Annotated in this window: 56 protein-coding genes and 1 pseudogene (2 of these 57 cut by a window edge); 44 read left to right on the forward strand and 13 right to left on the reverse strand. The window is 74.7% G+C overall.

Annotated elements, in window-relative coordinates; all coding sequences use genetic code 11:
- The 14 genes from ftsZ to ACIBTV_RS08485 all read left to right on the forward strand — a co-directional run.
- Nucleotides 1–232, forward strand: partial view of a cell division protein FtsZ gene (gene ftsZ / locus ACIBTV_RS08420; protein WP_396703352.1) — the final stretch only. The gene continues 884 nt to the left of window position 1, outside the view; only the last 232 of its 1,116 coding nucleotides appear in the window; its start codon lies beyond the left edge, outside the window; it ends in the stop codon at nt 230–232.
- Between the two features lie 9 nt (nt 233–241).
- Nucleotides 242–985: a YggS family pyridoxal phosphate-dependent enzyme gene (locus ACIBTV_RS08425; protein ID WP_396703353.1), complete on the forward strand. Its 744-nt coding sequence runs from the start codon at nt 242–244 to the stop codon at nt 983–985.
- Between the two features lie 189 nt (nt 986–1,174).
- Complete coding sequence (locus ACIBTV_RS08430) at nt 1,175–1,861, forward strand: cell division protein SepF (RefSeq protein WP_396703354.1); 687 nt, start codon at nt 1,175–1,177, stop codon at nt 1,859–1,861.
- A gap of 31 nt (nt 1,862–1,892) precedes the next feature.
- The gene (locus tag ACIBTV_RS08435) at nt 1,893–2,198 is read left to right on the forward strand and encodes a YggT family protein (RefSeq protein WP_091596729.1); all 306 of its coding nucleotides are present in this window, start codon (nt 1,893–1,895) and stop codon (nt 2,196–2,198) included.
- 44 nt (nt 2,199–2,242) lie between these two features.
- Nucleotides 2,243–3,046, forward strand: coding sequence for a DivIVA domain-containing protein (locus ACIBTV_RS08440; protein WP_396703355.1), 804 nt, complete (start codon nt 2,243–2,245; stop codon nt 3,044–3,046).
- Between the two features lie 73 nt (nt 3,047–3,119).
- A complete protein-coding gene (locus ACIBTV_RS08445; protein ID WP_396703356.1) occupies nt 3,120–3,752 on the forward strand; it encodes a hypothetical protein in 633 nt (210 codons plus the stop codon).
- A gap of 11 nt (nt 3,753–3,763) precedes the next feature.
- Nucleotides 3,764–4,069 (forward strand): DUF167 domain-containing protein, encoded by a 306-nt coding sequence (locus ACIBTV_RS08450; protein WP_396703357.1) that lies wholly within the window; start codon nt 3,764–3,766, stop codon nt 4,067–4,069.
- Between the two features lie 22 nt (nt 4,070–4,091).
- Nucleotides 4,092–5,591 (forward strand): potassium/proton antiporter, encoded by a 1,500-nt coding sequence (locus ACIBTV_RS08455; RefSeq protein WP_396703358.1) that lies wholly within the window; start codon nt 4,092–4,094, stop codon nt 5,589–5,591.
- Nucleotides 5,592–5,812: 221 nt separating this feature from the next.
- Nucleotides 5,813–6,232 (forward strand): TraR/DksA C4-type zinc finger protein, encoded by a 420-nt coding sequence (locus ACIBTV_RS08460; RefSeq protein ID WP_088992775.1) that lies wholly within the window; start codon nt 5,813–5,815, stop codon nt 6,230–6,232.
- A gap of 61 nt (nt 6,233–6,293) precedes the next feature.
- Nucleotides 6,294–6,911 (forward strand): signal peptidase II, encoded by a 618-nt coding sequence (gene lspA, locus ACIBTV_RS08465; RefSeq protein WP_396703359.1) that lies wholly within the window; start codon nt 6,294–6,296, stop codon nt 6,909–6,911.
- Entirely contained in the window at nt 6,908–7,852 is a 945-nt protein-coding gene (locus ACIBTV_RS08470; protein WP_396703360.1) for an RluA family pseudouridine synthase, read from the forward strand. The genes lspA and ACIBTV_RS08470 overlap by 4 nt, the downstream gene beginning before the upstream one ends.
- A gap of 40 nt (nt 7,853–7,892) precedes the next feature.
- The gene (locus ACIBTV_RS08475) at nt 7,893–8,918 is read left to right on the forward strand and encodes a hypothetical protein (RefSeq protein WP_396703361.1); all 1,026 of its coding nucleotides are present in this window, start codon (nt 7,893–7,895) and stop codon (nt 8,916–8,918) included.
- Nucleotides 8,919–9,009: 91 nt separating this feature from the next.
- Nucleotides 9,010–10,476 (forward strand): AAA family ATPase, encoded by a 1,467-nt coding sequence (locus ACIBTV_RS08480; protein WP_396703362.1) that lies wholly within the window; start codon nt 9,010–9,012, stop codon nt 10,474–10,476.
- A gap of 56 nt (nt 10,477–10,532) precedes the next feature.
- A complete protein-coding gene (locus ACIBTV_RS08485) occupies nt 10,533–11,294 on the forward strand; it encodes a DUF2567 domain-containing protein (protein WP_396703363.1) in 762 nt (253 codons plus the stop codon).
- Here ACIBTV_RS08485 and ACIBTV_RS08490 read toward each other — a convergent pair.
- Nucleotides 11,209–11,913 carry an LON peptidase substrate-binding domain-containing protein gene (locus ACIBTV_RS08490; protein WP_396703364.1) on the reverse strand — a complete coding sequence of 235 codons (705 nt, stop codon included), beginning with the start codon at nt 11,911–11,913 and terminating at the stop codon, nt 11,209–11,211. The genes ACIBTV_RS08485 and ACIBTV_RS08490 overlap by 86 nt on opposite strands.
- 202 nt (nt 11,914–12,115) lie before the next feature.
- On the opposite strand from ACIBTV_RS08490, the gene hisD reads away from it, so the two are divergent.
- The 13 genes from hisD (at nt 12,116) to hisF (ending at nt 23,073) form a co-directional block, all read left to right on the forward strand.
- Nucleotides 12,116–13,438: a histidinol dehydrogenase gene (gene hisD, locus ACIBTV_RS08495; RefSeq protein WP_396703365.1), complete on the forward strand. Its 1,323-nt coding sequence runs from the start codon at nt 12,116–12,118 to the stop codon at nt 13,436–13,438.
- Nucleotides 13,435–14,508, forward strand: a complete 1,074-nt coding sequence (locus tag ACIBTV_RS08500) for a histidinol-phosphate transaminase (protein WP_396703366.1) — start codon at nt 13,435–13,437, stop codon at nt 14,506–14,508. The genes hisD and ACIBTV_RS08500 overlap by 4 nt, the downstream gene beginning before the upstream one ends.
- Before the next feature lie 55 nt (nt 14,509–14,563).
- Nucleotides 14,564–15,175, forward strand: a complete 612-nt coding sequence (gene hisB / locus ACIBTV_RS08505; RefSeq protein WP_396703367.1) for an imidazoleglycerol-phosphate dehydratase HisB — start codon at nt 14,564–14,566, stop codon at nt 15,173–15,175.
- Between the two features lie 52 nt (nt 15,176–15,227).
- The gene (locus tag ACIBTV_RS08510; RefSeq protein WP_396703368.1) at nt 15,228–15,401 is read left to right on the forward strand and encodes a hypothetical protein; all 174 of its coding nucleotides are present in this window, start codon (nt 15,228–15,230) and stop codon (nt 15,399–15,401) included.
- Entirely contained in the window at nt 15,398–16,018 is a 621-nt protein-coding gene (hisH, locus tag ACIBTV_RS08515) for an imidazole glycerol phosphate synthase subunit HisH (protein ID WP_396703369.1), read from the forward strand. Before ACIBTV_RS08510 ends, hisH begins: the two co-directional genes overlap by 4 nt.
- A gap of 64 nt (nt 16,019–16,082) precedes the next feature.
- Nucleotides 16,083–16,406 carry a hypothetical protein gene (locus ACIBTV_RS08520; RefSeq protein ID WP_396703370.1) on the forward strand — a complete coding sequence of 108 codons (324 nt, stop codon included), beginning with the start codon at nt 16,083–16,085 and terminating at the stop codon, nt 16,404–16,406.
- 14 nt (nt 16,407–16,420) lie between these two features.
- Nucleotides 16,421–17,146: a bifunctional 1-(5-phosphoribosyl)-5-((5-phosphoribosylamino)methylideneamino)imidazole-4-carboxamide isomerase/phosphoribosylanthranilate isomerase PriA gene (gene priA / locus ACIBTV_RS08525; RefSeq protein WP_396703371.1), complete on the forward strand. Its 726-nt coding sequence runs from the start codon at nt 16,421–16,423 to the stop codon at nt 17,144–17,146.
- Complete coding sequence (locus tag ACIBTV_RS08530) at nt 17,143–17,532, forward strand: RidA family protein (RefSeq protein ID WP_396703372.1); 390 nt, start codon at nt 17,143–17,145, stop codon at nt 17,530–17,532. Before priA ends, ACIBTV_RS08530 begins: the two co-directional genes overlap by 4 nt.
- A 78-nt stretch (nt 17,533–17,610) precedes the next feature.
- Nucleotides 17,611–20,367 (forward strand): AAA family ATPase, encoded by a 2,757-nt coding sequence (locus tag ACIBTV_RS08535; RefSeq protein ID WP_396703373.1) that lies wholly within the window; start codon nt 17,611–17,613, stop codon nt 20,365–20,367.
- Between the two features lie 36 nt (nt 20,368–20,403).
- Nucleotides 20,404–20,850 carry a MarR family winged helix-turn-helix transcriptional regulator gene (locus tag ACIBTV_RS08540; protein WP_396703374.1) on the forward strand — a complete coding sequence of 149 codons (447 nt, stop codon included), beginning with the start codon at nt 20,404–20,406 and terminating at the stop codon, nt 20,848–20,850.
- Between the two features lie 5 nt (nt 20,851–20,855).
- On the forward strand, nt 20,856–21,281 hold the full coding sequence (locus ACIBTV_RS08545) for an organic hydroperoxide resistance protein (protein ID WP_396703506.1): 426 nt from the start codon (nt 20,856–20,858) through the stop codon (nt 21,279–21,281).
- Nucleotides 21,278–22,279, forward strand: a complete 1,002-nt coding sequence (locus tag ACIBTV_RS08550) for an NADP-dependent oxidoreductase (protein ID WP_396703375.1) — start codon at nt 21,278–21,280, stop codon at nt 22,277–22,279. The genes ACIBTV_RS08545 and ACIBTV_RS08550 overlap by 4 nt, the downstream gene beginning before the upstream one ends.
- Nucleotides 22,280–22,305: 26 nt before the next feature.
- A complete protein-coding gene (hisF, locus tag ACIBTV_RS08555; protein WP_396703376.1) occupies nt 22,306–23,073 on the forward strand; it encodes an imidazole glycerol phosphate synthase subunit HisF in 768 nt (255 codons plus the stop codon).
- A 41-nt stretch (nt 23,074–23,114) separates the two neighbouring features.
- Here the strand turns inward: hisF and ACIBTV_RS08560 are convergent, their stop codons facing one another.
- On the reverse strand, nt 23,115–23,576 hold the full coding sequence (locus ACIBTV_RS08560; protein WP_396703377.1) for a hypothetical protein: 462 nt from the start codon (nt 23,574–23,576) through the stop codon (nt 23,115–23,117).
- 99 nt (nt 23,577–23,675) lie between these two features.
- Nucleotides 23,676–24,329 (reverse strand): YitT family protein, encoded by a 654-nt coding sequence (locus ACIBTV_RS08565; RefSeq protein ID WP_396703378.1) that lies wholly within the window; start codon nt 24,327–24,329, stop codon nt 23,676–23,678.
- Nucleotides 24,330–24,387: 58 nt separating this feature from the next.
- Here ACIBTV_RS08565 and ACIBTV_RS08570 point away from each other — a divergent pair, with 58 nt between their 5' ends.
- Nucleotides 24,388–25,845: a PLP-dependent aminotransferase family protein gene (locus ACIBTV_RS08570; protein WP_396703379.1), complete on the forward strand. Its 1,458-nt coding sequence runs from the start codon at nt 24,388–24,390 to the stop codon at nt 25,843–25,845.
- A 51-nt stretch (nt 25,846–25,896) separates the two neighbouring features.
- On the opposite strand, the gene ACIBTV_RS08575 is transcribed toward ACIBTV_RS08570, so the two are convergent.
- From ACIBTV_RS08575 to ACIBTV_RS08585, 3 genes are all read right to left on the reverse strand, one after another.
- Entirely contained in the window at nt 25,897–27,723 is a 1,827-nt protein-coding gene (locus ACIBTV_RS08575; RefSeq protein WP_396703380.1) for an AMP-dependent synthetase/ligase, read from the reverse strand.
- 138 nt (nt 27,724–27,861) lie between these two features.
- Nucleotides 27,862–28,806, reverse strand: a complete 945-nt coding sequence (locus tag ACIBTV_RS08580) for a terpene synthase (RefSeq protein WP_396703381.1) — start codon at nt 28,804–28,806, stop codon at nt 27,862–27,864.
- Nucleotides 28,807–28,930: 124 nt separating this feature from the next.
- On the reverse strand, nt 28,931–29,560 hold the full coding sequence (locus ACIBTV_RS08585) for a TIGR03085 family metal-binding protein (RefSeq protein WP_396703382.1): 630 nt from the start codon (nt 29,558–29,560) through the stop codon (nt 28,931–28,933).
- A gap of 173 nt (nt 29,561–29,733) precedes the next feature.
- Between ACIBTV_RS08585 and ACIBTV_RS08590 the strand changes: the two genes are divergently transcribed.
- Together ACIBTV_RS08590 and ACIBTV_RS08595 are read left to right on the forward strand one after the other, a co-directional pair.
- Nucleotides 29,734–31,617, forward strand: coding sequence for an ABC transporter ATP-binding protein (locus ACIBTV_RS08590; RefSeq protein WP_396703383.1), 1,884 nt, complete (start codon nt 29,734–29,736; stop codon nt 31,615–31,617).
- Between the two features lie 129 nt (nt 31,618–31,746).
- The gene (locus tag ACIBTV_RS08595; RefSeq protein ID WP_396703507.1) at nt 31,747–33,525 is read left to right on the forward strand and encodes an ABC transporter ATP-binding protein; all 1,779 of its coding nucleotides are present in this window, start codon (nt 31,747–31,749) and stop codon (nt 33,523–33,525) included.
- A 26-nt stretch (nt 33,526–33,551) separates the two neighbouring features.
- On the opposite strand, the gene rpsD is transcribed toward ACIBTV_RS08595, so the two are convergent.
- Complete coding sequence (gene rpsD / locus ACIBTV_RS08600; protein WP_396703384.1) at nt 33,552–34,163, reverse strand: 30S ribosomal protein S4; 612 nt, start codon at nt 34,161–34,163, stop codon at nt 33,552–33,554.
- Nucleotides 34,164–34,234: 71 nt separating this feature from the next.
- Between rpsD and ACIBTV_RS08605 the strand changes: the two genes are divergently transcribed.
- Entirely contained in the window at nt 34,235–34,972 is a 738-nt protein-coding gene (locus ACIBTV_RS08605) for a DUF2470 domain-containing protein (protein WP_396703385.1), read from the forward strand.
- Nucleotides 34,973–34,988: 16 nt separating this feature from the next.
- Here ACIBTV_RS08605 and ACIBTV_RS08610 read toward each other — a convergent pair whose 3' ends face one another.
- The 3 genes from ACIBTV_RS08610 to ACIBTV_RS08620 are packed head-to-tail and all read right to left on the reverse strand — an operon-like array spanning nt 34,989 to nt 37,149.
- Nucleotides 34,989–35,585 carry a TetR family transcriptional regulator gene (locus ACIBTV_RS08610; protein WP_396703386.1) on the reverse strand — a complete coding sequence of 199 codons (597 nt, stop codon included), beginning with the start codon at nt 35,583–35,585 and terminating at the stop codon, nt 34,989–34,991.
- A gap of 35 nt (nt 35,586–35,620) precedes the next feature.
- Nucleotides 35,621–36,376: an ABC transporter permease gene (locus tag ACIBTV_RS08615; RefSeq protein WP_396703387.1), complete on the reverse strand. Its 756-nt coding sequence runs from the start codon at nt 36,374–36,376 to the stop codon at nt 35,621–35,623.
- Complete coding sequence (locus tag ACIBTV_RS08620; protein ID WP_396703388.1) at nt 36,373–37,149, reverse strand: ABC transporter ATP-binding protein; 777 nt, start codon at nt 37,147–37,149, stop codon at nt 36,373–36,375. The genes ACIBTV_RS08615 and ACIBTV_RS08620 overlap by 4 nt, the downstream gene beginning before the upstream one ends.
- A 107-nt stretch (nt 37,150–37,256) precedes the next feature.
- Between ACIBTV_RS08620 and ACIBTV_RS08625 the strand changes: the two genes are divergently transcribed.
- The 5 genes and pseudogenes from ACIBTV_RS08625 (at nt 37,257) to ACIBTV_RS08645 (ending at nt 41,313) form a co-directional block, all read left to right on the forward strand.
- Entirely contained in the window at nt 37,257–37,646 is a 390-nt protein-coding gene (locus ACIBTV_RS08625; RefSeq protein ID WP_396703389.1) for a MerR family transcriptional regulator, read from the forward strand.
- Between the two features lie 197 nt (nt 37,647–37,843).
- Nucleotides 37,844–38,440, forward strand: a pseudogene (locus ACIBTV_RS08630) (phosphoribosyl-AMP cyclohydrolase); the annotation flags it as partial.
- 168 nt (nt 38,441–38,608) lie between these two features.
- Nucleotides 38,609–39,040 carry a phosphoribosyl-AMP cyclohydrolase gene (gene hisI, locus ACIBTV_RS08635; protein ID WP_396703508.1) on the forward strand — a complete coding sequence of 144 codons (432 nt, stop codon included), beginning with the start codon at nt 38,609–38,611 and terminating at the stop codon, nt 39,038–39,040.
- A 43-nt stretch (nt 39,041–39,083) separates the two neighbouring features.
- Nucleotides 39,084–40,637: an anthranilate synthase component I gene (locus tag ACIBTV_RS08640; RefSeq protein ID WP_396703390.1), complete on the forward strand. Its 1,554-nt coding sequence runs from the start codon at nt 39,084–39,086 to the stop codon at nt 40,635–40,637.
- A 55-nt stretch (nt 40,638–40,692) separates the two neighbouring features.
- On the forward strand, nt 40,693–41,313 hold the full coding sequence (locus ACIBTV_RS08645; RefSeq protein WP_396703391.1) for a Trp biosynthesis-associated membrane protein: 621 nt from the start codon (nt 40,693–40,695) through the stop codon (nt 41,311–41,313).
- On the opposite strand, the gene ACIBTV_RS08650 is transcribed toward ACIBTV_RS08645, so the two are convergent.
- Nucleotides 41,306–41,608: a hypothetical protein gene (locus tag ACIBTV_RS08650; protein ID WP_396703509.1), complete on the reverse strand. Its 303-nt coding sequence runs from the start codon at nt 41,606–41,608 to the stop codon at nt 41,306–41,308. The two genes, ACIBTV_RS08645 and ACIBTV_RS08650, sit on opposite strands and share 8 nt — an antisense overlap.
- 481 nt (nt 41,609–42,089) lie before the next feature.
- Here ACIBTV_RS08650 and trpC point away from each other — a divergent pair, with 481 nt between their 5' ends.
- Genes trpC through trpA form a run of 3 tightly spaced genes read left to right on the forward strand, consistent with a single transcriptional unit; the run spans nt 42,090 to nt 45,016 of the window.
- Entirely contained in the window at nt 42,090–42,893 is an 804-nt protein-coding gene (gene trpC, locus ACIBTV_RS08655) for an indole-3-glycerol phosphate synthase TrpC (RefSeq protein WP_172836639.1), read from the forward strand.
- Nucleotides 42,894–42,930: 37 nt separating this feature from the next.
- The gene (gene trpB, locus ACIBTV_RS08660) at nt 42,931–44,166 is read left to right on the forward strand and encodes a tryptophan synthase subunit beta (RefSeq protein ID WP_396703392.1); all 1,236 of its coding nucleotides are present in this window, start codon (nt 42,931–42,933) and stop codon (nt 44,164–44,166) included.
- A gap of 46 nt (nt 44,167–44,212) precedes the next feature.
- Nucleotides 44,213–45,016 carry a tryptophan synthase subunit alpha gene (gene trpA / locus ACIBTV_RS08665; protein WP_396703393.1) on the forward strand — a complete coding sequence of 268 codons (804 nt, stop codon included), beginning with the start codon at nt 44,213–44,215 and terminating at the stop codon, nt 45,014–45,016.
- 140 nt (nt 45,017–45,156) lie between these two features.
- Here trpA and ACIBTV_RS08670 read toward each other — a convergent pair whose 3' ends face one another.
- Nucleotides 45,157–45,672, reverse strand: coding sequence for an NUDIX hydrolase (locus tag ACIBTV_RS08670; protein ID WP_396703394.1), 516 nt, complete (start codon nt 45,670–45,672; stop codon nt 45,157–45,159).
- A 102-nt stretch (nt 45,673–45,774) separates the two neighbouring features.
- Between ACIBTV_RS08670 and lgt the strand changes: the two genes are divergently transcribed.
- Both lgt and ACIBTV_RS08680 read left to right on the forward strand, forming a co-directional pair.
- Nucleotides 45,775–46,995 (forward strand): prolipoprotein diacylglyceryl transferase, encoded by a 1,221-nt coding sequence (gene lgt / locus ACIBTV_RS08675; protein ID WP_396703395.1) that lies wholly within the window; start codon nt 45,775–45,777, stop codon nt 46,993–46,995.
- A gap of 15 nt (nt 46,996–47,010) precedes the next feature.
- Nucleotides 47,011–48,198, forward strand: coding sequence for an FAD-dependent oxidoreductase (locus ACIBTV_RS08680; protein WP_396703396.1), 1,188 nt, complete (start codon nt 47,011–47,013; stop codon nt 48,196–48,198).
- Between the two features lie 80 nt (nt 48,199–48,278).
- Here the strand turns inward: ACIBTV_RS08680 and ACIBTV_RS08685 are convergent, their stop codons facing one another.
- The gene (locus ACIBTV_RS08685) at nt 48,279–49,124 is read right to left on the reverse strand and encodes a GNAT family N-acetyltransferase (RefSeq protein ID WP_396703397.1); all 846 of its coding nucleotides are present in this window, start codon (nt 49,122–49,124) and stop codon (nt 48,279–48,281) included.
- A 144-nt stretch (nt 49,125–49,268) separates the two neighbouring features.
- Here ACIBTV_RS08685 and gltB point away from each other — a divergent pair, with 144 nt between their 5' ends.
- From gltB to ACIBTV_RS08700, 3 genes are all read left to right on the forward strand, one after another.
- Complete coding sequence (gene gltB / locus ACIBTV_RS08690) at nt 49,269–53,981, forward strand: glutamate synthase large subunit (RefSeq protein WP_396703398.1); 4,713 nt, start codon at nt 49,269–49,271, stop codon at nt 53,979–53,981.
- Complete coding sequence (locus tag ACIBTV_RS08695; protein WP_396703399.1) at nt 53,974–55,482, forward strand: glutamate synthase subunit beta; 1,509 nt, start codon at nt 53,974–53,976, stop codon at nt 55,480–55,482. Before gltB ends, ACIBTV_RS08695 begins: the two co-directional genes overlap by 8 nt.
- A 161-nt stretch (nt 55,483–55,643) precedes the next feature.
- Nucleotides 55,644–56,551, forward strand: the 5' portion of a protein-coding gene (locus ACIBTV_RS08700) for an MFS transporter (protein WP_396703400.1). The gene runs 625 nt beyond the window's last position; the window shows 908 of its 1,533 coding nt (coding positions 1–908); the start codon lies at nt 55,644–55,646; its stop codon lies beyond the right edge, outside the window.

Genomic DNA, 56,551 nt, shown 5'->3' on the forward strand with positions numbered 1-56,551 from the left:
CGACGACGCGCTCGGCGACGAGGTGCGGGTCACGGTGATCGCGGCGGGCTTCGACGGCGGCGCGCCGGCCTACAAGGCGGCGGAGCCTGCGCGGAAGACCAACCAGAACCAGCCCGCGCCGCAGACGCCGCCGGTCACGCCGCCGGCCACCCTGCCGGCGCCGCAGCAGTCGCCCCGACGGGTGCTCTTCGACGACGTCGACGTCCCCGACTTCCTCAAGAACGGGTCCTGAACACCGCCCATGACGGACAGCTCGACGACGGTACGGCCGGACCGCCGCGCCGAGATCGCGGCCGGCCTGGCCCGCGTCCGTGCCCGGATCGCGGACGCGTGTGCCGCCGCCGGGCGCGACCGCGCCGAGGTCACGATGATCGCGGTGACCAAGACCTACCCCGCCTCCGACGTGCTGGCGTTGGCCGGCCTGGGGGTCACCGACATGGGGGAGAACCGCGACCAGGAGGCCGCCGGCAAGGCGGCCGAGGTGGCGGCGGCCGGGGTGGTGCCGCGCTGGCACTTCATCGGCCGGCTGCAGCGCAACAAGGCGCGGTCGGTGGTCCGCTACGCCGACGTGGTGCAGTCGGTGGACAGCGTCCGGCTGGCCCGGGCGCTGGGTGCCGCGGCCGACGGCCGGGACCGACCGGTGTCGGCGCTGGTGCAGGTGAGCATCGACGGCGATCCGGCCCGGGGCGGGGCGGTGCCCGGCTCGTCCGATCCGGACACCGGGCTGGACGCGGTCGCCGAGGCGGTGGCGGGGGCGCCGGCACTGCGCCTGGCGGGTCTCATGGCGGTGGCGCCACTGGAGTGGGAGCCGGAGCGGGCCTTCGCCCGGCTGGCCGAGGTGGCCGCGGCGTTCCGGGCGGTCCATCCCGGAGCGACCGCGCTCTCGGCGGGTATGAGCGGGGACCTGGAAATCGCGATCGGGTACGGCGCGACACATGTCCGCGTCGGCAGCGCGTTGCTCGGAATGCGCCCCACGCTGCGGTAGCCTGACCGCGAAAGAAGCAAATTACATCAGTGTTGTTTCGGGAACGGCGTTCGTTGTCCGGGGGTCGTGGCGCGCGACGCGAATCGCGCGCCGGCGGATTGCCGTTCCGGTCCGGTGGGCAGATGTCCACTCGCGACAGGCGACACGGCACGGGGGCGTGTGCCGCACGGCGGACGGAAGGGCGCGGGGATGGGTGCACTGCGCAAGGCGGGGGTCTGGCTCGGTCTGGTCGAAGAGGACGACGAGCGGGCCTACGACGACGGTGGCTACGAGAAGGGTGGCTACCGCGAGTCGCGCTACCGGCAGAGCCGGTACGCCGAGGAGTTCGCCGACGAGGACGAGGACGACGCGGAGGAGCCGCCGGCGCCGCGTCCCCGCGTCGGGGAGCGCGGCCGGCTCTCCGAGCGGTCGAGCGCGCGGGCGTCCGAGGCCGCCGAGGCGGAGCGCCCGGAGCGGGTCGAGCGGTCCAGCGTCCGGTCGATCACCCGGTCGACGGGGGAGCCGTCCGGCGCGCTGACCTACCACACGCGGGACAACCTGGCCCTGGCGCCGCAGGCGCAGCCGCGGGAGCGGGCGGTGGCCGCCGACGAGGAGCAGCGCTACCAGATCACGACGCTGCACCCGACCACCTACCGTGAGGCGCGCACCATCGGCGAGCACTTCCGCGACGGGGTGCCGGTGATCATCAACCTCACCGAGATGGACGAGGCGGACGCCCGCCGCCTGGTGGACTTCGCCGCCGGGCTGGCCTTCGGGCTGCGCGGTACGATCGAGCGCGTGACCAATCGGGTGTTCCTGCTCTCACCGGCCAACGTCCAGGTCACCGCGGAGGACAAGGCCAAGATCGCTGAGGGCGGCTTTTTCAGTCTGAGTTGACCTCCGCCCGACCCGAGGGACGTCGCCTGCCGTGTTGTCGATCGTGCTGCAAGTCTTGTACCTCGTCCTCTATGTCTTCCTGCTCCTTCTTTTGTCCCGATTCGTCCTCAGCGCCGTCCTCCAGTACGGCCGTCGATGGCAACCGGGTCGTGGGGCATCGGCGGGACTGGAATCCGTGTGGAGCGTCACTGATCCCCCTCTCAGCGCGTTGAGGCGTGTGATCCCTCCGCTGCGAATTGGTACCGTGAGCATCGACCTGGCCTCCCTTGTGCTCCTGGTTATCCTGTTCGTGCTGATGGAGTTCGTGTTAGAGCCGTCGATCATCAGGACCGCCTGATGACGGACGCGCTATCGCGGCCGCAACTGACCCGAGGAGTTTCGATGCCGCTGACCCCGGCCGACGTCCACAACGTCGCCTTCAAAAAGCCGCCGATCGGCAAGCGGGGGTATGACGAGGAGGAGGTCGACGCCTTCCTGGACGAGGTCGAGCGCGAGCTCGCCCGTCTGATCGAGGAGAACAACGAGCTGCGCGCCCAGGTGGAGCGCGGCGGCCGTGGCGCCGCCCCCGCGGGCCCCGGCGGCGACGCCCGCCTCGCGGCGGAGCTCAACGACGTCAAGGCTCAGCTCGACCGGGTGCAGCGCGACAAGGCCGCGGCCGAGCAGGCCGCGCGCGCGATGCAGGTCGAGCTGGAGCAGGTCCGCGCGGCCGGTGGCCCCGCCGGCGCCGCCGCCGACGGCGAGCAGCAGGCCCTGCGGGTGCTGATGATGGCCCAGCGGACGGCGGACGACCACGTCTCCGACGCCCGTCGCGAGGCCGACCAGCTGCTCTCCGAGGCCCGTTCGAAGGCCGAGGAGGTCACCCGCGAGGCGCGGGCGAAGGCCGACGCGCTGGAGCGGGACGCCCGCCAGCGGCACCAGGAGGCCATGGGTGGCCTGGACGCCAAGCGCACCGCGCTGCAGAAGCACATCGAGGAGCTCAAGCAGTTCGAGCGCGAGTACCGCACCCGCCTCAAGGCCTACCTGGAGAGCCAGCTGCGTGACCTCGACGGCCGTGGCCAGGGCCTGGAGGCCGAGATGACCCGCTCCGAGGGCGGCCGGGTCGCAGGCGGTAACGGTCTCGCCGCCGCCGGTCTCGCCGGCTCCTACGGTGGCGGTCGCTCCGGCGCTCTCGAGGCCGGTCGCTGATCTCCGGTCGGCGGCCGTCGGGAGTGACGGTCGCCGACCGCGTCTGGACGGTTCGACGCGGCGGGGGTGAGTCGTGATAGTCGCGAGTCTCCTTCTCATCCTCGTCGCGGTGGTGCTGCTGGTGTTTGGCCTGGCCGGTGGCTCCAGCCTGATGTTGATCATCTCGATCGCGGCCAGCCTGCTGGCCGCCGTCGCGTTGGTGGTGGGCGCCCGCCAGGCGGCCGCCGACCGGGCGGCGGCGGGTCCGGGTCGGCCCGGGCCGCGCGAACCGCAGGTGATCCGGCCGGGCGCTGACGCCGGTGCCGGGGTCGCCTACGGGCCGCCGTTGGCCGAGCCGGAGATCCCCGTCCAGCACGTTCCCCCGACGTTCGGCACCGGTGACCCCGGGTGGCGGCAACCACCCGAGGCGCCGGCCGACGACGAGCCGTCGCCGTACGCGGCGCCGGCCGACGAGACCGCCGGGGTGTACGACGACGAGCCGGACGCCCAACCGGTCACCCTCGCCGAGGCGGCGCTGGTCGCCCGGCTGCCCGACGAGGTGCGGGTGGTCGACGGACGCCCCCGCTACCACCTCGCCGACTGCGCCCACCTCGTCGGTCGGGCCCACGAGCCGGTGCCGGTGGCCGAGGCGGTCGAGCTGGGCTTCACGCCGTGCGCCCACTGCGCGCCGGCCACGGCCCTCCTCGCCGACTCCCGCCCGAGCTGAGCGGGCTCGGCGTGTCCGCGGACGAGACGCTCACCGTGGCGGTCCGGGTGAAGCCGGGCGCCTCCCGGGCCCGGGTCGGCGGCCGCTTCGACGGGCCGCACGGGCCCGCCCTGGTGATCGCGGTGAACGCGCCCGCCGTCGACGGGCGGGCCACCGAGGCGGCTCGCCGGGCACTGGCGGGCGCGCTCGGCGTCCGCCCCGCCGCGGTGTCGCTGCGGACCGGCGCGGCCAGCCGCGACAAGCTCTTCCTCGTCGAGCGGCCCGACCCCGGGCTGCCCGCCGTGCTGCGCCGACTGCGCGACGGCTCCGGCGAGTGAGGAACGTCCGGGCCGGGCGACCGTGACGCCGGGGCTCGACGTCGGCCTCCTGCTGGGCGCGGCCGTGCTGCTGGTGGCGGTCGGCGCGGTCCGGCTCTCCACCCGACTCGGTGTGCCCAGCCTTTTGGTCTATCTGGCTCTCGGCGTCGCGATCGGCGAGGGCGGGCTGGGCATCCGCTTCGACGACGTCGAGCTGACCCGCGCGCTGGGTTTCTGCGCGCTGATCGTCATCATCGCCGAGGGCGGGTTGACCGCCCGGTGGAGCCTGCTGCGCCCGGTGCTCGGGCTCGCCGCGGCGCTCTCCACCGTCGGCGTGGTGGTCAGCATCGTGGTGGTCGGGGTCGCCGTCCATCTGCTGCTGGGTCTGGACTGGCGGCTGGCGCTGCTGTACGGGGCGGTGCTCTCCTCCACCGACGCGGCGGCGGTCTTCGCCACGCTCCGGCGGCTGCGCCTGCCGCCCCGGCTGGTGGCCACCCTGGAGGCCGAGTCGGGGATGAACGACGCCCCGGTGGTGCTCCTCGTCGTGCTGCTCTCCCGCCCCGGCGGCGGGCATCCGTGGTGGTACGAGGTCGGCCTGGTCGCGTACGAGCTGGGGGTCGGCGCCGCGGTGGGGGTGGCGGCCGGGGTCGGCGGCCGATGGGCGCTGCGGCGGGCCGCGCTGCCGTCCGCGGGGCTCTATCCGATCGCCGCGGTCGGCATCACCGTGCTGGCCTACGCGGCCGGCGCGGTGCTGCACGCCTCCGGGTTCCTCGCCGTCTACGTCGCCGGGGTGCTGCTCGGCAACGCCCGGCTGCCGCACCGGCAGGCCATCCTCGGCTTCGCCGACGGCCTGGCCTGGCTGGCGCAGATCGGTCTGTTCGTGCTGCTGGGGCTGCTGGTCTCGCCGGGCCGGCTGGACGCGGCGGTGCTCCCGGCGGTGGTCACCGGTCTGGCCCTGTTGCTGGCCGCCCGGCCGCTGTCGGTGGCGGTCTCCGCGCTGCCGTTCGGGCTCGGGCCACGGGACCAGGCGTTCCTGTCCTGGGCCGGCCTCCGGGGTGCGGTGCCGATCGTGCTGGCCACGATCCCGCTCTCCGAGCGGGTGCCGGGCGCGGAGCGGCTCTTCGACGTGGTCTTCGTCCTCGTCGTGATCTTCACCGTGCTCCAGGCGGGCACGCTGGCGCCGGTCGCCCGCCGGCTGCGGGTCACCGCGCCGGCGGAGGTGAGCGAGATCCAGGTGGAGATCGCGCCGCTGGAACGGATGCGGGCGGACCTGCTCCAGGTGGAGGTGCCGCCCGGCTCGCGGATCGCCGGGGTGCACGTCGACGAGTTGCGGCTGCCGCTGGGCGCTTCGGTGACGCTGGTGCTGCGCGACGGGGTGGGTTTCGTGCCGGGCCCGGACACCCGGTTGAAGACCGGCGACAGCCTGTTGATCGTGGCCACCGGAGGCGTGCGGGACGAGACCGAGCGCCGACTGCGGGCGGTCAGCCGGCGCGGTCGGCTGGCCCGGTGGTTTGGCGAGTACGGCGATGATCGCGATGCCTGATCTGCTAGCGTTCCTTTTGTCCCAGTTAGATGGGACTCTGGGCTGAATAGCGGTGCGTCGGTGCGGCACGTTGTCGGACGCCTGTACGTTCCGTATTCTTGCCAACCTCCGGAGTGCGCGGCCGATGTCGCCGTGCGCCCCTTTTCGTACGGGGACGCCCTGCCGGCGTCCCCTGTCCAGGCGCCGCGGCCCGCCGCGGTTCCCCGGCCGAGGGAGCGACGATGGCGAAGCCAGCCGAGACCAGGACCGCCGGCCGCAAGCCGGTGGCCAAGGCCACCCGCAGCGCGGCCGAGACCGAGAAGATCCGGGCGGCGCTGGCGGCGCGGCGGGACGAGCTCCGCGCCGAGTACGATCAGACGCTGAGCGAGATCACCGAGCTTCAGCGCGACCGGCTGACCGACTCGGCCGGGGACGACCAGGCCGACACCGGCACCAAGACGTTCGAGCGGGAGCAGGAGATCTCTCTCGCCAACAGCATCCTGGAACGGATCACGCAGGTCGAGCGGGCACTGGAACGGCTCGACGAGGGTGGCTACGGCTGGTGCGAGCGGTGCGGCAACCCCATCCCGGTGGAGCGGCTGGCCGCCTTCCCGTCGGCCACCCTCTGCGTGACCTGCAAGCAGCTGGAGGAGCGGCGCTGAGGTCCGCTCCCCGGCGGCGATCAAGAGGGTGAGCGATCACCGCCGAGTCGATGGGGAGCAGATGAGCGCAGCACCGACCGCCGGATCCGGCCGCACCGAACAGGGTGACCGCAGACCCCGGCCCCGTGCCGTCGCGATCCTCGCCGGCACCGCGGTGGTCGCCCTCGTCGCCGACGCGGTCACCAAGCACCTCGCGCTGGAGGCCCTGACCGACCGCGAGCCCGTCCGGCTCCTCGGCGGTGCGATCTATCTCAACCTCGTCCGCAACAGCGGCGCGGCCTGGAGCATCGGTTCCGACTACACCTGGGTCTTCCCGCTGATCACCATCGGCGTGATCGGCTGGATCCTGTGGATGGCGCTGCGACTGCGGTCCCTGCCGTGGGCCGTCTCCCTCGGCCTGGTGCTCGGCGGGGCGCTGGGCAACCTGGCGGACCGGATCTTCCGGGCGCCCGCCCCGTTCCACGGCCACGTGGTCGACATGATCAGTGTCTTCGGGCCGTTCGGCGAGTACTTCCCGGTGTTCAACCTGGCCGACAGCTCACTGGTCTGCGGCGTGATCCTCGCCCTGCTGCTGGAGCTGACCGGCCGGCAACGCGACGGCGGGCGGGTCGGCCGCGACGGCCGCCCGCTGCAGGACCCGGCGGACGGGTCCGCCGCCGAGCAGCGGGAGCGCGCGTGACCTCCGCGTTCGCCACCGGTCGTGACCGGCGCACCCTGCCCGTGCCCGACGGCCTCGACGGCATGCGGCTCGACCAGGCCGTCTCCCGGCTCTTCGGGCTCTCCCGCACCGCCGCCGCGGCGCTGGTCGACGCCGGGGACGCCCTCGTCGACGGCGTCGTGCGCGCCAACTCGCACAAGGTCCGGGCCGGCTCCTGGCTGGACGTCACCCTGCCCGCGCCGGTCGCGCCGCCGACCGTCGTACCGCAGGCCGTGCCCGGCCTGCGGGTGGTCTACGCCGACGACGACATCGTGGTGGTGGACAAGCCGGTGGGCGTCGCCGCCCACCCCAGCCCCGGCTGGACCGGCCCGACCGTGATCGGCGCGCTCGCCGCCATCGGCCACCGGATCTCGACCAGCGGCGCCGCCGAGCGGCAGGGCGTGGTGCACCGCCTCGACGTCGGCACCACCGGGATCATGGTGGTGGCCAAGAGCGAGCAGGCGTACACGGCGCTCAAGCGGGCGTTCAAGTACCGCGAGGTGGAGAAGCGCTACCACGCCGTGGTGCAGGGCCACCTCGACCCGCTCAGCGGCACCGTCGACGCCCCGATCGACCGGCACCCGACCCACGATTACCGCTGGGCGGTGGTCTCCGGCGGCAAGCCCAGCATCACCCACTACGACACCCTGGAGGCCTTCCCGGCCGCCAGCCTCGTCGACGTACGGCTGGAGACCGGCCGCACCCACCAGATCCGGGTGCACTTCTCCACGCTGCGCCACCCGTGTGTGGGCGACCTCACCTACGGCGCGGATCCCACCCTGTCGGCCCGCCTCAAGCTGGACCGACAGTGGCTGCACGCCCGCGAGTTGAGCTTTTTGCACCCCCGAACGGGGGACGAGGTCCGCTTCGTCAGCGACTACCCTGACGACCTGGAACGCGCGCTCGGGATCCTCCGCGACTGAGCGGCGACCGTCCCACACCGACGACGAGGGGATCTCGCTCGTGCGCGCCGGCGACCTGCTGCGCCAGCTGGACCAGCGGCTGCTGCCGCCCCTGACCCGGGCGGTGGCGCGCCTCGCCGACGGCTCGGCGCGGCCCCGGCTGCTCAGCTCCACGGCGCTGCTGTCGGTGGCCGCGGTGCTGCTCACCGCCGTCTGGGCCACCAGCCGGGACCGTTCCGTCGGGGATCCGACCGTCGGCGAGGTGACGCGGGTCGGGGTGGTCGACGGCGACTCGGTCCCCGGCTACCTGCGGGCCGCGGCCGCGGACCTGGCCGCCCTGCCGCCGGCCGAGCCGCCCGGCGGCACGTACGCGCTGGTCTCCCTGGACACCTACCTGCCGCCGCAGCGCCTCGCGGCGGTGCTCGGCGACGTCTCCGTCTCGGCGGTCTTCGGGCGGGTACCGCTGCCCGGCCGGCAGACCGAGATCGTCCGGATCCCGGCGCTGCGCGTGCCCGACGACGTGACGGCCGGCATGGCCGGGTTGGCCGCCCGTAAGGACCGGGAGGCCGCCGACTACCGCGCGCGCGCCGCCGCGGCGGTGGACGACCGCGACCTGCGCCAGGTGTACGCCAGCAACGCGGAGGTGGCCGCCGCGGAGGCCGAGGCCTACCGCTCCGGCTGCGCCTGCGTCTACGCGGCGGTGGTGCGGGCCGAGCCGACGAGGCTGCGTGCGGTGGCCGCCCGTGGGGCGGTCCGCGCCGTGGACCCGGCCCCCGAGGTGCGCCGGCTGGACCGCACGGTCTTCACTCCGCCGCTGCCCGAGCAGCGTGACGTCGTCCGGCCGCCGGCCGACACGGCCCTGCCGGAGCCGGCCCCGAGCCGGTCGAAGGGCACGCCGTCGCCGCCCGCGCCCGCGCCGGTGCCGACGACGGGCGCTCCGTCGGCGCCCGTGCCGGCCGCGCCGGCGCCCACCGCCGTGTCGGTGCCGCCGAGCCCGCCGCCCCCACCGCCGCCGTCGCCGTCGTCGCCGGCCGTGACCTCGGAGGACGCGCCTGCTAAGGGTGCGGTCGAGTCCACGGCGTCGTGATCGGTACCAGGGATGTCAGCGGGCCGGAGTGGTCCGAATAGGGTTTCCTTCGTAGCCTGTAGGAGATCGATCGCGCTGGGGAGGGCGAGCCGTGGAGGGCAGCGAGACCGGCTGGGGTCGGCCGGCCGAACCGGCACCGCGATGGCGGGCGCTGCTCGACCGGGCGCGTCACCGCGGTTCCGAGCCGCCCGAGCCCGAGCGGCGCGTCGAGGATCCCCTGCCGCCGCCCGAGCCTCTGGCGCGGCCCGACCCCATGCCCCTGCCCCGGCGGGCCGCCCCCCACGGCTACGCCGGGCGGGCGCAGCCCGTCCCCCAGCCGGCCGAGCCGCCCTACGGGGCGGATCGTGGCTACCGGGCCGAGGCGACCTATCGGGTCGACCCGGCCTACCGGGCGGAGCCGACCTACCGTCCCGAGCAGACCTACCGGCCGGAGTCGGGCTACCGGCCCGAGCCGGCGTATCCAGCCGAGCCGGCGTATCCGGCCGAGCCGGGCCACCGGGTGCCCGAGCCGCGTCGACCCGAGCCGGCCGAGTCGCGCTACGCCCTGCTGGAGACCGGCTACCGGCCCGACCCGCCGCAGGCGGAGTCCCGCTACGCGTTGCTGGAGACCGGCTACCGGCCGGAGACCGGCTACCCGACACCCACCGCGCCGACACCCCCGGCCCTCCCGCCGTCGCCTCCGCCGCCGGCCGCCGACCGGGGCTACGCGGCGCGGGTCGAGTGGCGCCCGCAGGCGCCCGCGCCCGACCCCGAGGTGGAGCGGGCCACCGCGGTGCTGCGTCGCGAGCTGGGCGGCTCCCGTGTGCTCGCCTTCGCCAACCCCAAGGGTGGCGTGCACAAGACCACGGCCACCGTGCTCGCGGCGGCGACGGTGGGCAGCGTCCGCGGGCGAGGGGTGCTCGCCTGGGACGACAACGAGCTGCGGGGCACGCTCGGTCTGCGGGCCGGCAGCGCGCGCCACGCCCGGACCATCCGGCACCTGATCTCCGACCTGGCCCACATCGAGATCCTCGAGGGTGCCACCCTGACCGACCACCTCGACGACTACCTGCGGCACGCGTCCGACAACTCGTACGACGTGCTGGCCGGTGAGGAGAGCCCCCGGTTCGCCCAGCGACTCGACCAGTTCACCGTCAAGCGGGTGCTGGAGCTGCTGCGCCGCACCCACGAGGTGGTCTGCGTCGACACCGGCAACAACGTGGAGAGCGCCAACTGGCGGACGGTGATGCAGGCCGCCGACCAGTTGGTGGTCACCACCGTCCCCCGGGAGGACGCGGCGTTCAGCGCCGACTGGATGCTCGACCTGTTGCACGAGGTCGGCATGGGCGAGCTGGCCGACAACGCGGTCACGTTGATCTCCTGCCCGACGCCGGGCCGGTCCACCCTCCAGGACGACCTGGAGCGGCACTTCGCCACCCGCACCCGCGCCGTCGCCGTGGTCCCGTACGACCCGGCGCTGGAGACCGGGTCGTCGATCGAATACCACCAGCTCCAGCCGGAGACCCGGCAGGCCTGGCTGCGGGCGGCCGCGGTCATGCTGGAACCGTTCGCCCGGTGAGGGGGTGTGGGGCCACCGCCGCCCCCGCCCGTCCGGGCGCCTGAGAGGATCATCCGGTGAGCCCGGACACCCCCGACCGTGAGCGGTCCGCCGCCGAGCCCGGCGAGCGCGACCGCACCACCCCGACCGGCCCCGGTGCCGCCCCGGCCGATCCGCCGTCCGACGCGACGGCGGCTGCCGGGTCGGGTCGGCGCGGCGTCCTGGCCGCGCTCGGCGGGGGGCTGGTGCTGACCGTCCTCGGAGTGCCGTTCGGCCTGCTCTGGGCGGCCGTCGCCCCGGAGACCCCGGTGATCAAGGCGCCCGACGGGGCGCTCTACGCACAGCCGCAGCCGGAGCAGCCGATCGCGGCGGATGGCTGGTTCAGCCTGTTCGGGTTCGGGTTCGGCGTGCTCGCCGCGCTCGCGCTGTGGATCGTGCTGCGTCGCTGGCGGGGGCCGGTCGGGCTGGTCACCGCCGTGCTCGGTGCCCTCGCCGCCGGCGTCGTGGCCTGGCAGGTGGGGCGGCGCATCGGGCTGGGCACCTTCGAACGACTGCTCGCGACCGCCCCCGACGGGCAGCCGTTCGCCAAGCCGGCCGACCTGCGGGCCGGCGAGCTGAGCGGAGTGCTCGACGTGGTGCCCGTGCCGCAGCTGCTGCTGCCCGCGTTCGGCGCCGCCATCATGTACACCCTGCTCGCCGGCTGGTCCCGGTGGCCGTCGCTGCGCCCGGAGCCCGAGCCCGACCTCGCGGGGCTCAGTTGGGCGTCGGCGGCGACGCCAGCTCCGTCAGCGGCACCGGAACCGCCCGCACCTGGCGCAGCAGAGCCGCCTCGCGGTTGAGCAGGCGCAGCTCGGCGCGGAGCCGGGCCGCGGTGTCGTCGATCGCGAGCAGCCGCTGCCGGTCGTCGACCGTCAGCGCCGCCGTCGCGGCGACCAGGTGGGACAGCACCGTCGGGTCCTCCGGCAGCTGCTCGGACAGCTCCTGCGGATCGGCCCGGATCAGCCCGAGGTACTGCCGGAACACCGAGATCACCCGCGCCGCCAACAGGTCGGCGACCTCGTCCGCCCCGCCGGGCTCGGGCAGCCACTCCACCTCGGCGGTCAGGTAGGGCGCGGACCGCTCGTCCACGTCGGCGATGCGGAACCGCCGCCTACCCACGGTCACGATGTCGAAGCCGCCGTCGTCGAGCTCGGTCACCTGGCGCAGCTCGGCCGTGCAGCCCACGTCGTGCAGCGTCACGTCGCCGCCGGCCGCGGTCGGCCGGCCACCGGGCCCGGTGGCCGCCACCTCCCACCCCGTCTGGATGGCGACGACGCCGAACTCGCGCGGGCTGCCCTCGGGCAGCCCGACCAGGTGCCGGACCAGGGCCCGGTAGCGCTCCTCGAATATGTGCAGCGGCAGCACCAACCCGGGGAAGAGCACCGTTCCGAGCGGAAACACCGGCAGCCGCGCAGTCACGCCGTCGAGCCTAGCCGGATCCGCGTCCCGTGGCGTGGCCCGGCTCACCGTCTCCGGTGGGCGCGTGGGGCCGCCGGCGACGCTCGTGGCCACCGTCCCGGTGCGCCCCCGGGCAGGGGCCGGGCGGCACGTGGGCCGGCTCACCGTCCCGGCGTACGGGCGGTCCCGGCCTGCTCCGGACCGGCCGCCTAGACTCGCAAGGGTGTTGAATCGGATCGACCTGCGCGGCGGCGTCCGCGACCCCCGCCGCCTGCTGCCCCGTGCCCAGCTCGACGTGTCCGTGGCCGTCGAGCGGATCCGGCCCGTGGTGGAGTCGGTCCGCGACCATGGCTACCCGGCGATCCGGGAGGCGAGCGAGCGCTTCGACGGGATCTCGCCGGACGTGCTGCGGGTGCCCGCCGAGGCCATCGCCGAGGCGGAGGGCACCCTCGACCCGGAGGTCCGGGCGGCGCTGCTGGAGTCGATCAGCCGGGCCCGTCGCGTGCACGCCGACCAACGGCGCACCGACCACACCACCCAGGTGGTGCCCGGCGGCACGGTCACCGAGCGCTGGGTGCCGGTCGACCGGGTCGGGCTCTACGTCCCCGGTGGCCTCGCCATGTACCCGTCGACCGTGGTGATGAACGTGGTCCCGGCGCAGGAGGCCGGCGTCCGCTCGCTGGTGGTGGTGAGCCCGCCGCAGAAGGACAACGGTGGCCTACCCGACGCGCGGGTGCTCGCCGCGTGCGCGCTGCTCGGCGTGGACGAGGTCTACGCCGTCGGCGGCGCCCAGGCGGTGGCGATGCTCGCGTACGGGTCGGCCGTCGACGCGGCCGGCGAGGCGCACTGCGATCCCGTCGACATGATCACCGGCCCGGGCAACATCTGGGTCACCGCCGCCAAGCGGCTGCTGCGGGGCGTCGTCGGCATCGACGCCGAGGCCGGCCCGACCGAGATCGCCATCCTGGCCGACGACACGGCCGACCCGGCGCACGTCGCCGCCGACCTGATCAGCCAGGCCGAGCACGACCCGCTCGCCGCCAGTGTCCTGGTCACCCCGTCGCCGGCGCTGGTCGAGGCGGTGGAGCGGGAGCTGTCCCGGCAGGTGCCGGCCACCAAGCACGCCGAGCGGGTCACCACCGCCCTGACCGGTGAGCAGAGCGGCGTGGTGCTGGTGGACGACCTCACCGACGGGCTGCGGGTGGTCGACGCGTACGCGGCCGAGCACCTGGAGATCCAGACCCGGGACGCCCGCGAGTGGGCGCTGCGGGTGCGCAACGCCGGTGCCGTCTTCGTCGGCGCCTGGTCGCCGGTGTCCCTCGGCGACTACTGCGCCGGCTCCAACCACGTGCTGCCCACCGGCGGCTGCGCGCGGCACTCCTCCGGGCTGTCCGTGCAGTCCTTCCTGCGCGGCATCCACCTGGTGGAGTACACGCGGGATGCGCTGAGCGAGGTGGCCCCGCACGTGGTGACGCTGGCCAACGTGGAGGATCTGCCGGCGCACGGCCAGGCGGTGCGGGCGCGGTTCCCGGGGGCGGGCTCGTGACCACCCTCGACGACCTGCCGCTCCGCGACGACCTGCGCGGGCTGTCGCCGTACGGGGCGCCGCAGCTGGACGTGCCGGTGCGGCTCAACACCAACGAGAACTCCTACCCGGTGCCGGAGCCGGTGGCCGACGCGATCGGCAAGGCGCTCGCCGCGGAGCTGCGCGACCTCAACCGCTATCCGGACCGGGACGCCGTGGCGCTCCGCGCCGACCTGGCGGCCTACCTCGGTCACGGGCTCACCGTCGACCAGGTGTGGGCCGCCAACGGCTCCAACGAGATCCAGCAGCAGCTGCTCCAGGCGTTCGGCGGGCCGGGGCGTACGGCGCTCGGCTTCACGCCCGCGTACTCGATGCACCCGCTCCTGGCGCTCGGCACCGGTACCCGGTGGGTGCCCGCCCGGCGCGGCGTCGACTTCGGACTCACCGCCGACGAGGCGGTCGCCCAGGTCCACGAGCACCGGCCGGACGTGGTCTTCCTCTGCTCGCCGAACAACCCGACCGGCACGGCGCTGGACCCGGCCGTGGTCGCCGCGGTGCTGGACGCGGCGCCGGGCATGGTGGTGGTCGACGAGGCGTACGCGGAGTTCGCCCGTCCCGGCACGGTCAGCGCCCTCGCGGTGCTGCCCGGGCACCCCCGGCTGGTGGTGACCCGTACGATGAGCAAGGCGTTCGGCTTCGCCGGTGGGCGACTGGGCTACCTGGCCGCCGACGCGGCGGTGGTGCGGGCCGTGCAGCTGGTCCGGCTGCCCTACCACCTGTCGGCGCTCACCCAGGCCGCCGCGCGGGCCGCGCTGGCCCACCGTGACGCCCTCCTCGGCACGGTCGAGGCCATCAAGGAGCAGCGCGACCGGATCGTCGGCGAGCTGCGGGGGCGGGGCCTGCGGGTCGCGGACAGCGACGCCAACTTCGTGTTGTTCGAGGTGGGCGGCGACCAGGCCGCCACCTGGCGCGCCCTGCTGGACCGGGGCGTGCTGGTGCGCGACGTCGGCCTGCCCGGCTGGCTGCGCGTCACCGCCGGCACCCCCGCCGAGACCGACGCGTTCCTGGCCGCGATGGAGCAGCAGCGGTGACGGCAGTTCGAGCAGTCCGCGTACCAGCCCCGCAGTCGTGATGGAGAGGCAGGCAATGAGTCGTACCGCCCGGGTGGAGCGGGTCACCAAGGAGACCAAGGTCCTCGTCGAGGTGAACCTCGACGGCACCGGCGCCGCCGAGATCAGCACCGGGGTCGGCTTCTTCGACCACATGCTCCACCAGATCGCCCGGCACGGCGGCTTCGACCTGACCGTCCGCACCGTCGGTGACCTGGAGATCGACGCGCACCACACGATGGAGGACACCGCGCTCGCGCTGGGCGCCGCGCTCGACCAGGCGCTCGGCGACAAGGCCGGCATCCGGCGGTACGGCTCGGCCACCATCCCGATGGACGAGGTGCTGGTCCGGGCCGCCGTGGACCTCTCCGGCCGGCCGTACGTGCTGCACGACGAGCCGCCGCTGGCCCCGTACATCGGGCCGGTCTACCCGACGAGCATGACGCGGCACATCTTCGAGTCCCTCGGCCAGGCGGCCCGGATCACCCTGCACGTCGACGTGCTGCGGGCGGCCCGACCGGGCGGCCACCCGGACGCGCACCATGTGGTCGAGGCGCAGTTCAAGGCGGTCGCCCGGGCGTTGCGGGAGGCCACCGCGATCGACCCGCGGGCCGCGGGCGTGGTGCCCAGCACGAAGGGGGCGCTGTGACGGTCGCCGGGAACGCCGCGCGGGTCGCGGCCACGACGGGAAGGGCACCACGATGAGCTCGGCGCTGCCGATCCTGCTGCTGGTGCTGGCCGGGGTGCTGGTGGGCGGCGTCTGGTCGCTGTACCGGCAGGGCGCGCCGAAGGGTGCCCTGCTGCTCACCGCGCTGCTCGCCGTGCTGGCCACGGTCGGCGGGGTGCTCTGGCTGCTGCCGGGGGAGGGCCAGTGAGCCAGGTCGTCGTGCTCGACTACGGGTCGGGCAACCTGCGCTCGGCCGAGCGCGCGCTGGCCGCCGCGGGCGCCGACGTGCGGGTGACCGACGACTTGGCCGCGGCGGCCGCCGCCGATGGTCTGGTGGTGCCGGGTGTCGGCGCGTTCGCGGCGTGCATGGCCGGGATCGAGGCGCTCGGCGCGGGCCCGATGATCGCCGATCGGGTGGCCGCCGGCCGGCCGGTGCTCGGCATCTGCGTCGGCATGCAGGTGCTGTTCGAGCACGGCGACGAGCACGGCGTGGTCACCAAGGGGCTCGGTCTGCTGCCCGGCGGCGTCACGAAGCTCGCCGCGACCCGGCTGCCGCACATGGGCTGGAACACGGTGCGGGCGCCGCGCTCCTCGGTGCTCTTCGCCGGCCTGCCCGCCGAGAGCCGGTTCTACTTCGTCCACTCCTACGGTGTGGGTGACCCGGGGGCGCTGGCGGCGGCCGGTGCCACGGTGACCACCGCCCACCACGAGTCCGACTTCGTGGCCGCGGTCGAGCGGGGGCCGCTGTCCGCCGCCCAGTTCCACCCGGAGAAGTCCGCCGACACCGGCGCCGCGCTGCTGCGCAACTGGCTGGCCACGCTGTGACCGCCGGTGGCGGGCGGGTCCGTCGCCGCGGCCGGTCGTCGCGCGGTGTGGGCGGGGGGCGCGGATGAGCAAGGAGCGGGCCCGGCGCCGGGCGGCCCGCGAGGCCGAGTTGGCGCGGGAGCGTGCGGTGCGTCGGCGGCGGGTGGTCCGTCGCGAGCGTCGGCGGGCCCTGGTCCGGCGGCTCACACCCCGGGCGCGCCGCCGCAGCGCCGGCCGACTGGCCCGGTACAGCCGCGGTGAGCGGGCCGCTATCGTGCTGCTCACCCTGGCGGCGCTGTTCCTGATCTGGTCGCTCGTGGACGACCTGGCGCTGCGCGTGGCGCTGGCCGTGCTCCTGCTGCTCGCACTGCCGGCGATCGTGGTGATCGCCCTGGACCGTCGTACCTGACCGAGGAGAAGACGTTGAGCCTCACCCTGTTGCCCGCCGTGGACGTCGCCGACGGCCAGGCCGTCCGGCTCGTGCAGGGCGCCGCCGGTAGCGAGACCAGCTACGGCGACCCGCTGGAGGCGGCGCTGGCCTGGCAGCGCGACGGCGCGGAATGGATCCACCTGGTCGACCTGGACGCCGCGTTCGGGCGGGGCACCAACGCCCACCTGCTCGCCGAGGTGGTCCGCCAGCTCGACGTGAAGGTCGAGCTGTCCGGGGGCATCCGCGACGACGAGTCGCTGCTCGCGGCGTTGGGCACCGGGGCGGCCCGGGTCAACATCGGCACCGCCGCCCTGGAGGACCCGGCCTGGTGCGACCGGGTGGTCGGCGAGTACGGCGACCGCGTGGCGATCGGCCTGGACGTGCGTGGCCGTACGCTGGCCGCGCGGGGCTGGACCCGCGAGGGCGGTGACCTGTACGAGGTGCTGGAGCGGCTGGACAAGGCCGGTGCCAGCCGTTACGTGGTCACCGACATCACCAAGGACGGCACGATGCGCGGGCCGAACCTGGAGCTGCTGCGGGAGGTGTGCGCCCGCACCCAGGCGCCGGTGATCGCGTCCGGTGGCGTGTCCACGCTGGACGACCTGCGGGCGCTGGCGACCCTGGAGCCGATCGGCGTGGAGGGTGTCATCGCCGGCAAGGCGCTCTACGCGGGCGCCTTCACCGTGCGGCAGGCGCTCGACACGCTGGCCGCCGCGTGACCGTCACCCGGCTGGGGTCGGGCGGCCCGTGGGAGGCCACCTACGGCTACTCGCGGGTGGTCCGCGCCGGTGACCTGGCCTGGACGGCAGGCTGCACGTCCACGGTGGACGGGCTCGTGACCCACGTCGGGGACCCGGCCGCGCAGACCGCCCAGGCTCTGCGGATCGCGCTGGACGCGCTCGCCGAGGTGGGCGCCGAGCCGCGGGACGTGGTCCGCAGCCGGATGTACGTGACCGACCGCGCGCACGCCGACGAGGTGGGCCGGGCGCACAACGCGGTCTTCGGGGCGGTCCGCCCGGCCGCCACCCTGGTGGTGGTGGCCGGTCTGCTGGATCCGGAGCACCTGATCGAGGTGGAGCTGGAGGCGTACCTCGGCGATCGCTGAGCGCTGGTGGCCGGACGGGCCGTCCCGACCCGCCGGACGGTCCTCGACCCACTGGACGGGCGCTGCCAGACTGACCCGGTGAACGGGACGGCCATCGGTCGGGACGCGGTGGTGGACAGCGTCCGGCGGTCCCTGGGAGACGGCCGGCCGGTGCTGGTGGAGGGGCCGGCCGGGATCGGCAAGACGGTCGTGCTCCGGTCGCTGCTCGACGCCGCCGCCCGGGACGGCTGGCTGACCCTGCGTTGCGCCCCCACGGAGAGCGAGCGGGTGCTGCCGTTCGCGGCGCTCGCCGACCTGCTCGCGCCGCTCGCCGACCGGGTGTCGGCGCTGTCGGCGCCGCAGCGCGCCGCGCTGGCCGGTGTGCTGCTCAGTGGTGAGGTCACCGAGCCCGTCGACGAACGGGCGGTCGGGGCGGCCACCCGTGCGCTGCTCGACGCGGCGGCCACCGATCCGGCCTGGCCGCGGGTCCTGGTGGCGGTGGACGACGCGCCGTGGCTCGACCCACCGAGCGAACGCGCGCTGCGGTTCGCCCTGCGCCGGGTGGTGCCGCGCGTCGCCGTGCTGGTGACCGTGCGCGGTGACCGGCCGGACGGCGAGCCGGCGCCGCTCGGGTTGGAGCAGGAGGCGTTGGGCGCGCGGCTCGACCGGGTGGTGCTCGGCCCGCTCGGCGTCGGCGCCCTGCACCACGTGCTGAGGGTGCGGACCGGCACGGCGCTGCCCCGGCCGCTGCTGGTCCGGATCGCCGGGGAGTCCGGCGGGAATCCGCTGCTCGCGGTGGAGTTGGCCCGCGCGGTGCTGCGGCTGCCGCAGTTGCCGGCGCCGGGCACCGACCTGCCGGCCGCGCCGTCGCTGCGACAGCTGGTCGCCGACCGGCTGGACACCCTGCCGACGGCCACCCGGCACGCGATCCGTCTGGCCGCGCTCTGCGGGGTGCCCACGTTGAGCGGGTTGGCGCGGGCGGGGGTGTCGGCGGCCGACCTGGACGCGGCGGAGGAGGCCGGCCTGGTGGCGGTCACCGGTGACGTCGTGGGCTTCGCCCATCCGGTCTACGCCGCCGCCGTGCGCGCCGAGGTGCCGCCGGGCGTACGCCACCGGCTGCACCGGCTGCTCGCCGACACCGCCGCCGATCCGGACGAGCGGGCCCGTCAGCTGGCCCGTTGCGCCACGGCCCCCGACCTCGCGGCGGCGGTCGAGATCGCGGAGGCCGCCGCCCGGCAGCGGTCCCGGGGCGCGCCGGAGACGGCCGCCGGCCTGTACGACAGCGCGGCCCGGCTCGCCCCGCCGGACGCGGCCGCCGAGCACGCCCGGTGGCGGCTCGCCGCCGCGCAGTGCCGCTTCGACAGTGGCGACTACCCGGCCGCGAAGGCGGCCGCCGAACGCGCCGTCGACGAGTTGACCGGCCCGGCACGCGCGGAGGCGCTGCTGCTGCGGGCGGTCGTCGCGTGGAGCTCCGACGAGCCGGCCGAGACGGCGGTGGTCGCCGCCGAACGGGCCCTGGGGCTCGCCCCGGAGGGGTCGACGCTGGCCGGGCGGGTCCACGCCCACCTCGGCGTCTTCCACGACGCCCCGGATCCGGCGCGTTGGCACGCGGAGCGGGCGGTCGACCTGTTGGCGGAGAGCCCGCAGGACCGGCCGGTGCACGCCGCCGCGCTGTTGTTGCTGTTGTTCAACGAGGTGCGCGCCGGGTTGCCGGCCCGTACGGAGCTGTTGGACCGGGCGTTGGCCACCGAGGGTGAGGAGCCGTCGTGGCTGGCCGGCATCGTTCCGGCGATCTGGTGGAAGGCGCTCGACGAGCACGACCGGGCCCGGCAGCGGCTGCACCGGATGCTGGACCGGGCGTTCGCGCGCGGCGACGAGCCGTCGCAGCACGAGCTGCTGTGCCACCTCGGGGAGACGGAGCTGTTCGCGGGGCGGTGGGCGGACGCGGCGGCGCACCTCGCGACGGCCCGTGAGCTGGGCGAGCAGTACGGCGCCGACTCGGCCGGCGTGGTGTGGCTGGACGGGCTGCTGCTGGCCCACCGGGGGCGGCTGGCGGAGGCGAACCGGATCGCCGAGGAGGGCCTGCGCCGGGCCGCCGAGTTGGACGACCCGTGGCGGCGGCGGATCCACGAGCAGCTGGCCGGGTACGCGGCGCTGACCGGTGGGCGGCTGGCGGACGCCGCCCGGCACTACGGGGCGCTGGCCGGGATCGCCGACCGGCTCGGTCTGGTCGAGCCGCTGGCGCAGCGCTTCGAGCCGGACTGGTTGGAGGCGTGCGTCGGTGCGGGTGACCTGGCCACCGCGGAGGCGGTGTTGGACCGGCTCGCGGTGCGGCACCGGCGGCTGCCCCGGCCGTGGACGACGCTGGGTCTGGCGCGTAGCCGGGTGCTGCTGGCGGGTGCCCGGGGCCGGGACCCGGTCGACGAGCTGGCCGAGCTGGCCGCGGCGCGGGCGGCCGTACCGTCGGACGTGCTGCCGCTGGACCGGGCCCGCTGCCTGCTGGTCGCCGGGCTCGCGCACCGGCGGGCCCGCCGGCGGCGGGAGGCGCGGGAGGCGCTGGCGGGCGCGGCCGCCGAGTTCGACGCGCTCGGTGCGGCGGCGTTGGCGGCCCGGGCGCGCGCGGAGGCGGAGCGCACCGGCGGCCGCCCGGCCGCGCCACGCCAGTTGACCGGCACGGAGCTGGAGGTGGCCCGGCTCGCGGCGGCGGGCCGGACCAACCGGGTGATCGCCGACACCCTGTTCATCAGCCCGAAGACGGTGGAGGCGAACCTGGCCCGGGTGTACCGCAAGCTCGGGGTGACCAGCCGCGCCGAGCTGGGGGCGGTGATGGCGCGTGGCGGGGGCGCCGACGGTTAAGTTGTGCGCAATTAGATTGCCCGCCACGGTTGCCGGGTGGACGATGGCCTGGGTCTGCGCCGGCAGGTGTGCTTCGCGCTGTACGCGGCGTCGCGCGCGCTGACCGACGTCTACCGGCCCGTCCTCGACCCGGTCGGGCTCACCTACCCCCAGTACCTGGTGCTGCTCGTGCTCTGGGAACGCGACGGCGACGCCCCGAGCGTCTCCGCGCTCGGCGCCGAGCTGCGGCTCGACTCCGGCACACTCTCCCCGCTGCTCAAGCGGCTGGAGGGGGCGGGGTTGGTCGTCCGCCGCCGCGCGAGCGACGACGAGCGGCGCGTCGAGGTGGAGCTGACCGAGGCCGGACGGGCGCTGCGGCATCGGGTGGCGGACGTGCCGGCGCGCGTCGCCCGGGCCACCGGGCTCGGCGTGGACGAGCTGGTCGCCCTCCGCGACACCCTCACCCGGGTCACCGAGACCATTCACCAACATAAGGAGCAGTGATCCCCGTGCAGGTCCTCTACACCGCGTCGGCCCGGGCCGACGGCGACGGCCGCGACGGCCACGTCAGCACCTCCGACGGCACCCTCGACCTCGACCTCGCGGTGCCGAAGGAGATGGGTGGGGCGGGCGGCGCCGCCAACCCGGAGCAGCTCTTCGCCGCCGGTTACGCGGCCTGCTTCCACTCGGCGCTGCGGGTGGCCGGTCGCCGGGCCAAGGCCGACGTCACCGGCTCCGTGGTCGAGGCGCAGGTCGGCATCGGCCCGAACGGCGCGGGCGGCTTCGGGCTGACCGTCACGCTCGTGGTCGACCTGCCCGCCGTCGAGCGCGCCGCCGCCGAGGAGCTGGTGGCCGCCGCGCACCAGGTCTGCCCCTACTCCAACGCCACCCGCGGCAACATCGAGGTCGGGCTCACCGTGCGGGAGGCGGCGTGAGCGAGGTCAACCGGGAGATCCACCTGGCGTCCCGCCCCACCGGCTGGCCGACCGCCGACAACTTCCGGCTGGTCGAGACCGAGCTGCCCAAGCCCGGCCCGGGTCAGCTGCTGGTCCGCAACCGGTACATGTCGGTCGACCCGTACATGCGGGGGCGGATGAACGACGTCAAGTCGTACGTGCCGCCGTACCCGCTCGACGCGCCGCTCGACGGTGGCGCGGTCGGCGAGGTGGTGGCCGCTGAGGCCGACGGGTTCGCCCCCGGCGACGTCGTGCTGCACGGTCTCGGCTGGCGCGAGTACGCGCTCGTCGAGGCCCGCTCCGCCCGGATCGTCGACCCGGACCTGGCGCCGGTGACGGCCTACCTGGGTGTGCTCGGCATGACCGGGCTGACCGCGTACGCCGGGCTGCTCGACGTGGCCGCCATGCAGCCCGGGGAGACGGTCTTCGTCTCCGCCGCGGCGGGCGCGGTGGGCAGCCTGGTCGGCCAGATCGCCACGCTCAAGGGCGCCGCCCGCGTGGTCGGCAGCGCCGGCTCGGCGGAGAAGGTCGCGCGGCTGCGGTCGCTCGGCTTCGACGCCGCGTTCGACTACCACGACGGCCCGGTCCGCGACGCGCTGAGGGCCGCCGCGCCCGAGGGGATCGACGTCTACTTCGACAACGTCGGCGGCGACCACCTGGAGGCCGCGATCTCGGCGCTGCGCCCGCACGGCCGGGCGGCGATCTGCGGCATGATCTCCCAGTACAACAGCGCCGAGCCGCCGGCCGCGCCGCGCAACCTGGCGATGGTCATCGGCAAGCGGCTCACCCTGCGCGGGTTCCTGGTGCGCGACCACGAGCCGCTGCGTGAGCAGTTCGTCCGCGAGATGTCCGGCTGGCTGCGCGAGGGTCGCCTGTCGTACGACGAGACGGTCGTGGACGGCATCGAGAACGCCCCGGCGGCGTTCCTCGGCCTGCTCCGGGGCGAGAACCTCGGCAAGATGCTGGTCCGGCTGTGACGTCGGCGGCGGGATAGGCTCGACCCATGACGGTGGCGGTACGGGTCATCCCCTGTCTGGACGTGGACGCCGGGCGGGTCGTGAAGGGTGTCAACTTCCTCGACCTGCGTGACGCCGGCGACCCGGTCGAGCTGGCCGCGGCGTACGACCGGGCCGGGGCCGACGAGCTGACCTTCCTCGACGTCACCGCGTCGAGCAGTGACCGCGGCACCATGCTCGACGTGGTGCGCCGCACCGCCGAGTCGGTCTTCATCCCGCTGACCGTCGGTGGCGGGGTCCGCCAGGTCGCCGACGTCGACACCCTGCTGCGCGCCGGGGCGGACAAGGTCGGGGTCAACACCGCCGCGATCGCCCGGCCGGAGCTGATCGCCGAGATCGCCGACCGGTTCGGGCGCCAGGTGCTCGTCCTCTCGCTGGACGTGCGCCGGGCGCCCGCCGGCACCACCGCGAGCGGCTTCGAGGTGACCACCCACGGCGGCCGCCGGGGGACCGGGCTGGACGCGATCGAGTGGGCCCGGCGCGGCGCCGAGCTGGGCGCCGGGGAGTTGCTGCTCAACTCGATGGACGCCGACGGCACCAAGGCCGGCTTCGACCTGGAGCTGATCGCCGCGGTCCGCCGGGTGGTGGACGTGCCGGTGGTGGCCAGCGGTGGCGCCGGGGAGGTCGCGCACTTCCCGCCGGCCGTCAGCGCCGGCGCGGACGCGGTGCTGGCCGCCAGCGTCTTCCACTTCGGTGAGCTGACCGTCGCCGAGGTCAAGGACGCCCTGCGCCACCGGGGACACCCCGTCCGCTGACCGCCCGGGCCGGTCAGCCGGGTGCCGGCGGCCGGGGTCGGTCAGTCACGCCCGGCGTGCCCCTCCGGTGAGCGGCGCGGGCGGGGCAGCGACCGGACGACGTACTCCTGTACGGCCGCCGCGTGGTCGGCCTCATCGAGCGTCCAGTCGGCGCTGCCGGGCACGTGCCGGCGGCTCAGCACGCCCTGCACGGTGTCCACGGTGGTCGCCAGCCCGGCGCTGGGTCGGCTGCGCCAGAGCCGCTCACCCTCGGCCGTGATCCGGAACCAGCCGTCGGTGACGCTGACCAGCCCGGCGCCGAGGAGCCGGCGGACGGCCGCCTCCACCTCGTGACGGTCCGGTATGGACCGGTTGAGATGGTCGGCGGTGGAGAGCACGTCCGCGAGGCGTACGCCCTCGGGGCGGCGGCTGGACGCGGCCCGGCGGTGCCGGCCGGCGCCGCTCGCGATGACCAACGACACGAAGATCCAGGCGTCGCTTCGACGCCATCCGCTCTCCTCCATGCAGTGATGATGCCGGGGTGGATCGCGGAAGGGAACACCCGTCCACCGTGAGCAACGGCATCACCACGACAGCGGATCGGCGTGAACCGGGCCGGTCGGTCAGCTCGCCGGCTGCGGCGCGACCGGGCCCGCGGCGGTGACCTCCGGGTCCGCGACGGCGAAGATCGGGATGAACAGCTGGGCCAGCGGGCCGATGCTCAGGGCGTACGCGACGGTGCCGACGCCGACGGTGCCGCCGAGCAGCCAGCCGAGCGCGAGGACGGTGACCTCGATCACCGTGCGCACCAGCCGGATCGACCGACCGGGCCGGCGGGCGACGTAGCCGGTCATCAGGCCGTCGCGCGGGCCGGGGCCGAGCCGGGCGCCGAGGTAGAGGCCGGTGGCCGCGCCGTTGGCGACGATGCCGACGACGAGCGCGCCGATCCGGACCCAGAGCGGGCCGCCGGCCGGCAGTAGCGCGAGCGTCGCGTCGACGACGAGCCCGATCACCACCACGTTGCTGACCGTGCCGAGCCCGGGACGCTGGCGCAGCGGGATCCACAGCAGCAGCACGAGCGCGCCGACGGCGATGGTCACCGTGCCGAAGGAGAGCCCGGTGATCCTCGACAGTCCCTGGTGGAACACGTCCCACGGGTCGAGGCCCAGCCCCGAGCGGATCATCAGGGCCATGCTGACGCCGTAGAGGGCCAGCCCGACGTAGAGCTGGGTCAGCCGCCGCGCCGGCCGGTGCCGGAGATTGCCAATCGCTGCCATGCATGCCACCCTAGGTGCCAATTCGCCGAGCAGAAGAGCCAATCTCGGAGGAGTGGCCATGACAAGTCAGGTGCGCGGAGTCCAATTGGCTCGGCTGCTCGGCCAGTGGCACGCCCTCCCCGGCCGCCGTCGCAGCCCCGACTACGCCGCGCTCGCCGGCGCCGTCCGCGGCCTGCTCGCCGACGGGCGGCTGCCGCTCGGCGTGCGGCTGCCCGCTGAACGCGAGCTGGCGGAGGCGCTGCGGATCAGCCGCACCACGGTCACCGCCGCGTACCGGCAGCTGCGGGAGAGCGGCCACCTGGCCAGCCGCCGGGGCGCGGGCAGCTGGACGATGCTCCCCGGCAACCACCGGGTGGCCAGCTCCGGGCTGTGGACCCCGCTGGACGACCTGGACATGATCGACCTCGGCTGTGCCGCGCTCTCCGCGCCGCCGCAGCTCGTGCCGGCCGCTCGCGCCGCCGCCGAGGACCTGCCCCGCTACCTGTGCGGCGCCGGCTACCACCCGACCGGGATCGTCGAGCTTCGGGAGGCGGTCGCCGACTCGTACAGCGCCCGGGGCCTGCCGACCTCACCCGACCAGATCATGGTCACCAGCGGCACCCAGCACGCCCTCGACCTCGTCCTGCGGCTGGCCCTGGCGCCCGGCGGCAGCGTGCTGGTCGAGTCCCCCACCTACCCCAACGCGCTCGCCGCGCTGGCGGCCCGCCGCGCCCGGATCACCACCCACGGCCTCGCCGCCGACGGCGCCGGCTGGGACGCCGACCTGCTGCTCGGCAGCCTCCGGCAGTCCCGGCCGAAGCTGGCCTACCTGATCCCGGAGTTCCACAACCCCACCGGACACCTGATGCCGGCCGACCTGCGCGAGCGGGTCGTCGCCGCCGCCCACGCCGCCGGCACGGATCTGGTGGTGGACGAGTCCTTCGTGGACCTGCCGCTGGACGGCACCCCGTTGCCCCCGCCCGTCGCGACCTTCGACCGGCACTCCCGGGTGATCTCCATCGGCGGGATGAGCAAGCCCTACTGGGGTGGCCTGCGGATCGGCTGGGTGCGCGCGTCCGCCCCGCAGGTCCAGCGCCTCGCCGCGGCCCGGGTGGGTGTCGACATGGCCAGCCCGGTGCTGGACCAGCTGGTCGCCGTGCACCTGCTGGCCGACGCGCCGGCCATCGTGTCGGCCCGACGGGCGCAGCTCACGGCGCAGCGGGACGCCCTGCTGGGGGCGCTCGCGCAGCGGTTGCCGGACTGGCGGGTGACCGTGCCGCGCGGCGGGGTGACGCTCTGGGCCGAGCTGGACGGGCCGATCTCGAGCGCGCTGGCGCGCGCTGCCGAGGAGGTCGGCGTCCGGTTGGCGCCCGGCCCCCGGTTCGGGCTCGACGGCACCCTCGAACGGTTCCTGCGGCTGCCGTTCACCCTGCCGGCGAGCGATCTCGTCGAGGCCGTCGATCGGATCGCCAGCGTCCGCTACGACCTGGACCGGGCCGCCCGTCCGCAGTGGCGGGAGCCCGTCGTCATCGCCTGAGACGCGACGGTGGCCCGCCTCGGGGGAGGGCGAGCCACCGTCGCGCCGGCGTCACAGCTCGGCGAGCGTGCCCTCGTACATCTTGTCGATCTCGGCGGAGAAGTTGCTCTCCACACCCCGGCGCTTGATCTTCAGCGACGGGGTGATCTCGCCGTGCTCGATCGTCAGGTCCCGCGGCAGGATGGTGACCTTCTTGATGGTCTCCCAGCGGTTGAGCTTGGCGTTGAGCTGGGCGACGTACTCCTCGACCATCGCCTGCGCCTCCGGCGAGGAGACGATCGTGGTGTAGTCGCGGCCCTCCAGCGGCGTGCCCGCGGCCCAGCCCTTGACCGCGTCCGGGTCGAGGGTGACCAGCATCGTGCAGTAGTTGCGGGCCTGGCCGATCACCACCGCCTGCGAGGTGTACGGGCAGATGGCCTTGAACATGCCCTCGATGTGTGAGGGGGCGATGTATTTGCCGCCCGACGTCTTGACCAGGTCCTTCTTCCGGTCGGTGATGCGCAGGTAGCCCTGCTCGTCGAGGGTGCCGATGTCGCCGGTGCGGAAGAACCCGTCCTCGGTGAACGCGGCCGCGGTCTCCTCGGGCAGGTTGTGGTAGCCGCGCATGACCGGGCGGCCGCGCAGCAGGATCTCGCCGTCGGTGTCGATCCGGCACTCCAGGTCGCCCATCGCGGTGCCGACCGTGCCGATCCGCAAGCCCTCCGGCGGATTGACGAAGTTGCCCGCGCTGGTCTCGGTGAGCCCGTAACCCTCGGAGATCGGCAGGTTGGCCGCGGCGAAGAACGTGGCGATCTCCGGGCTCAGCGGGGCCGCGCCGGAGACGAGCACCCGGATGCGGCCGCCGAGGCGGGCCTGAAGCTTGCTGAACACCAGCTTCTCGGCCACCCGGTAGCGCAGCTTCAACCCCGCCGGCACCGGCTTGCCGGCCTGCTCCAGGGCGACCTTCTCCTTGCCGACCTCGACCGCCCAGGCGAAGATCTTGGCCTTCGCGCCGCCGGCGTCCTGGGCCGTGGTGACGGACTTGTTGTAGACCTTCTCGAAGACCCGGGGGGCGCCGCACATCAGCGTCGGCTGGACGACACCGAGCATGTCGACCAGTCGGTCGACGCGTCCGTCGACGTACGTGGGCAGACCGACGTGGGTCGCGCCGCAGAGCAGCGTCTTGCCGAACGAGTGCGACAGCGGCAGCCAGAGGTACTGCAGGTCGTTCTCGCGGAGCAGTCCCAGCTCGGCCTGGGCCACGCCCTCCCAGCACCAGCCGCCGTGCAGCAGCTCGACACCCTTCGGTCGACCCGTGGTGCCGGAGGTGTAGATCAGGGTGGCGAGGTGGTCGGGGCCGATCCCGGCGACGATCATCTCGATGAGATCGGGCTCGGCGCGCAGCGCCCGCTCGCCCCGCTCCTCCAGGTCGGCGAGGGTGAGCTGGGGGACGACCGCGGCGGGGTCGGGGGAGCCGTCGATGAGGACCACGTGGGTCAGCGCGGGCAGCTCGGCGCCGGCGATCTTGCTCGCCTGGGCGGGGTTCTCGGCGAACAGCACGCGGGAACCGGAGTCGGCGATGATGTAGGTCGCGTCGTCCGGCTCGGTGGTCGGGTAGACGGTCGTCGTCGCGCCGCCGGCGCACATGATGCCGAAATCGGCGAGCACCCACTCCAGTCGGGTGTTGGCGAGGATCGCGACCGGGTCCTCCAGGCCCACGCCGAGGCCGTGCAGTCCGGCAGCGATCGCCCTGGCCCGGTGCCCCACCTGCTCCCAGGTCAGCCAGACCGGGCCGGAGTCGTCGGCGGCCGGGTGGGCGAAGGCGTGCCGGTCGGGGCTCGCCGCCACGCGCTTGAGGAACATGTCGGGGATGGAACGGTACGGTACATCGAGAGCCATCGCTGTGCCGCCTTCAGGGGTGGGGCGTGACGGTCGTCACGTCCATGGTGGTTACCGAAGGGTATTGGGTCACGCCCCGTCACGGCTAGCCCCGGTGATCGTCCGAGGGGGCCGCCCCGACAGGCGGAACGGCCCGGGTCAGGCATACCGCGCGGCGACCAGCGACCAGTCGTAGGTGGCCCGGATCCAGTTGCGCCGGGCGGTCAGCACCGGCCGCAGCGTCTCGTCCCCGGTCGCGAGCAGGTCCGTCTCCGCGACCAGGTACGCCTCGAGCGTGTCGTTGAACCGGTCCGCGGCCGCCCGTAGCGCGCCGGCCTCGTCCTGCCCCGACTCCCGCGCGATCACCGTGACCAGGTTGTGCCCGTCCGGCGCGGTGCGCTCCTTGCCGTAGGAGAAGACGTCGTTGCACCAGCAGACGAGGTCGGCCGCGAGGGTGTCGACGGTGAGCAGCCCCGGGTCGGTGCGCACCGCCGCGCCGGGTAGCCCGTTCAGGGCGAGGTCGGTCAGGGCGAAGCTGGGGTGGACGCCCCCGGTGTGCCGGCGCATCTGCACGTACTCGGCCACGCCCGGAGCCCGCCGGTGCTCCCGGTTGGCGGCCTCCCAGAGCAGGGCCAGCAGGTAGTCCCGCACTCGGCTGACGAACCGCAGCAGGAGGTCCGACCGCTGGTGGGCGCGGACCCGGCGGCAGAGGTCGTGCAGCGCGGCGCCGAGCGGCCCGGCCGCGGACGGGGCGGTCGGCGCCGCGCCCTGTCCGTCCAGCACGTCGAGCAGCGCCGCCACGACCGGCGCCAACCGGGTGGGTGCCTCGCCCAGGCCGTCCTCGTCGCAGGCGTCGTCCATCACGAAGAGCCACGACACCAGGTCGGCCAGGAGTCGGACGCGCTCGACCGGCCCATCGGGGCAGGCCCGGGCGGCCAGGCCGGCGGCGTCGGCGCGCCGTAACCGGCTCAACCGGTGACCGGAACTGATCAGGTCGAAGCTCTCCACCCATCCGGCCGTCTCGCCGGCCAGCAGTTCGATCCCGTCATGGCGCCGTGCGGGAAAGGGGGGTTCCCGCAGCGCCGAGACCGCGAAGGTCCGCATGATGCTCCCAATCCGCGCCGTCTCGGAGTCATGTGGCCCGAAAAGCGTACGGGAGTTCGGATCGGTGCGGATCGTTGGGTGCGCCTATCGGGCGAACGGTGCGTGACCGATTGTGCGCAGCGTGTTACATCCCCAGGTCGGCGCCGCGCAGTCGCTGCGCCGCGGTCGCCGCCCCGTCCAACTGGACCCGGGCGACCCGCTGCCGACCGGAAAGGAACAGCGTCAACTCACCGGGCGCCCCGACCACCCGCAATGGCTCGCCACCACGGCCGACGGAGAGCTCGCCGAAGCCGGGCGCCTGCACGTAGAGGTCGGCGGGGAACCGGCGCAGCGCCAGCCGGGCCAGCGGCGCGGTCCGCCGCCAGAGCGTGGACTGCAGGCCGGCGTCCAGGTCCCGGGGCAGCCACCCCGGCCGGGCCCGGCGCACGTCCTCGTGGTGGATGAAGAACTCCATGGTGTTGGTGAGCCCGTCGACGAGCGGGTTGCTCACCGGGCTCCAGACCGGCGGCCGGCGCACCTGGGCCACCAACTCGTCGTAGGGCCGGGCCGCGATCCGCCGCCGGACGCGCTCGGCGTACCCCCGCAGGGGCGGGAGCAGGAGGCCGCCGGCGGCGTCCGGGCGGCGTTCCCGCAGCACCAGGTGCGCGGCGAGGTCGCGGGTGAGCCACCCCTCGGCCACGGTCGGCGCGTCCGGACCGACGGTGAGCAGCAGATCGGCCAGCGCTTCGCGCTCGACTCGGGCGTACCGGGACATGCCCCCGATCGTAGGCGCGGACGCCGCCGTCGGCTCGGCCGCCGCGACCGGCCCGCTGCCGCGGCCAACCTACCGGTGCGTACGTGACCGTCGACATATCCGCTCGGTCGGCGGGGCCCGGCCCCGAGCGGTAAGGATGGAGGAGATAATTGTTGCTTACGGCGGGGGAGAGCGTGGCGAGCGGGACAAGTCGGGACGTGCTCGGCCGGGGGTTCGCGGTTCTCGGGCGGGCGATCCGGGAGCAGCCACGGATCTTCGCGGTGGCGGTGACCGGCAGCGTGCTCTTCGGCGGCATGGTGGTGGTCAGCGCGTACGTGGTCGGCGCGGTGGTCGGTGACGTCGTCGTCCCCGCCGTGGCGCGCGGCTCGGTGGGCGTGGCCACGCTCGCCCTGGCCGCCGCCGCGCTGTTCGGCATCAGCGTGGTGCGCGTCGTCGGCATCTTCGGCCGCCGGCTCGGCGCCGGCTACATGCAGTACCGCCTCCAGGCGGACTACCGCCGCCGGGTCACCCGCCGCTACCTCGACCTGCCGCTGTCGTGGCACCACCGCAACGCGACCGGCACCCTGCTCTCCAACGCGAACTCCGACGTCGAGGCCGCCTGGTACCCGATCGCGCCGCTGCCGTTCGCGGTCGGCACGCTGGTCATGCTGGTCGGCGCCGTCGCCTCCCTCTTCGCCACCGACTGGGCGCTCGCCCTGGTCGGGTTGACCGTCTTCCCGGCGCTGTTCGCGCTGAACGTCGTCTACTCCCGGCGCATGGCGCCCCGCCAGGCCCGCGCGCAGCGGCTGCGCGCCGAGGTGAGCGGCATCGCCCACGAGAGTTTCGACGGTGCCCTGGTGGTGAAGACGATGGGCCGGGAGGCCCAGGAGACCGCCCGGTTCGCCGGTCGCGCCGGGGAGCTGCGGGACGCGCTGATCGCCGTCGGCCGCCTGCGCGGCGTCTTCGACCCGATGCTGGAGACCCTGCCCAGCCTCGGCACCCTCGCGGTGCTGGTGGTCGGCGCGTTCCGGCTGCGGCAGGGCGCCATCAGCGTGACCGAGCTGGTGAGCGTGGCGTTCCTGTTCACCGTGCTGGCCTTCCCGGTGCGGGCGATCGGCTGGGTGCTGGCCGAGATGCCGCGCAGCGTCGCCGGCTGGGACCGGGTCCGCCGGGTTCTCGACGCCACCGGCGAGATGCCGTACGGCGACCAGGAGCTCGACCCGGCCGACCCCGCGCCGGCCACGCTGTCCTTCCGCGACGTCCACTTCGGGTACGAGCCCGCCGAGGCGCACCTGCCCGGCACCGAGGTGCTCGGCGAGGTCACCTTCACGGTCCCCGCCGGCCGGACGGTCGCGCTGGTCGGGCCCACCGGCGCCGGCAAGTCCACCATCGCGTCGCTGGCGGTCCGCCTGGTCGACCCGGCGGCCGGCACCGTCGCCCTGGACGGGGTGGACGTCCGGCGGCTCACGGCCGCGTCGCTGGCGCGCACCGCCGCGCTGGTCGCCCAGGTGCCGTTCGTCTTCGACGACACGGTCCGTGCCAACATCACGCTGGACCGGCCGGGCCTCGGCGACGAGGACGTCTGGGCGGCCCTGCGGCTGGCCGAGGCGGACGGCTTCGTCGCCGCCCTTCCGGACGGGCTCGACACGATGGTCGGTGAGCGTGGCACCTCGCTCTCCGGCGGGCAGCGGCAGCGGCTGACGCTGGCCCGGGCGCTCGCCGGCCGCCCGCGCCTGCTGGTGCTCGACGACGCGACCAGCGCCGTCGACCCGCGGGTGGAGGCCGCCATCCTGGCGGGCCTGCGCGCCGCGGACCGGTCCGGTGCGGCCGCCACGTCGATCCTGGTGGTCGCCTACCGGCGGGCCACGATCGCGCTCGCCGACGAGGTGATCTACCTCGAACAGGGGCGGGTGGTGGCCCGGGGCACCCACACCGAGCTGCTCGCCACCGTGCCCGGCTACGCCGACCTGGTCACCGCCTACGAGCAGGCCGAGGTGGAGCGGTCGGCCGCGGAGCAGCCCTACGACGAGGACGTGGCGCCGCTGCCGTCGGGCCTCGAAATGGAGGTGGACCGGTGAGCGCGAGGAGTGCAGCGAAGCGGAGCCCCGCAGTCGCGAACGAAGAGGTGGACCGGTGAGCGCGAGGAGTGCAGCGAAGCGGAGCCCCGCAGTCGCGAACGAAGAGGTGGACCGGTGAGCGCGAGTGCGGTGAAGGACGCGGAGGGGCGGCCGGAGGAGGTCGAGACGACCTGGCGGACGCTGCGGCGGGGCCTGGCCCTCTCCCCGGAGCTGCGCACCGGCCTGCTCGGCACCCTGGCGCTGGCGTTGGTCTACATGGTGGGCCGAGTGGCGGTGCCGGTGGCCGTGCAGCAGGGCATCGACAACGGCATCGTCGGCGGACTGGACCTGGACGTGGTCTGGACCGTCGTCGCGGTGACCGCGGCGATCCTGGTGGTCACCACGCTCTGCGGGTACCTGATGATGCGCCGCCTGTTCACGGTGAGCGAGACCGCGCTGGCGAACGTCCGGACCCGGGCGTTCCGGCACGTTCACGACCTGTCGATGCTGCACCAGCAGTCGGAGCGGCGCGGTTCGCTGGTCTCCCGGGTCACCAGCGACGTCGACCAGATCACCCAGTTCCTCCAATGGGGCGGCGTGATCCTGCTGGTGAACCTCGGTCAGCTGCTGGTCACGACGATCGTGATGCTGGCGTACTCCTGGCAGTTGACGCTGGTGGTGTTCGCCGCGTTCCTGCCGGCGGTGTTCGTGATCCGGGTGCTCCAGCGCCGGCTCGGCGCGGCGTACGGGCTGGTGCGGCAGCGCACCGGCACGCTGCTGGGGACGATCGCGGAGAGTGTGGTGGGCGCGCCGGTGATCCGCGCGTACGGGATCGCGGGGCGTACCGCGCGGCGGCTGGACGCGGCGATCGACGGGCAGCAGCGGGCGCAGCAGCGGGCCATCCGGATCAGCATCATGGGCAGTTCGGTGGGCGAGTTGGCCGCCGGGCTGGCGCTGGCCGGCGTGGTGGTGCTCGGGGTCACCCTGGGGGTCGGCGGCACGCTCTCCATCGGTCAGCTGACCGCGTTCCTGTTCCTGGTGACCCTGTTCATCCAGCCGGTGCAGATCGCCACCGAGGTGCTCAACGAGGCGCAGAACGCGATCGCCGGTTGGCGGCGGGTGCTGGACGTGCTGGACGTCGCGCCGGACGTGGCCGATCCCGGCGAGCAGGGTCGGGACCTGCCGGCCGGGCCGCTGGACATCCGCTTCGCCGGGGTGGGGTTCGCCTATCCGGGCGGTGCGCCGGTGCTGCACGACATCGACGTGGAGATTCCGGCGAAGAGCCGGGTGGCGGTGGTGGGCGAGACCGGCAGCGGGAAGACCACCTTCGCCAAGCTGCTCACCCGGCTGATGGATCCCACCGAGGGCGCCGTGCTGCTCTCCGGCGTGCCGCTGGACGACGTGCGGTTCGCGTCGCTGCGGGCGCGGGTGGTGATGGTGCCGCAGGACGGGTTCCTCTTCGACGCCACGGTGGGGGAGAACGTCCGCTTCGCCCGACCCGAGCTGACCGACGCGCAGCTCACCACGGCCTTCGTCGAGCTGGGCCTGGGCGATTGGCTGGACGGGCTGCCGGCCGGCCTGGACACCCCGGTGGGGGAGCGGGGCGAGGCGCTGAGCGTGGGGGAGCGGCAGCTGGTCGCGTTGGCCCGCGCGTACGTGGCCGACCCGGACCTGCTGGTGCTGGACGAGGCGACCAGCGCGGTCGACCCGGCCACGGAGGTGCGTCTGCAGCGCACCCTGGACGCGGTGACCCGGGGTCGGACGACCCTGGCGATCGCCCACCGGCTCTCCACGGCGCAGGCGGCGGACGAGGTGATCGTGGTGGACCGGGGCCGGATCGTGCAGCGCGGCCCGCACGACGAGTTGGTCCGCGACCCGGAGTCGACGTACGGGCTGCTCTACGCCTCCTGGCTGGAGCAGACCCGCTGATTCCGGGTCGCGGCCGGGGTGCCCGGTCAGCGGGAGTAGAACTCCACGACGAGCTGCTCGTCGCAGATGACCGGGACCTCGGTGCGCGCCGGCTCGCGCAGCAGCGTGGCTCGCAGCCCGGTCAGGTCCACCGACAGGTACGGCTGACCGGGCCCGTCGCCACGGTTGGCGCCGGCGGCGGCGAGCTGGAACGGCAGGCGCTCGCGGCTGCGTTCGCGTACGCCGACCACCTGGCCCGGGCGCAGCCGATAGGAGGGCCGGTCGACCTTGCGACCGTCGACGGTGATGTGGCCGTGGCCGACGAGTTGGCGGGCCTGGTAGATGCTGCGGGCCAGGCCGGCGCGGTGCACCACCGCGTCGAGCCGGCGTTCCAGGAGCGAGACCAGGCTCTCGCCGGTCTTGCCGGTGCCCCGGGCGGCCTCGTCGAAGGTGCGGCGCAGCTGGGTCTCGCTGACGTTGTACTGGTGGCGCAGGCGCTGCTTCTCCAGCAGTCGGACCTGGTAGTCCGACGTCTTGCGGCGCTGCCGGCCGTGCACGCCCGGGGGGTAGGGGCGGCGCTCGAAGTACGTGACGCTCTTCTCGGTGAGCGGGATGCCGAGGGCGCGGGAGAGCCGGACCTTGGGCCGGGACTGGTTCACGGGTGGACCTCTCCGATCAGGTGCTCTAGGGTGCTACTTAGGTAAGGCTAACCTATCCAGGAGGAGGCGTCATGCGGCCCAGCCCCGCGGAGATCGTCCGCACCCTCGTCGCGGGTCGGCTTCCCGGCCTCGTCCACCTGGCGCACCGGCCCGGCCCGCACCACGTCCGGCACGTCACCGACCCCGACGGGCGGGTGCTGCTGCTCGTGCCGGTCGTCAGCGACCTGGCCGGCGCGCTGCGCCCGGTCGACGGCGAGGACGACGTCGCACTCGTGCTCGACGTGCTCGACCTGCCGCCCGCGGCCGGGGCGCCCACGCTGGGCCGGGCCTGGGTCTCCGGCTGGGCCGCCGAACTGCACGGCGACCAGGCGCGTGCCGCGTCGATCGACTTCGCCGCGGTCGAGCCGACGGGCGACCTGCTCGACCTGGGCACCCGGTTCCGGCTGTTCCGCTTCGAGGTGGCCGAGGCGCGCTGGGAGCGCCGCGGGGGCGTGCGTCGGGTCGACCCCGAGGCGTACGCGGAGGCCGAGCCGGACCCGCTGCACGCGAGCGAGGCGGAGCTGCTGGCCGATCTCGCCGACCACCACGGCGCCGAGGTGACCGCCTACCTCCGCCGCCACTTCGACCTGCCCGAGGAGGCCGCGGCGCCCCGGGTGGTGCGGATCGACCGGTACGGCCTGGTGGTCGCCCTCGGCCGACCCGGCGCGCTGCGGCGGGCGCGGCTGGCGTTCCCGCACCCGGTCGCCGACCACGCCGAGCTGGTGCGCCTGCTGCACCCGATGGTCTGCCCCCGGGCCGCCACCGGATGAGCCAGGGCGACGCCGGTCAGCGCGACAGGTCGCCGGTGAGGTAGCGCTGGACCGTCGGCCCGACGGTCGCGGCCAGCGTCTCCGGGCTCGCGGAGGCGATCGGCTCCAGCCGGATCACGTGTCGCATCATGGCCAGACCGATGAGCTGGCTCGCCACCAACGACCCACGCAGCGGCACCTCGGCCGGGGCGACGTCGAGGTGGTCGAGCACGCGGCGCAGCACCTGGGTGGTCAGGAACTCCCGCAGCAGGCGGGCGGTCCACTCGTTGCTGACCGCGGAGCGCAGCAGCGCCACCCCGGCCGTGCCGGCGGGGGAGTCCCACACGCCGAGGAACATCCGGACCAGCCGTTCGCCGAGGCCGTCGCGGTCACCGGCGAGGACCTTCGGGATGAGCTCCCGCGGGTCGACGGGCGCCTGCATCGCGGCCAGGAAGAGCTGGTCCTTGCTGCCGAAGTAGTGGTGCACCAGGGCCGGGTCCACGCCGGCCGCGGCGGCGATGGCGCGGATCGACGCGGCGTCGAACCCCCGCTCGGCGAACGCCGCGCGCGCCGCGTCGAGGATCGCCTCCCGCGTGTCGGGATTGCCGGGTCGCCGGCCGGTCCGCCGTGCCATCGCCGCCCTTCACTCGTCGGCCCGGGGTGCCCGGGTCAGCCGCTGCGCCGCCGCAGGGTGGCCGCGGCCAGCACCAGCGCCAGCACCGCCGCGCCGGCGACGATCGCCACGTCGCGCCACATCGTGCCGGTCGGCTCCGCGTGCGCGCCGACCTCCTGCAACGCCTCGACGGCGTACGACAGCGGCAGCACGTCGCTGACCGCCTGCAACCAGCCCGCCATCTCGCCGCGCGGCACGAAGAGCCCGCAGAGCAGCAGCTGCGGGGCGACCACGACCGGCATGAACTGTACGGCCTGGAACTCGGTGCGGGCGAAGGCACTGCAGAACAGTCCGAGGGCGACCGCGAGCACCGCGTTCAGGGCGGCCACCATGATCACCAAACCCATGCTGCCGGCGGTCTCCAGCCCGAGCGCCCAGTACGCGACGGCGGAGGCGACGGTCGCCTGGACCGCGCCGGCCAGCCCGAACGCGATGCCGTAGCCGAACAGCAGGTCGGCCTTGGCCAGCGGGGTGGTGAGCAGCCGCTCCAGCGTGCCCGTCGTGCGCTCGCGGAGCATGGCGATGCTGGTCACCAGGAACATGATGATGAAGGGGAAGAAGCCGAGCATCACCAGCGAGATGCGGTCGAAGGCCGACGGCCCGGCGGGCGGGGCGGGCTGGTCTGCGTACATGTAGTAGACCAGCGTCAGCAGCACGGTCGGCACCACCACCAGCAGGGCCACGGTGCGCCGGTCGTGGCGCAGCTGGCGCAGGATGCGGCCCACGGTGGCCGCCAGGATCCGCGGGTTCACGACGCCTCCCCTCGGGTCTCGCCGGCAACGAGCGCGGGGTCGGCGCTCGCCCGACCGGCACCGGTCTCGGTCGCTCGGATCAGTCGCAGGAACGCCTCGTCGAGGTCGTCCACGCCGGCGGCGGCGCGTACCGCGGCAGGGGTGTCGTCGGCGATCAGCCGGCCCTCGCGGATCAGCAGCAGCCGGTCGCAGCGGGCGGCCTCGTCCATCACGTGACTGGACACCAGCAGGGTCGTGCCGTCGGCGGCCAGGGCGTGGAACCGCGCCCAGAGGTCGGCCCGCAGCACCGGGTCCTGTCCGACGGTCGGCTCGTCCAGCACGACCAGCTCGGGCCGCCCGACCAGGGCGCAGGCGAGCGAGGCTCGGCTGCGCTGCCCGCCGGAGAGGTTGCCGACGAGTTGGCCGGCGGCCGCGCCGAGCCCGACGTCGGCGACGGCCCGGTCGGCGTCGGCGCGGCCGCGCCCGTGGAGGGTGGCGAAGTAGCGGGCGTTCTCCCGCACGGTCAGGTCGGCGTAGACGCTGGGTGCCTGGGTGAGATAGCCGACCCGCCGCCGCAGGTCGGCGGAGCCGGCGGCCCGGCCCAGCACGGTGACCGTGCCGCCGGCGACGGTCTGCACGCCGACCACGGCGCGCATGAGGGTGGTCTTGCCGCTGCCGCTGGGCCCGAGCAGCCCGGTGACCGTGCCGCGTGGGACCGCGCAACTGATGCCGTCGAGCACCCGTCGTCGGCCCCGGTCGACGACCAGGTCACGGACCACGATCGCGTCGTCCATCGCCCGCCTCCCAAAACTCATCAAGTGTTGAACTCAACGCTAGATGAGATATTGGCGGTCGCGCAACGGTTGACTTCGCGTGCACTCGAACGGGAAGTCTGTGCATCGTGAACACCAGCACCCGGGAGAGCACCCTCACCGTGGGCGAGGCGGCCGAGCGGGTCGGCCTCACCACCTACACGCTGCGGTGGTACGAGCAGGAGGGCCTGGTTGCCCCGGTCGGCCGCGACTCGGCCGGCCGCCGCCGGTACACCCCGGGCGACGTCGACTGGCTGTTCCTGCTCACCCGGCTGCGCCGGACCGGGATGCCGGTTCGGGACATGCGCCGCTACGCGGAGTTGGCCCGGCAGGGCGACCGCACCCTCGGCGCCCGACGGGCGCTCTTCGAGGCGCACCGCGACCGGGTGCTGCGGCGGATGGCCGAGCTGGAGGAGGATCTGAAGGTGCTCGACCGCAAGATCGACGCGTACCGCCGGGCGGAGGAGGAGACCCGCTGAGGGTGGCCTTCGGCGCTTCCGGGCGGCGGGCGCACCGGCCCTCGTATCGGACAGCAGGTCCGACATCGGACATTGCGCCTTGATCGGGCGTGCGGAACGATGGTCCGGTGGATCATGCTCCGCTACCGGATGCCGGTTTTCTCGACGACTGGGCCGCCCGGCTGCGGCAGTTCGCCGATCGGCCCGTCGTCGGCATCATGCTGCGTGGCAGCCACGCCCGGCGTGCCGCGACCCCGCACAGCGACGTCGACCTCGACGTGCTCGTCGGCGGCGCGCCGTACGCCGCGTGGCGGGCCTACCTGGCGGAGACCGCGGGCCGGCTGACCCACGTGTCGGTCGCCGCCCGGGACGTACGTTCCTGGGTCGCCCGGCTCAACGAGCCGGCCGACTGGGCCTTCGGCCTGCCGGTCCACGCGCCCGCCCGACTGCTCTGGGCGGACGCGCACTGGCGGCGCCGCATCGACCTGCCGGTGCTCTGCCAGCCGGCCGGTGCGCCGCAACTCGAGGAGCTGATCGCCACGCTGGGTAAGGTCGCCCGCGCCCGGGCGGCCGGCGACCACCTCGGCGTACGGCTCGCCGCCGGTGATCTGGCCCGGCTCTGCCCGTCGGTGCTGCGCCCGGCCAACCCCTCGGTGCGGGTGGTCTCCCGCCGGGCCGCCTTCGCCGCCGCGCTGCGCCTGCCCGTCGCCCCGGCGGGCTACCGCGAGGACCTGCTGCTCTGCCTCGGCCTGCGCCCGGGCGCCGCCGAGCAGCTCTGGGCGGCGGCGGTCCGGCTGGTCGCCGGCTGTCTGCCGCTGATCCGCCCGTACGCCGCGGAGATCGCCGAGGCCGCCGGGCCGGACCTGGCCGCCGCGCTGATCGACGGCCGGCTGGACCGCTACGTCGCCCAGCTCGCCCGTCCGGTTCCCGCTCGGCGGGAGGCGTCGCCGGTGCCCGCGCCACGTGCGGGAGAATGGGTCACTGTGCCCGTACCTGACGCGCCCGTGACCGGCGCTCCCACCGACTCCAGCGCACCGCCGGCCGGCGGTCCGGCCCGTCCGTCCCAGCTCGACCCGGCCATCGCTGCCCGGCTGCGGCGTAGCGCCGACGGGCTGGTCGCGGCCGTGGTGCGCCAGCACGACTCCGGCGAGGTGCTGATGGTCGCGTGGATGGACGACGAGGCCCTGCACCGCACCCTCACCACCGGCCGGGCCACCTACTGGTCCCGCAGCCGCCAGGAGTACTGGGTCAAGGGCGCCACTTCCGGGCACCACCAGTACGTCCGCTCGGTGGCGCTGGACTGCGACGGCGACGCCGTGCTGGTGAGCGTCGAGCAGGTCGGCGCGGCCTGCCACACCGGGCACCGGACCTGCTTCTTCGAGGAGCTGCCGGTCACCGGGGCGGACGCGTCGTGACCGCGGGCAGCCGGCGGGCGACGGACGGAAGGCGGACGCGGTCATGACCGACGGCGCGGTGAGCCCGGACGAGGCGACCTTCACCGGGTTGGCTTCCCGGTGGCGGGTGGTGCCGGTGACCCGGCGGCTGCTCGCCGACGCGGAGACCCCGGTCGGGGTCTACCGCAAGCTGGCCGGTGGCCCCGGCACGTTCCTGCTGGAGTCCGCCGAGCAGGGCGCCGGCTCCGCCGGCATGACGTGGTCGCGGTACTCGTTCATCGGCGTGCGCAGCGGCGCCACCCTGGTCGAGCGGGACGGCGAGGCCACCTGGCTCGGCCAGCCGCCGGCCGGTCTGCCCACCGGCGGCGACCCGGTGCGGGTGCTGCGGGAGACGGTGGCCGCCCTCGCCGGCCCGGCGGGGGAGACGGTCGCCGGGTTGCCGCCGCTGACCGGAGGGATGGTCGGCTACCTCGGCTACGACCTGGTCCGCCGCTTCGAGCGCCTGCCCGAGCTGACCGAGGACGACCTGGGCGTCCCCGAGCTGGGCATGATGCTCGCGACCGACCTGGTGGTGCTCGACCACTACGACGGCTCGGCGATCCTGGTGGCCAACGCCGTCCTGCCGCCGCTGGACGAGCCGGACCGGGACGCCCAGGTGGCGGCCGCGTACCACCACGCGGTGGGCCGGTTGGACGCGATGACCACGGCGCTGTCCCGCCCGATCCCGCCGATGATCTCCACGGTGGCCCGGCCGCCGGTGGGCGACGTGGTCAGCCGGACGCCCGACGGCGGCTACCCGAAGGCCGTCGAGGTGGCCAAGGAGGCGATCCGGGCCGGCGAGTGCTTCCAGATCGTGCTCTCGCAGCGCTTCGAGCGGGCCACCCACGCCGACCCGCTCGACGTGTACCGGGTGCTGCGCACCACCAACCCGAGCCCGTACATGTACCTGCTGCGCTTCGACGACTTCGACATCGTCGGTTCGTCGCCGGAGGCGCACCTGAAGGTGACCACCGAGGCTGACGGGCAGCGCCGGGCGCTGCTGCACCCGATCGCCGGCACCCGCCCGCGTGGCGGCACCGCGACGGCGGACGCCCGGCTCGCCACCGAGCTGCTCGCCGACCCGAAGGAGCGCGCCGAGCACGTCATGCTGGTCGACCTGGGCCGCAACGACCTCGGCCGGGTCTGCCGGCCGGGCACGGTCGAGGTGCCGGAGTTCGCCACCATCGAGCGCTACAGCCACGTCATGCACATCGTCTCGACCGTGGTCGGCACGCTCCGGGAGGACCGCACCGCGTTCGACGCCCTGGCCGCGACCTTCCCCGCCGGCACGCTCTCCGGTGCGCCGAAGGTGCGGGCCATGGAGATCATCGAGGAGCTGGAGCCGGTCCGCCGTGGCGTCTACGGCGGCACCGTCGGCTACTTCGGGTTCGGCGGCGACCTGGACATGGCCATCGCCATCCGTACGGCCCTGATGCGCCCCGGACGGGCGTACGTGCAGGCCGGCGCCGGGGTGGTGGCCGACTCCGACCCGGCCGCGGAGGACCAGGAGACCCGGAACAAGGCCGCCGCGGTGCTGGCCGCGATCGCCGCGGCGGAGACGCTGAGGGCGGCCCGGTGAGCGCGAGGAGTGCAGCGCAGCGGAGCCCCGCAGTCGCGAACGAAAGGGCAGCCCGGTGAGCGCGGGAGGTGACGTGGTGGCGGCGTCGGCTGGGGCGGGTCGGCGGGAGCTGACGTACGCCGTGCTGCTCTGTGTGGCCGGCGCGGGCCTCGCGCTCTGGGCGGCGACCCGCACCTGGGCGGTCGAGTTGATGGTCCGCCCGGCGCCGCTGGGGCCGGAGCGGACGCTCCGGACGGGGGCCGCCCTGGTGCCCTGGCTGCCCGCGTTGGCGGTGGTCGGCCTGGCCGGTGGGGGTGCGGTGCTCGCCACCCGGGGTCGGCTGCGCCAGCTGCTCGGCGGGTTGCTCGCGCTGCTCGGGTTGGCGGTGGCGGCCGGTGGTGCCTACGGCCTGGTGGCCGCGTTCGAGGGGGCGGTGAGCCGGCAGTGGCCGGCGTTGACGCTGGTCGGTGGCCTGGTGGCTGCGGCGGGCGGCGTGTTGACCGCGCTGCGGGGGCGGGCCTGGCCGGCGATGGGGACGCGGTATGAGCGGCGGGCGCGGGCCGGGGCCGGGTCGTCCGGGGCCGCGGCCGCCGGCGGTGTGCCGGGCGACGAATCCGCGCCGGGCCCGGTGACCGGGCGGCGCACCACGGAGGCGTGGGACGCGCTGGACCGGGGCGAGGACCCGACGGTCAGCTGACCGACTGCTTCTCGCGCTGCCGGCGGTCGGCGCTCTCGCGCAGCGGGCGGTTGGCGCTCTCGCGCAGCCGGCGGTCGGCGGCGAGCTGCGCCACCACGCGGTCGAGTTCGGCGCGCCGGTCGGCGCGGGCGCGGTCGGCGCAGACGGCCTCCCACGCGTTGCCCCGCGCGGTCCGCATCCGACCCTCGCCGACGACGGCGCGTTCCAGCGTGTGCACCACACCGACGGCGAGGGACGCGACCGTCCGCGAGATGGTGGTCAGACCGATGGTCGTGGTCGGGCCGGCAGTGCTCATGGTCACCCCGCACGAGGATGGTTGGCGACGGTGGGCAGGCACGTCATCGAGTCTGCCCGAGGGAGATGCTCGCCGGTTCACGTTTCGTCGTGGTGACCGACGGGTCAACTGTCCGTCCTCGCCAACGCCCGGTACAGAGCCGTTCGTCCTTGAGCTTCCTCACAGCATCGACATTCATCGACGTCCCGTGCGGTCCGGGAGTGCGAGGTGGCATGATCGATGGGTCGACGTCGATGGCGGTGGGGGTCGAACCGCAGCTGAGCCGGTTGATGGAGGGGGTGGCGCTGAGTGATCTTCCCTTCACGGCAGGTCGGTCATTATGCCGCAGGCCAATTCGTGAGGAGCGCCATACCCCCACGACCTGGCGCCGGCCGCCGCCCCCTAGCATCGGCCCATGACACCCGGAGAGGGGAGTCCGTTGGTGACTGCTGAGCATGCGCACGCGGAGGGGGACGAGGCCGGTCCGGCAGCGTCCGCAAGCGTGCTCGACGAGATCCTGGCCGGCGTGCGCGAGGACGTGGCCCGGCGGCAGGAGCAGGTTCCGCTCGAGCGGATCCGGGAGCTGGCCGCCGCCGCCCCGCCGCCGCTCGACGCGTACGCCGCCCTGCGCAAGCCCGGCGTGGCCGTGATCGCCGAGGTGAAGCGTTCCTCGCCCTCGAAGGGGCAGCTCGCGGAGATCGCCGACCCGGCCGACCTGGCGAGTGACTACGCCGCCGGTGGCGCCCGGGCGATCAGTGTCCTCACCGAGGGGCGCTGGTTCGGCGGCTCGCTGGACGATCTGGCCGCGGTCCGCGCCGCCGTGCAGGTGCCGGTGCTGCGCAAGGACTTCGTGATCTCCAGCTACCAGGTCCACGAGGCCCGCGCGCACGGCGCCGACCTGGTGCTGCTGATCGTCGCCGCGCTGGAGCAGAACGCGCTGGTCGGTCTCCTGGAGCGCATCGAGTCGCTCGGGATGACCGCGCTGGTCGAGGTGCACGACGAGGAGGAGGCCGACCGGGCGCTGGAGGCGGGGGCCCAGGTCATCGGGGTCAACGCTCGTGACCTGCGTACCCTGGAGGTCGACCGCTCGGTGTTCGAGCGGATCGCGCCCGGCCTGCCCAGCAGCGTCGTCAAGATCGCCGAGTCCGGCGTGCGCGGTCCGCACGACCTCATCCGCTACGCCTCGGCGGGCGCCGACGCGGTCCTGGTCGGCGAGGGCCTGGTCACCCAGAAGAGCCCCCGCGAGGCGGTGGCCGAGCTGGTCAACGCCGGCAACCACCCGGCCACACCACGCCCGGTGCGCTGATCCCGCGCCGGTCCACCCGCACAGCGAGAGGATCCCGATGAGCGCCGACGCCCTGGCCGCCCCGGCCGGTCCGTTCCCCGACGCCGCTGGCCACTACGGCCGTTTCGGCGGCCGGTTCGTCCCGGAGGCGCTGGTCGCCGCCCTCGACGAGCTGGACGGGGCGTGGCGCACGGCGATGGGCGACGAGGCGTTCCGCGTCGAGTTCGCCGACCTGCTGCGCGACTACGCGGGTGGCCCGTCCCTGCTCTACGAGGCCCGTCGGTTCTCCGCCCGGGCCGGCGCGCGGGTCCTGCTCAAGCGCGAGGACCTCAACCACACCGGCGCCCACAAGGTGCGCAACGTGCTCGGTCAGGCGCTGCTCACCCGCCGGATGGGCAAGAAGCGGGTGATCGCGGAGACCGGCGCCGGCCAGCACGGCGTCGCCACCGCCACCGCCGCGGCGCTGTTCGACCTCGACTGCGTGGTCTATATGGGCGAGGTCGACACCGAGCGGCAGGCCCTCAACGTGGCCCGCATGCGGATGCTCGGGGCGGCCGTCGTCCCGGTCACCACCGGGTCCCGCACGCTCAAGGACGCGATGAACGAGGCGATGCGGGACTGGGTCGCCAACGTCGACGACACGCACTACCTGATCGGCACCGCCGCCGGCCCGCACCCGTTCCCGGCGATGGTGCGCGACTTCGTGCGGGGCATCGGCGACGAGGCCCGCCAGCAGTGCCTCGACCTGACCGGCGCGCTGCCCGACGCGGTGACCGCCTGCGTCGGCGGCGGCTCGAACGCCCTCGGCATCTTCCACGCCTTCGTCGGCGACCCCGACGTGCGGCTGTACGGCTTCGAGGCCGGCGGTGACGGCGTCGCGAGCGGCCGGCACGCGGCCAGCATCACCGGCGGCTCCGCCGGGGTGCTGCACGGCACCCGCACGTACGTCCTCCAGGACGCCGACGGTCAGACGATGGAGTCGCACTCGATCTCCGCCGGCCTGGACTACCCGGGTGTCGGGCCGGAGCACGCCTGGCTGCACGACACCGGCCGGGCGTCGTACGCGCCGGTGACCGACGACGAGGCGATGGCCGCCTTCGAGCTGCTCTGCCGCACCGAGGGGATCATCCCGGCGATCGAGAGCGCGCACGCGCTCGCCGGCACGCTGGCGATCGCCCCGAAGCTCGCCGCCGAGCTCGGCCGGGAGCCCACCATCGTGGTCAGCCTGTCCGGCCGGGGCGACAAGGACGTGCACACCGCCGGTAACTACTTCGGCATCCTCGACAGGGAGTGAGTGCGATGAGCGTCGCGGGTCGGCCCGGCTGCCGGGTGGGGGCGGCATGAGCCGTATCGGGGTCGCCTTCGACAAGGCGCGCGCCGACGGCAGGGCGCTGCTGGTCGGCTGCATGCCGGCCGGTTTCCCGACCGTCGAGGGCAGCATCGCGGCGATGACCGCGATGGTGGAGGCCGGAGTCGACGTCATCGAGGTGGAGATTCCGTACTCCGACCCGGTGATGGACGGCCCGGTGATCCAGAAGGCCAGTGACATCGCGCTCGCGAACGGCGTCCGCACCGCCGACACGCTGCGCATCATCGAGGCGGTCGCCGCGACCGGCGCGCCGGTCGTCACGATGACCTACTGGAACCCGATCGAGCGGTACGGCGTCGACGTGTTCGCCCGGGACCTGGCCTCGGCCGGCGGCACCGGCCTGATCACCCCCGACCTGATCCCGGACGAGGCCGACGAGTGGCTGGCCGCCTCGGACGCGTACGGGCTGGATCGGACGTTCCTGGTCGCCCCGTCCTCGACCGACGAGCGGCTGGCGATGACCGTGCAGCACTGCCGGGGCTTCGTCTACGCCACCGCCATCATGGGGGTGACCGGCGCCCGGGCGCAGACGTCCGACGCGGCGCCGGTGCTGGTCTCCCGGGTGCGGGCGGTGAGCGACCTGCCGGTGGGCGTGGGCCTCGGCGTCGGCACCGGCGCGCAGGCCGGGACCGTCGCCGGCTACGCGGACGGCGTGATCGTGGGCAGCGCCCTGATCCGCTGTGTGCTCGACGCCCCGGACGAGGCCGCCGGCCTGAGCGCCCTGCGCACCCTGAGCGCCGAACTGGCCGAAGGCGTCCGCACCCCCCAACGCTGACCGCCCCCTCCCCCTCCCTCGCCCTCGCCCAGACGCCCGTCGATCTTGCGCTTTCGGCCCGTGCCACGCGGCTTATGTCCCGTTTGTTAGGGCACCAACTGCAAGATCGCGGAACGAGGGGGCGAGGGCGCGGGGGCGGGTCAGTGGTGGGCCGGTTTGTGGGGGGTCGGGTCGGCGCGCTGTTCGGGTGGGCGGGGGTTCGGCGGGCAGTCCCGCAGGACGCCGGAGCGACCCGCCGTCGCGTCGGCGATGGCCGCGCGGGTGGTCGGGGTGACCGCCGTGGGCAGGTCGGCGGGGTCGTGCCAGGAGAGCCGGCAGCCGCCGGCCGCGTCACCCACCGGCCGGTCGCCGCGCACCCGGGCGCGGAACACGTGCACCAGGACGTCCGGAAGCGGGGTGGCCCGACCGGGTGGCGCCGGCTGCGCGCAGGGCAGGCACTCCGCGAGGTGGTAGAGACCCACCAGGTCCAGTACCTCGATCTCGTGGCCGGTCTCGGCGCGGATGTCACGCAGCGCCGCGGTCACCGGGCTCTCCGGCCGGCGCAGTCGGCCACCGGGCAGTGCGTAGCGTCGCTCACCCCGTCCGTGGCGGCAGAGCAGCACCCGGCCGGCCTCGTCGCTGACGACCGCGGCCACCGCCCAGGTGAGCGTGCTCATGGACAAAGAGCCTACGGCGGTGCAAACCAGAAGTCACCGTGACCGTCCGAGCGGTGGACCGGGGTGCCACCGAACGGCTCCGCAGCGGTACCGTGTTCACCCGTGACCCTCGCCTCGCTGTCGCCCCAGGCGGCCCTGCCCAGTCCCAGCACCGCGGTCTGGCAGCTCGGGCCCCTGCCGGTCCGGGCCTACGCGTTGTGCATCATCGCCGGCATCATCGTGGCCTGCCTGATCACCGAGCGCCGGCTGCGTCAGCGCGGGGTCGCGCCCGGCGCGGTGCTGGACATCGCGGTCTGGGCGGTGCCGACCGGCATCATCGGCGCCCGGATCTACCACGTGATCACCTCGCCGGAGAAATACTTCGGCACCGGGGGTGACCCGCTCAAGGCCTTCGCCGTCTGGGAGGGCGGGCTCGGCATCTGGGGCGCGGTCGCCGGTGGGGCGATCGGCGCCTGGATCGCCGCCCGTCAGCTCGGCATCCCGTTCGCGGTGGTGGCCGACGCGCTGGCCCCGGGCCTGCCACTGGCCCAGGCGATCGGCCGAATCGGCAACTGGTTCAACAACGAGCTCTTCGGTGGGCGTACGACCCTGCCCTGGGGCCTGGAGATCCACCGGATGGACCCGGACAACCCGGGTCACGCGCTGCGCGACGACACCGGTCGGCCCATCCTCGAACCGGGTCTCTACCAACCCACCTTCGCCTACGAGGCGCTGTGGAACATCGGCGTCGCGGTGCTGGTCTACCTGCTCGACCGCAAGCTGCGGCTCGGCCGCGGCCGGGCGTTCGCCCTGTACGTGATGGGCTACACCGCCGGCCGCTTCTGGATCGAGCTGATGCGCACCGACGAGGCGAACACGATCCTCGGCGTCCGGCTGAACGTCTGGACCGCCGGGGTGGTCTTCCTCGGCGCGCTCATCTACTTCCTCCGCGTCCGCGGCCCACGGGAGTACCTGATCCCGCTGGGGGCGGCCACCACGCCCGCCAGCGCCACCCCACCCGCCGGCTCCGACGTCTCGCAGGTCGACCTCTCCGCCGGCGAGGCCGGGTCGCGTCCCGCCGCGCCCGAGGGCTACCGCGTGGTCGACGAGGAGCAGTTCCGGGCGTACCAGGAGACGGGTGTGGCCCCCGCGGACCCGGCGGCCACCGACGACGCGGCCACCGACGGCGCGCAGACCGGGGCCGCGGTGCCCGCCGGACGGGCCGAGGCGACCGCCGGCGACGCGGACGGCCCGGCCGGCGACGGGACGACGCCCGGCGACGGGACGACGCGCGACGACCGGGCCGGTGCGACCGGCTCGGGCCCGGCCGACCGAGACAACTGACGGGGGAGCGGCACCATGCGTAGCGCGGTGGTGGTCGGCGCCGGCATCGGCGGTCTGTCGGTCGCCGGCGCGCTGGCCCGCTCCGGCTGGCAGGTCACCCTCCTCGAACGCGCCGACCGGGTCCGGCCCGAGCCGACCGCGGTGGTGCTGTGGCCCAACGGGGTGCGGGCGCTGCGCGCCCTCGGCCTCGGCGCCGGGCTGGAGGCGATCGCCACCCCGCTGTCCGACGGCGGGGTGCGCCGCCCCGACGGGCAGTGGCTGGTGCAGCCCCGCCCCGTCCCGGCCGACCGGATGCCGGTGGTGGTGCATCGGGAGGACCTGCACGACGCGCTGATCGCCGGGCTCGGCGACCGCGTCGAGCTGCGGACCGGGGTGACCGTCCGCACGGTGCGCGCCGAACCGGGTCAGCGGCCGGCGGTCGGTGACGGCCGGAACCTGATCGAGGCGGACCTGGTGGTCGCCGCCGACGGGACGGACAGCGAGATCCGCCGCCGGCTCGCGCCGGAGGCCGCGGTGGTCAGCTCCGGCAGCGCGGCCTGGCGGGCTGTCATCCCCTGGTACCGGGCGCCGCGGCTGCCGGTCGACCGGCCCGTCGGCGGTGAGGTGCTCGGCGCCGGCTACCGCTTCATCTCGGCCTCGCTGGGCGAGCGTGGCTCGTCGGGCGGCTCCAGCCGGGGCGGCATCTACTGGGTGGCCACGGCGGCCGGCGCGCCCCGCCCCGAGCCGCCCGAGACCCAGCTGGCCCTGCTGCGCCGCTGGTACGCCGGCTGGCCCAGCCCGATCGGTGAGCTGCTGGAGGCCACCGACCCGGCCGACCTGGTGCAGCAGGAGGTGCGCGAGCTGCGTCCGCTGCCCCGCGCGTACGGCTTCCCCGCCGGCCCCGGCGGCGTGGTGCTGCTCGGCGACGCGGCGCACGCCATGCCGCCGCACCTCGGGCAGGGCGCCTGCCTCGCCTTCGAGGACGCGGCCACCCTCGCCGCCCTGCTGCCGAAGTCGCGGCTGCCGGACGCGGTGCAGGCGTACGACCGGCTGCGCCGGCCCCGCGCGGCGACCGTGGTCCGGCAGACCCGCCGCATGTCGGCGGTGCTGCAGACCCGGGGCCGGTTGGCGCTGCGCGCCCGCGACGCCGCGCTCGGCACGTTCACTCCGCGCCTGCTCAACACGGCCGCCACGTCGGCGGCCCAGTGGCGCCCGCCCGCCTGATCCGCCGCGACCTCTCCGCCCCCGCCCGGAACACGGTGGCGCGGCCCGCGCCCGCTGGGCAGGGGCGTGGGCGTCGAGGGTCAGGGCAGCACGGGGGCGGGTTCGGCGATGCAGGCGGTGCCGATCCGGCGGAAGCCGACCCGCAGGTAGACCCGGGCGATGTCCTCGCTGCCCGCGGAGAGGAACACCAGGTCGGTGCCGGCGGCGAGCAGCTCACGGGCCAGCGTCGCGGTGACCGCCGCGCCCAGCCCGCGACGGCGGGCGGCCGGCAGCGTGCCCACGCCGGCGATCTCGGCGACGTCACCGACCCGCATCGCCATCCCGCTGGCGAGCGGGCCCTCGGCCGGGGTGCCGGCCAGCACGGAGATCCGGCGGCCGTCGGCGATACGGACCCGCTCCTCGTCCAGCGCGGCGACCTCCAGCTCCATCATCGCGGCGTCGCGGTGTGCCGGGCCGATGTCACCGGGGGCGGTGCCGGGCGCGGCGAACGCCACGGCGGCGACGGCACGGCGGGCGGCCACCTCGGCGGCGAAGTCCGGCCCGTCGGCGTCGATCACCCGCACCGGTACGTCGCTGAGGGCCGTCGGGTCGGGCAGCGCCGCCGGGTCCAGCACCATCAGCGGCGCCTCCAGCACCGACAGGCCGGCCGAGCGGGCCACCGGCAGCAGGTCGGGCGTCGTCTCGTGCACCCATTCGAGCGCCTCGGGCAGCCCCAGCTCCCGCTGGCGTTCCCGCACGGCGCTGACGTCGGCCAGCGAGGGCGCCTCGTCGGCGCCCGGCCGGGGGCGCGCGTAGAACGGGAAACCGCCATCCTCGCGGACGAAGAGCACGAGTCCGCCGTACTCCTCCACACGGGCCGCGTCGCGGGGCACCGCGTCGTAGAAGCGTTCCAACCGGTCGAAGAGGTCCTTGTGTAGCGGATCCACCGCGCGAGACTACATGTCCCAGACTCTGGACGGTGTGATCAATCTGGACTGGCCATGCGGCCCCCGCCCTAACGTAGACTCAATAGACCCACGGGCCGACGTCGTCCCCACCATGATCCAACCTGAGTGACGACAGGAGGCCCGGTGGCCTTTCCGTACCCGCATCAGCCGCAGCAGGCCCCCCTCCTCGGCGGGGGCATGCCCGCGGCCGGGCTCTACGACCCCGCCCAGGAGCACGACGCGTGCGGCGTGGCGTTCGTCGCCGACCTGCACGGCCGCCGCTCGCACGACGTCGTCGCGAACGGTCTCGGCGCGCTCTGCCGGCTGGACCACCGGGGCGCCCGGGGCGCGGAAACCAACACCGGCGACGGCGCGGGCATCATGATCCAGGTCCCGGACGCCTTCCTGCGCGCGGTGGTCGATTTCCCGCTGCCGCCCGCCGGGTCGTACGCGACCGGGCTGGTGTTCCTCCCCGACGACGACGCCGACGAGGCCCTGGCCCGCCGGGTCGTCGAGAAGTACGCCCTGGTCGAGGGCGCCGAGCTGCTGGGCTGGCGGGACGTGCCGGTCGACCCGAGCGGGCTGGGTGAGAGCGCGCTGGCGGCCATGCCCCGCATCCGTCAGCTCTTCCTCGCCGCGCGCCGACTGACCGACTCGCCGGCCGGGCCGGCCGGCTCGGCCCTGAGCGGCATCGACCTCGACCGGGTGGCGTTCTGCGTCCGCAAGCAGGCCGAGCGGGAGAGCGCCGAGCGGGGGGTGGCCGCCTACCTGCCGTCCCTGTCGTCGCGCACGATGGTGTGGAAGGGGATGCTCACCCCCGACCAGCTGCCCGCGTTCTACCCCGAGCTGACCGACGAGCGCGTGCAGAGCGCGATCGCGCTGGTCCACTCCCGGTTCTCCACGAACACGTTCCCGTCCTGGCCGTTGGCGCACCCCTACCGGTTCATCGCCCACAACGGCGAGATCAACACGATCCGGGGCAACCGCAACTGGATGCAGGCCCGCGAGGCGCTGCTGCGCACGCCGGACCTGCCCGGCAACATCCGCCGGATCTTCCCGGTCTGCACGCCGGGCGCGTCCGACTCGGCGAACTTCGACGAGGTGCTGGAGCTGCTGCACCTGGCCGGGCGGAGCCTGCCGCACGCCGTGCTCATGATGATCCCCGAGGCGTGGGAGAACGACCCGGGCATGCGCCCGGACAAGCGGGACTTCTACCGCTTCCACGCGAGCCTCATGGAGCCGTGGGACGGGCCCGCGTCGGTCGCCTTCACCGACGGCGAGATCGTCGGCGCGGTGCTGGACCGTAACGGACTGCGCCCCGGCCGCTGGTGGCGCACCGCCGACGGGCTCGTCGTGCTCGGCAGCGAGGCGGGGGTGCTCGACCTCGACCCGGCGCGGGTGGTCGCCAAGGGGCGGCTCCAGCCGGGGAAGATGTTCCTCGTCGACACGACCGCCGGCCGGATCGTCCACGACGAGGAGATCAAGGCGGAGCTGGCCGCCGCGCAGCCGTACGGCGACTGGCTGCACGCCGGCCTGATCGAGCTGACCGACCTGCCGGCCCGCGACCACATCGTCTACACCCACGACTCGGTACGCCGCCGCCAGCAGGCCTTCGGCTACACCGAGGAGGAGCTGAAGATCCTGCTCGCGCCGATGGCGCGTACCGGCGCCGAGCCGATCGGCTCGATGGGCACGGACACCCCGATCGCCCCGCTCTCCACCCGGCCCCGGCTGCTCTACGACTACTTCCACCAGCTCTTCGCGCAGGTCACCAACCCGCCGCTGGACGCCATCCGGGAGGAGCTGGTCACCAGCCTCAGCTCGACCATCGGCCCGGAGGGCAACCTGCTCGACCCCGGCCCGGCGAGCTGCCGGCAGATCGTCCTGCCCTACCCGGTGATCGACAACGACGAGCTGGCGAAGATCCTCTCCATCGACGAGGACGGCGACCTGCCCGGCTTCAAGGCGGTGCGGGTCTCCGGCCTGTACCGGGTCCGTGAGGGCGCGGCCGGCATCAAGGCCCGGCTCACCGAGATCTGCCGGCACGTGTCCGAGGCGATCGAGGACGGCGTACGGATCCTGGTCCTCTCCGACCGCGACTCCAACGCCGACCTGGCCCCGATTCCGTCGCTGCTGCTCACCGCCGCGGTCCACCAGCACCTGGTCCGCGAGCAGACCCGTACGCAGGTGGCGCTGATCGTGGAGTCCGGCGACTGCCGCGAGGTGCACCACGCGGCGGTGCTGATCGGCTACGGCGCCGCCGCGGTCAACCCGTACCTGGCCTTCGAGTCCGTCGAGGACATGATCGCCACGGGCGCGCTGGTGGGGACGGAGCCGGCGACGGCCGTGCGCAACTACGTCAAGGCGCTCGGCAAGGGCGTCTTGAAGATCATGTCGAAGATGGGCATCTCGACGGTGTCGTCGTACTGCGGCGCCCAGGTCTTCGAGGCGGTCGGGCTGGACGCCCGCGTGGTCGAGCGCTACTTCCGGGGCACCCCGAGCACAATCGGCGGCATCGGGCTGGCCGGCATCCACGCCGAGGTCGCCGCCCGCCACGCCCGCGCCTGGCCGCCCGCCGGCGCCGCCGGGTCCGACCGGCTGGAGGTCGGCGGCGAGTACCAGTGGCGCCGCGAGGGCGAGCTGCACCTGTTCAACCCGGAGACGGTCTTCCTGCTCCAGCACGCCACCCGCAGCCGCCAGTACGACATCTTCCAGCGCTACACCGCCAAGGTCGACGCGCTGGCCGCCGAGGCGGGCTCCCTGCGCGGCCTGTTCACCCTGCGCACCGGGGTCCGTCCGCCGGTGCCGCTGGACGAGGTGGAGCCGGCCAGCGAGATCGTGAAGCGGTTCGCCACCGGCGCCATGTCGTACGGGTCGATCTCGGCGGAGGCGCACGAGACCCTCGCCATCGCCATGAACCGGCTCGGCGGCAAGTCCAACACCGGCGAGGGCGGCGAGGACGTCGAGCGGCTGCACGACCCGGCCCGCCGGTCCGCGGTCAAGCAGATCGCCAGCGGCCGGTTCGGCGTGACCACCGAATACCTGGTCAACGCCGACGACCTCCAGATCAAGATGGCGCAGGGCGCCAAGCCCGGCGAGGGTGGCCAACTGCCCGGCAACAAGGTGTGGCCGTGGATCGCCCGGACCCGGCACGCCACGCCCGGCGTCGGCCTGATCTCCCCGCCGCCGCACCACGACATCTACTCCATCGAGGACCTCGCCCAGCTCGTGCACGACCTGAAGTGCGTCAACCCGGCCGCTCGGGTGCACGTCAAGCTGGTCAGCGAGGTCGGCGTGGGCACCGTCGCGGCGGGGGTGGCGAAGCTCAAGGCGGACGTCATCCTGATCTCCGGCCACGACGGCGGCACCGGCGCGTCCCCGCTCAACTCGCTCAAGCACGCCGGCACCCCCTGGGAGCTCGGGCTGGCCGAGGCGCAGCAGACGCTGCTGCTCAACAAGCTCCGTGACCGGGTGACCGTGCAGGTCGACGGCCAGCTCAAGACCGGCCGGGACGTGGTGATCGCCGCGCTGCTCGGCGCCGAGGAGTTCGGCTTCGCGACCGCGCCGCTGATCGTCGCCGGCTGCGTGATGATGCGGGTCTGCCACCTGGACACCTGCCCGGTCGGCATCGCCACCCAGAACCCGGTGCTGCGCGAGCGGTTCACCGGCACGCCCGAGTTCGTGGAGAACTTCTTCCTCTTCCTCGCCGAGGAGGTCCGTGGCTACCTCGCCGAGCTGGGCTTCCGGTCGATCGAGGAGGCGATCGGGCAGACCGAGCTGCTCGACGTCGCCCCCGCCGTCGCGCACTGGAAGGCGAACGGGCTCGACCTCGCACCCGTGCTGCACCTGCCGGAGCTGCCGGCCGGCGCGGCCCGCCGGGGCGTACGGGCGCAGGACCACGGGCTCGACCGGGCTCTGGACAACGAGCTGATCAGGCTCGCCGAGCCGGCGCTGCGCGGTGCCGGGGCGGGGGTGGCCGGCGCCGAGGCGCGGGTCACTCCGGTGCGGGCAGAGGTGCGCATCCGCAACGAGCACCGCAGCGTCGGCGCCATGCTGGGCGGCGAGGTGACCCGCCGACACGGCGGGGCCGGGCTGCCGCCCGACACGGTCGAGTTCGTGCTGACCGGGACGGCCGGGCAGTCCTTCGGCGCGTTCGTGCCGCGCGGGGTGACCCTGCGTCTGCACGGTGACGCCAACGACTACGTCGGCAAGGGGCTCTCCGGCGGTCGGATCATCGTCCGGCCGGACGGGAACGCGCCCTTCGCCGATCCCGACGCCGCCCCCGGCGAGCGGGCCGAGGACCAGATCATCGCCGGCAACACCATTCTGTACGGCGCCACCGGCGGCGAGGTGTTCCTGCGCGGCCGGGTCGGCGAGCGGTTCGCGGTCCGCAACTCCGGTGCGACGGCCGTCGTCGAGGGCGTCGGTGACCACGGCTGTGAGTACATGACCGGCGGGACCGTGGTGGTGCTCGGGCCGACCGGGCGCAACTTCGCGGCCGGCATGTCGGGCGGCACCGCGTTCGTCCACCGGCTCGACCGGGCCCGGGTCAACACCGAGCTGGTCGACCTGGCGCCGCTGGGCGAGGAGGAGCAGGCGGTGCTGCACGACCTGGTGCAGCGCCACTTCGCGGAGACCGACTCGGCGGTGGCCGAGGAGCTGCTCAAGCGCTGGCCGGAGGCGGTGGAGGAGTTCACCGCCGTGGTGCCCCGCGACTACCGCCGGGTGCTGGAGATCATGCGGGCCGCCGAAGCCGCCGGCCGCGACGTCGACGACGCGGTGATGAGCGCGCTCGCCGCCCCCGCGTCGGTGCCGCCCGTCCAGCGGGCGGCCGCCCAGGAGGTGGCTCGTGCCTGACCCGAACGGTTTCCTGCGCTACCCACGACGGGTGCCGGCCCGCCGGCCGGTCCCGGTGCGCATCAGCGACTGGCGCGAGGTGTACCCGCCGGCCGGCGAGGAGCTGATCCGCGAGCAGGCCACCCGCTGCATGGACTGCGGCATCCCGTTCTGCCACGACGGCTGCCCGCTCGGCAATCGCATCCCGGACTGGAACGACCTGGTCCGCACCGGCAACTGGGACGCGGCCGTGGCGTCGCTGCACGCCACGAACAACTTCCCCGAGTTCACCGGCCGGCTCTGTCCGGCGCCGTGCGAGGCGGCCTGCGTCCTCGGCATCGCCGGCGGCGACCCGGTCACCATCAAGCAGGTCGAGGTGGAGATCGCCGACGCCGCCGTCGAGCGGGGTGGGCTGCGGCCGCAGCCGGTGCCGGCGCCGACCGGCCGCTCGGTCGCGGTGGTCGGCTCCGGGCCGGCCGGCCTGGCCGCCGCGCAGCAGCTGGCCCGCGCCGGGCACGCGGTGACGGTGTACGAGCGCGACGACGCGATCGGTGGCCTGCTCCGCTACGGCATCCCCGACTTCAAGCTGGAGAAGCGGCACATCGACCGACGGGTGGCGCAGCTCGCGGCCGAGGGCGTCGAGTTCCGCACCGGGGTCAACGTGGGCGTCGACGTCACCGCCGAACAGCTGCGCGCCCGGCACGACGCGGTGCTGCTGGCCTGCGGCGCCCTTGCGGGCCGGGACACTCCGGAGACCCCGGGGCGGCGGCTGCGCGGTGTGCACCAGGCGATGGCGCACCTGGTGGCGGCGAACCGGGTCGTCGCGGCGGCGGGCGAGGGGCGGCCGGCGCTGGCCGTGCTGCCCGACGGCACGCCGATCGACGCCGCCGGCCGGCACGTGGTCATCATCGGGGGCGGCGACACCGCCGCGGACTGCCTCGGGGTGGCGCACCGGCAGGGCGCCGCAGGCGTACACCAGCTCGACCTCTACCCGCAGCCGCCGGCGGCCCGCGACGAGGAGCGCGACCCGTGGCCCACCTGGCCGTGGATCCTGCGCAGCTACCCGGCGCACGAGGAGGGCGGCGAGCGGGTCTTCGCGGTGGCCGTGCAGGAGTTCGTCGACGACGGCACCGGCCAGGTGCGGGCGGTACGCATCGCCGAGGTGACCGTGGAGAAGCGCGACGGCCGGCGGATCGTCTCCGTGGTGCCCGGCACCGAGCGGGAGCTGCCGGCCGACCTGGTGCTGCTGGCGATCGGCTTCGAGGGCACCGAGGAGCAGCCGCTGCTCACCCAGCTGAGGGTGACCCGCAACCCCCGCGGTGCGGTGGACGCCCGGCCGGACTGGCAGACCGGCACCGACGGGGTGTTCGTCGCCGGGGACATGCACCGAGGTGCCTCGCTGATCGTCTGGGCGATCGCCGAGGGGCGCGCGGCCGCGGCCGGCATTCACGCGTACCTCGGCGGTGGTACGCCGCTGCCGGCTCCGGTGGACCCGGGCGCCCAGCCGCTCGCCGCCCGCTGACCCGACCGACCGTCGCCCCGGCCCCCGCAGGGCCGGGGCGACGTCGCGTGAGCCGCCTCACGAACGTGGGCAAATCGGGGCAAGTGCGCCACACTTGCCGACGGCCGGAACCGACGGGGGGACGGCCTGTCGTCAGGACCGTCGGGTCGGGGAGGTTTGTCGTGGCCACTGGTGCCACGTTCGCCGCGCTACGCCACCGGAACTACCGGATCTGGGCCGGCGCCGGGTTCGTGTCCGTCATCGGTACGTGGATGCAGGTGCTGGGCGTCAACTGGTTCGTGCTGGCGCGCACCGGTTCGGCGACCTCGATGGGCTTCGCCGTGCTGCTCCAGGCCCTCCCCACGCTGCTGCTCAGCGTGTGGGGCGGGGCGCTCGCCGACCGCCTGCGGGCCCGGCCGCTGCTGATCGCCGCCCAGGCGGCCCACGCCGCGCTGGCGGCGGGTCTCGCGCTGGTCGCCGTCACCGGGGCCGGTGGCCTCCCGGCGATCTACGCGATCTCGCTCGTGACCGGCGCGATCTCGGCCATCGAGGGGCCGGTGATGGGTCGGTGGGCCTCGACGCTGGTGGACCGGGAGACCCTCGGCAACGCCCTGGCGCTGGGCTCGCTCACCAACTCCGCCGGTCGCATTCTCGGAATGAGCGTCGGCGCGGTGGTGGTCGCCGCCGTCGGCCCCGCGCTCCTGTTCGTGATCAACTCGGCGAGCTTCGTCGCCGTCGTCGCCGCCCTGTTCCTGGTCCGCGAGGGGGAGCGGCACGTCGGGCAATCGGCGGCCGAACCCACCACCACCCGGGCGGACCGCAGCATCCGGGCCGGCTTCGCCTACCTCCGGCGTCAGCCGGTGGTGCTCGTCGCGCTGGCCCTGTCGTTCGTGCTGGGCAGCCTCGGCCGCAACTACCAGGTCACCATGGCCGCGATGAGCGACGGGCCGCTGCACGCCGGCGCCTCCGGCTACGGCGTGCTCTCCACCGTCTTCGCCGTCGGCACGGTGCTCGGCGCCCTCGTCGCCGCGCGCCGGCAGGAGCTCGGCTACGGCGTCCTGGTCGGCGCCGGCCTGCTCGCCAGCGCGTT

The organism is Micromonospora sp. NPDC049366 (assembly GCF_044466625.1).
Classification (GTDB): Bacteria; Actinomycetota; Actinomycetes; order Mycobacteriales; family Micromonosporaceae; genus Micromonospora.

Bases quoted from the DNA above. Each gene is read 5' to 3' on its own strand.
- ACIBTV_RS08425 (WP_396703353.1), top strand. From the start codon at position 242: ATGACGGACAGCTCGACGACGGTACGGCCGGACCGCCGCGCCGAGATC.
- ACIBTV_RS08430 (WP_396703354.1), top strand. From the start codon at position 1,175: ATGGGTGCACTGCGCAAGGCGGGGGTCTGGCTCGGTCTGGTCGAAGAG.
- ACIBTV_RS08440 (WP_396703355.1), top strand. From the start codon at position 2,243: ATGCCGCTGACCCCGGCCGACGTCCACAACGTCGCCTTCAAAAAGCCG.
- ACIBTV_RS08460 (WP_088992775.1), top strand. From the start codon at position 5,813: ATGGCGAAGCCAGCCGAGACCAGGACCGCCGGCCGCAAGCCGGTGGCC.
- lspA (WP_396703359.1), top strand. From the start codon at position 6,294: ATGAGCGCAGCACCGACCGCCGGATCCGGCCGCACCGAACAGGGTGAC.
- hisB (WP_396703367.1), top strand. From the start codon at position 14,564: ATGAGTCGTACCGCCCGGGTGGAGCGGGTCACCAAGGAGACCAAGGTC.
- ACIBTV_RS08510 (WP_396703368.1), top strand. From the start codon at position 15,228: ATGAGCTCGGCGCTGCCGATCCTGCTGCTGGTGCTGGCCGGGGTGCTG.
- ACIBTV_RS08520 (WP_396703370.1), top strand. From the start codon at position 16,083: ATGAGCAAGGAGCGGGCCCGGCGCCGGGCGGCCCGCGAGGCCGAGTTG.
- hisF (WP_396703376.1), top strand. From the start codon at position 22,306: ATGACGGTGGCGGTACGGGTCATCCCCTGTCTGGACGTGGACGCCGGG.
- ACIBTV_RS08560 (WP_396703377.1), bottom strand. From the start codon at position 23,576: ATGGAGGAGAGCGGATGGCGTCGAAGCGACGCCTGGATCTTCGTGTCG.
- ACIBTV_RS08565 (WP_396703378.1), bottom strand. From the start codon at position 24,329: ATGGCAGCGATTGGCAATCTCCGGCACCGGCCGGCGCGGCGGCTGACC.
- ACIBTV_RS08570 (WP_396703379.1), top strand. From the start codon at position 24,388: ATGACAAGTCAGGTGCGCGGAGTCCAATTGGCTCGGCTGCTCGGCCAG.
- ACIBTV_RS08575 (WP_396703380.1), bottom strand. From the start codon at position 27,723: ATGGCTCTCGATGTACCGTACCGTTCCATCCCCGACATGTTCCTCAAG.
- ACIBTV_RS08580 (WP_396703381.1), bottom strand. From the start codon at position 28,806: ATGCGGACCTTCGCGGTCTCGGCGCTGCGGGAACCCCCCTTTCCCGCA.
- ACIBTV_RS08585 (WP_396703382.1), bottom strand. From the start codon at position 29,560: ATGTCCCGGTACGCCCGAGTCGAGCGCGAAGCGCTGGCCGATCTGCTG.
- ACIBTV_RS08605 (WP_396703385.1), top strand. From the start codon at position 34,235: ATGCGGCCCAGCCCCGCGGAGATCGTCCGCACCCTCGTCGCGGGTCGG.
- ACIBTV_RS08610 (WP_396703386.1), bottom strand. From the start codon at position 35,585: ATGGCACGGCGGACCGGCCGGCGACCCGGCAATCCCGACACGCGGGAG.
- ACIBTV_RS08620 (WP_396703388.1), bottom strand. From the start codon at position 37,149: ATGGACGACGCGATCGTGGTCCGTGACCTGGTCGTCGACCGGGGCCGA.
- ACIBTV_RS08640 (WP_396703390.1), top strand. From the start codon at position 39,084: ATGACCGACGGCGCGGTGAGCCCGGACGAGGCGACCTTCACCGGGTTG.
- ACIBTV_RS08650 (WP_396703509.1), bottom strand. From the start codon at position 41,608: ATGAGCACTGCCGGCCCGACCACGACCATCGGTCTGACCACCATCTCG.
- trpB (WP_396703392.1), top strand. From the start codon at position 42,931: ATGAGCGCCGACGCCCTGGCCGCCCCGGCCGGTCCGTTCCCCGACGCC.
- trpA (WP_396703393.1), top strand. From the start codon at position 44,213: ATGAGCCGTATCGGGGTCGCCTTCGACAAGGCGCGCGCCGACGGCAGG.
- ACIBTV_RS08670 (WP_396703394.1), bottom strand. From the start codon at position 45,672: ATGAGCACGCTCACCTGGGCGGTGGCCGCGGTCGTCAGCGACGAGGCC.
- ACIBTV_RS08680 (WP_396703396.1), top strand. From the start codon at position 47,011: ATGCGTAGCGCGGTGGTGGTCGGCGCCGGCATCGGCGGTCTGTCGGTC.